Source organism: Nocardioides marinquilinus, assembly GCF_039543705.1.
Lineage (GTDB): Bacteria > Actinomycetota > Actinomycetes > Propionibacteriales > Nocardioidaceae > Nocardioides > Nocardioides marinquilinus.
Map to the genome: position 1 here is coordinate 112807 of NZ_BAABKG010000001.1, position 56333 is coordinate 169139.

Annotated in this window: 57 protein-coding genes (2 of these 57 only partly in view); 35 read left to right on the forward strand and 22 right to left on the reverse strand. The window is 74.7% G+C overall.

Going from position 1 to position 56333, the window contains the following annotated elements; all coding sequences use genetic code 11:
* A protein-coding gene (locus ABEA04_RS00555) for an inositol-3-phosphate synthase (protein WP_345453218.1) crosses the window boundary here: on the reverse strand, window positions 1–412 show its start. It extends 671 nt beyond the left edge of the window; only the first 412 of its 1083 coding nucleotides appear in the window; its start codon is at window positions 410–412; the stop codon falls past the left edge of the window.
* A gap of 31 nt (window positions 413–443) precedes the next feature.
* Complete coding sequence (locus ABEA04_RS00560; protein ID WP_345453220.1) at window positions 444–1070, reverse strand: helix-turn-helix transcriptional regulator; 627 nt, start codon at window positions 1068–1070, stop codon at window positions 444–446.
* A gap of 173 nt (window positions 1071–1243) precedes the next feature.
* On the opposite strand from ABEA04_RS00560, the gene ABEA04_RS00565 reads away from it, so the two are divergent.
* Together ABEA04_RS00565 and ABEA04_RS00570 are read left to right on the forward strand one after the other, a co-directional pair.
* Window positions 1244–3733 carry a transglycosylase domain-containing protein gene (locus tag ABEA04_RS00565; protein WP_345453222.1) on the forward strand — a complete coding sequence of 830 codons (2490 nt, stop codon included), beginning with the start codon at window positions 1244–1246 and terminating at the stop codon, window positions 3731–3733.
* Window positions 3730–5193: a glycosyltransferase 87 family protein gene (locus ABEA04_RS00570; RefSeq protein ID WP_345453225.1), complete on the forward strand. Its 1464-nt coding sequence runs from the start codon at window positions 3730–3732 to the stop codon at window positions 5191–5193. The genes ABEA04_RS00565 and ABEA04_RS00570 overlap by 4 nt, the downstream gene beginning before the upstream one ends.
* Before the next feature lie 76 nt (window positions 5194–5269).
* On the opposite strand, the gene ABEA04_RS00575 is transcribed toward ABEA04_RS00570, so the two are convergent.
* Together ABEA04_RS00575 and ABEA04_RS00580 are read right to left on the reverse strand one after the other, a co-directional pair.
* Complete coding sequence (locus ABEA04_RS00575) at window positions 5270–6322, reverse strand: alanine racemase (RefSeq protein WP_345453228.1); 1053 nt, start codon at window positions 6320–6322, stop codon at window positions 5270–5272.
* A gap of 5 nt (window positions 6323–6327) precedes the next feature.
* Window positions 6328–7500, reverse strand: coding sequence for a lipid II:glycine glycyltransferase FemX (locus ABEA04_RS00580; protein ID WP_345453231.1), 1173 nt, complete (start codon window positions 7498–7500; stop codon window positions 6328–6330).
* Window positions 7501–7615: 115 nt separating this feature from the next.
* Between ABEA04_RS00580 and ABEA04_RS00585 the strand changes: the two genes are divergently transcribed.
* From ABEA04_RS00585 to ABEA04_RS00600, 4 genes are read left to right on the forward strand one after another with little or no spacing between them, the layout of a single operon-like run.
* Window positions 7616–8035, forward strand: coding sequence for a hypothetical protein (locus ABEA04_RS00585; protein ID WP_345453234.1), 420 nt, complete (start codon window positions 7616–7618; stop codon window positions 8033–8035).
* On the forward strand, window positions 8032–8358 hold the full coding sequence (locus ABEA04_RS00590) for a hypothetical protein (protein WP_345453237.1): 327 nt from the start codon (window positions 8032–8034) through the stop codon (window positions 8356–8358). Before ABEA04_RS00585 ends, ABEA04_RS00590 begins: the two co-directional genes overlap by 4 nt.
* Before the next feature lie 35 nt (window positions 8359–8393).
* The gene (locus tag ABEA04_RS00595; protein ID WP_345453240.1) at window positions 8394–10232 is read left to right on the forward strand and encodes an alpha/beta hydrolase; all 1839 of its coding nucleotides are present in this window, start codon (window positions 8394–8396) and stop codon (window positions 10230–10232) included.
* Window positions 10233–10249: 17 nt separating this feature from the next.
* Complete coding sequence (locus tag ABEA04_RS00600; protein WP_345453243.1) at window positions 10250–10780, forward strand: hypothetical protein; 531 nt, start codon at window positions 10250–10252, stop codon at window positions 10778–10780.
* A 77-nt stretch (window positions 10781–10857) separates the two neighbouring features.
* Here ABEA04_RS00600 and ABEA04_RS00605 read toward each other — a convergent pair whose 3' ends face one another.
* On the reverse strand, window positions 10858–11295 hold the full coding sequence (locus ABEA04_RS00605) for a hypothetical protein (RefSeq protein ID WP_345453246.1): 438 nt from the start codon (window positions 11293–11295) through the stop codon (window positions 10858–10860).
* Window positions 11296–11436: 141 nt separating this feature from the next.
* Here ABEA04_RS00605 and ABEA04_RS00610 point away from each other — a divergent pair, with 141 nt between their 5' ends.
* The 4 genes from ABEA04_RS00610 to ABEA04_RS00625 all read left to right on the forward strand — a co-directional run bounded on the left by ABEA04_RS00610 (window position 11437) and on the right by ABEA04_RS00625 (window position 17295).
* On the forward strand, window positions 11437–14217 hold the full coding sequence (locus ABEA04_RS00610) for a DEAD/DEAH box helicase (RefSeq protein WP_425576972.1): 2781 nt from the start codon (window positions 11437–11439) through the stop codon (window positions 14215–14217).
* 20 nt (window positions 14218–14237) lie between these two features.
* Window positions 14238–14972 carry an SWIM zinc finger family protein gene (locus ABEA04_RS00615; protein ID WP_345453249.1) on the forward strand — a complete coding sequence of 245 codons (735 nt, stop codon included), beginning with the start codon at window positions 14238–14240 and terminating at the stop codon, window positions 14970–14972.
* 66 nt (window positions 14973–15038) lie between these two features.
* The gene (locus ABEA04_RS00620; RefSeq protein ID WP_345453252.1) at window positions 15039–16103 is read left to right on the forward strand and encodes a hypothetical protein; all 1065 of its coding nucleotides are present in this window, start codon (window positions 15039–15041) and stop codon (window positions 16101–16103) included.
* Between the two features lie 169 nt (window positions 16104–16272).
* Window positions 16273–17295 carry a hypothetical protein gene (locus ABEA04_RS00625; protein ID WP_345453254.1) on the forward strand — a complete coding sequence of 341 codons (1023 nt, stop codon included), beginning with the start codon at window positions 16273–16275 and terminating at the stop codon, window positions 17293–17295.
* Window positions 17296–17329: 34 nt separating this feature from the next.
* On the opposite strand, the gene ABEA04_RS00630 is transcribed toward ABEA04_RS00625, so the two are convergent.
* Together ABEA04_RS00630 and ABEA04_RS00635 are read right to left on the reverse strand one after the other, a co-directional pair.
* Complete coding sequence (locus ABEA04_RS00630; RefSeq protein WP_345453257.1) at window positions 17330–17896, reverse strand: TetR/AcrR family transcriptional regulator; 567 nt, start codon at window positions 17894–17896, stop codon at window positions 17330–17332.
* A 9-nt stretch (window positions 17897–17905) separates the two neighbouring features.
* Window positions 17906–19456, reverse strand: coding sequence for an MFS transporter (locus ABEA04_RS00635; protein WP_345453260.1), 1551 nt, complete (start codon window positions 19454–19456; stop codon window positions 17906–17908).
* 97 nt (window positions 19457–19553) lie between these two features.
* Here ABEA04_RS00635 and ABEA04_RS00640 point away from each other — a divergent pair, with 97 nt between their 5' ends.
* The 9 genes from ABEA04_RS00640 (at window position 19554) to ABEA04_RS00680 (ending at window position 30004) form a co-directional block, all read left to right on the forward strand.
* Window positions 19554–20207, forward strand: coding sequence for a TetR/AcrR family transcriptional regulator (locus tag ABEA04_RS00640; protein WP_345453263.1), 654 nt, complete (start codon window positions 19554–19556; stop codon window positions 20205–20207).
* 482 nt (window positions 20208–20689) lie between these two features.
* Window positions 20690–21232: a SigE family RNA polymerase sigma factor gene (locus tag ABEA04_RS00645; RefSeq protein WP_425576973.1), complete on the forward strand. Its 543-nt coding sequence runs from the start codon at window positions 20690–20692 to the stop codon at window positions 21230–21232.
* On the forward strand, window positions 21229–22626 hold the full coding sequence (locus tag ABEA04_RS00650) for a hypothetical protein (RefSeq protein WP_345453269.1): 1398 nt from the start codon (window positions 21229–21231) through the stop codon (window positions 22624–22626). The genes ABEA04_RS00645 and ABEA04_RS00650 overlap by 4 nt, the downstream gene beginning before the upstream one ends.
* Window positions 22627–22649: 23 nt before the next feature.
* A complete protein-coding gene (locus ABEA04_RS00655) occupies window positions 22650–23381 on the forward strand; it encodes an ankyrin repeat domain-containing protein (protein WP_345453272.1) in 732 nt (243 codons plus the stop codon).
* 112 nt (window positions 23382–23493) lie between these two features.
* A complete protein-coding gene (locus ABEA04_RS00660; RefSeq protein ID WP_345453275.1) occupies window positions 23494–24486 on the forward strand; it encodes a hypothetical protein in 993 nt (330 codons plus the stop codon).
* Window positions 24487–24538: 52 nt separating this feature from the next.
* The gene (locus ABEA04_RS00665; protein ID WP_345453278.1) at window positions 24539–26077 is read left to right on the forward strand and encodes a carboxyl transferase domain-containing protein; all 1539 of its coding nucleotides are present in this window, start codon (window positions 24539–24541) and stop codon (window positions 26075–26077) included.
* Between the two features lie 13 nt (window positions 26078–26090).
* Entirely contained in the window at window positions 26091–27974 is a 1884-nt protein-coding gene (locus ABEA04_RS00670; protein ID WP_345455591.1) for an acetyl/propionyl/methylcrotonyl-CoA carboxylase subunit alpha, read from the forward strand.
* On the forward strand, window positions 27971–28909 hold the full coding sequence (locus tag ABEA04_RS00675; RefSeq protein WP_425576974.1) for a hydroxymethylglutaryl-CoA lyase: 939 nt from the start codon (window positions 27971–27973) through the stop codon (window positions 28907–28909). Before ABEA04_RS00670 ends, ABEA04_RS00675 begins: the two co-directional genes overlap by 4 nt.
* A gap of 9 nt (window positions 28910–28918) precedes the next feature.
* Window positions 28919–30004 carry a hypothetical protein gene (locus tag ABEA04_RS00680; RefSeq protein WP_345453281.1) on the forward strand — a complete coding sequence of 362 codons (1086 nt, stop codon included), beginning with the start codon at window positions 28919–28921 and terminating at the stop codon, window positions 30002–30004.
* Between the two features lie 521 nt (window positions 30005–30525).
* On the opposite strand, the gene ABEA04_RS00685 is transcribed toward ABEA04_RS00680, so the two are convergent.
* Complete coding sequence (locus tag ABEA04_RS00685) at window positions 30526–31128, reverse strand: EcsC family protein (protein WP_345453284.1); 603 nt, start codon at window positions 31126–31128, stop codon at window positions 30526–30528.
* Window positions 31129–31270: 142 nt separating this feature from the next.
* On the opposite strand from ABEA04_RS00685, the gene aat reads away from it, so the two are divergent.
* From aat to ABEA04_RS00705, 4 genes are all read left to right on the forward strand, one after another.
* Complete coding sequence (gene aat / locus ABEA04_RS00690) at window positions 31271–31984, forward strand: leucyl/phenylalanyl-tRNA--protein transferase (RefSeq protein WP_345453286.1); 714 nt, start codon at window positions 31271–31273, stop codon at window positions 31982–31984.
* A 103-nt stretch (window positions 31985–32087) separates the two neighbouring features.
* Window positions 32088–32561, forward strand: coding sequence for a hypothetical protein (locus ABEA04_RS00695; RefSeq protein WP_345453289.1), 474 nt, complete (start codon window positions 32088–32090; stop codon window positions 32559–32561).
* Window positions 32562–32689: 128 nt separating this feature from the next.
* Window positions 32690–33211 (forward strand): hypothetical protein, encoded by a 522-nt coding sequence (locus ABEA04_RS00700; protein WP_345453292.1) that lies wholly within the window; start codon window positions 32690–32692, stop codon window positions 33209–33211.
* Window positions 33212–33284: 73 nt separating this feature from the next.
* A complete protein-coding gene (locus ABEA04_RS00705; RefSeq protein ID WP_345453295.1) occupies window positions 33285–33680 on the forward strand; it encodes a hypothetical protein in 396 nt (131 codons plus the stop codon).
* Between the two features lie 12 nt (window positions 33681–33692).
* Here ABEA04_RS00705 and ABEA04_RS00710 read toward each other — a convergent pair whose 3' ends face one another.
* On the reverse strand, window positions 33693–34025 hold the full coding sequence (locus ABEA04_RS00710; RefSeq protein ID WP_345453298.1) for a rhodanese-like domain-containing protein: 333 nt from the start codon (window positions 34023–34025) through the stop codon (window positions 33693–33695).
* Window positions 34022–34888, reverse strand: a complete 867-nt coding sequence (locus ABEA04_RS00715; RefSeq protein ID WP_345453301.1) for an Fpg/Nei family DNA glycosylase — start codon at window positions 34886–34888, stop codon at window positions 34022–34024. The genes ABEA04_RS00710 and ABEA04_RS00715 overlap by 4 nt, the downstream gene beginning before the upstream one ends.
* Before the next feature lie 80 nt (window positions 34889–34968).
* Here ABEA04_RS00715 and ABEA04_RS00720 point away from each other — a divergent pair, with 80 nt between their 5' ends.
* From ABEA04_RS00720 to ABEA04_RS00730, 3 genes are all read left to right on the forward strand, one after another.
* Entirely contained in the window at window positions 34969–35211 is a 243-nt protein-coding gene (locus ABEA04_RS00720; protein ID WP_345453304.1) for a hypothetical protein, read from the forward strand.
* 48 nt (window positions 35212–35259) lie between these two features.
* Entirely contained in the window at window positions 35260–36042 is a 783-nt protein-coding gene (locus ABEA04_RS00725; protein WP_345453307.1) for a glycerophosphodiester phosphodiesterase, read from the forward strand.
* A gap of 163 nt (window positions 36043–36205) precedes the next feature.
* Window positions 36206–37159 (forward strand): DUF5926 family protein, encoded by a 954-nt coding sequence (locus tag ABEA04_RS00730; protein ID WP_345453310.1) that lies wholly within the window; start codon window positions 36206–36208, stop codon window positions 37157–37159.
* Window positions 37160–37162: 3 nt separating this feature from the next.
* Here the strand turns inward: ABEA04_RS00730 and ABEA04_RS00735 are convergent, their stop codons facing one another.
* The 3 genes from ABEA04_RS00735 to ABEA04_RS00745 all read right to left on the reverse strand — a co-directional run bounded on the left by ABEA04_RS00735 (window position 37163) and on the right by ABEA04_RS00745 (window position 39867).
* The gene (locus tag ABEA04_RS00735) at window positions 37163–38023 is read right to left on the reverse strand and encodes an adenylate/guanylate cyclase domain-containing protein (RefSeq protein ID WP_345453312.1); all 861 of its coding nucleotides are present in this window, start codon (window positions 38021–38023) and stop codon (window positions 37163–37165) included.
* Between the two features lie 143 nt (window positions 38024–38166).
* Window positions 38167–38535, reverse strand: coding sequence for a Crp/Fnr family transcriptional regulator (locus ABEA04_RS00740; protein WP_345453315.1), 369 nt, complete (start codon window positions 38533–38535; stop codon window positions 38167–38169).
* Window positions 38536–38643: 108 nt separating this feature from the next.
* Window positions 38644–39867 carry an arginine deiminase gene (locus ABEA04_RS00745; RefSeq protein ID WP_345453318.1) on the reverse strand — a complete coding sequence of 408 codons (1224 nt, stop codon included), beginning with the start codon at window positions 39865–39867 and terminating at the stop codon, window positions 38644–38646.
* Between the two features lie 167 nt (window positions 39868–40034).
* Between ABEA04_RS00745 and ABEA04_RS00750 the strand changes: the two genes are divergently transcribed.
* Both ABEA04_RS00750 and ABEA04_RS00755 read left to right on the forward strand, forming a co-directional pair.
* Window positions 40035–40427 carry a DUF4446 family protein gene (locus ABEA04_RS00750; RefSeq protein WP_345453321.1) on the forward strand — a complete coding sequence of 131 codons (393 nt, stop codon included), beginning with the start codon at window positions 40035–40037 and terminating at the stop codon, window positions 40425–40427.
* 72 nt (window positions 40428–40499) lie between these two features.
* Window positions 40500–42251 (forward strand): MFS transporter, encoded by a 1752-nt coding sequence (locus tag ABEA04_RS00755; RefSeq protein WP_345453324.1) that lies wholly within the window; start codon window positions 40500–40502, stop codon window positions 42249–42251.
* On the opposite strand, the gene ABEA04_RS00760 is transcribed toward ABEA04_RS00755, so the two are convergent.
* Window positions 42233–42946: a response regulator gene (locus tag ABEA04_RS00760; protein WP_345453327.1), complete on the reverse strand. Its 714-nt coding sequence runs from the start codon at window positions 42944–42946 to the stop codon at window positions 42233–42235. The two genes, ABEA04_RS00755 and ABEA04_RS00760, sit on opposite strands and share 19 nt — an antisense overlap.
* Before the next feature lie 14 nt (window positions 42947–42960).
* Complete coding sequence (locus ABEA04_RS00765; RefSeq protein ID WP_345453330.1) at window positions 42961–44943, reverse strand: M13 family metallopeptidase; 1983 nt, start codon at window positions 44941–44943, stop codon at window positions 42961–42963.
* Window positions 44944–45096: 153 nt separating this feature from the next.
* Here ABEA04_RS00765 and ABEA04_RS00770 point away from each other — a divergent pair, with 153 nt between their 5' ends.
* Genes ABEA04_RS00770 through ABEA04_RS00780 form a run of 3 tightly spaced genes read left to right on the forward strand, consistent with a single transcriptional unit; the run spans window position 45097 to window position 46816 of the window.
* Window positions 45097–45657, forward strand: a complete 561-nt coding sequence (locus ABEA04_RS00770) for a hypothetical protein (RefSeq protein WP_345453333.1) — start codon at window positions 45097–45099, stop codon at window positions 45655–45657.
* A gap of 41 nt (window positions 45658–45698) precedes the next feature.
* Window positions 45699–45992: a putative quinol monooxygenase gene (locus tag ABEA04_RS00775; RefSeq protein ID WP_345453336.1), complete on the forward strand. Its 294-nt coding sequence runs from the start codon at window positions 45699–45701 to the stop codon at window positions 45990–45992.
* A 2-nt stretch (window positions 45993–45994) separates the two neighbouring features.
* A complete protein-coding gene (locus ABEA04_RS00780) occupies window positions 45995–46816 on the forward strand; it encodes an NAD(P)H-binding protein (RefSeq protein WP_345453339.1) in 822 nt (273 codons plus the stop codon).
* Here ABEA04_RS00780 and ABEA04_RS00785 read toward each other — a convergent pair.
* Window positions 46813–47595, reverse strand: a complete 783-nt coding sequence (locus tag ABEA04_RS00785) for a 2-phosphosulfolactate phosphatase (protein WP_345453342.1) — start codon at window positions 47593–47595, stop codon at window positions 46813–46815. The two genes, ABEA04_RS00780 and ABEA04_RS00785, sit on opposite strands and share 4 nt — an antisense overlap.
* Complete coding sequence (locus ABEA04_RS00790) at window positions 47588–48562, reverse strand: NADPH:quinone oxidoreductase family protein (RefSeq protein ID WP_345453345.1); 975 nt, start codon at window positions 48560–48562, stop codon at window positions 47588–47590. Before ABEA04_RS00790 ends, ABEA04_RS00785 begins: the two co-directional genes overlap by 8 nt.
* A gap of 407 nt (window positions 48563–48969) precedes the next feature.
* On the opposite strand from ABEA04_RS00790, the gene ABEA04_RS00795 reads away from it, so the two are divergent.
* Complete coding sequence (locus ABEA04_RS00795) at window positions 48970–49812, forward strand: alpha/beta hydrolase (protein ID WP_345453348.1); 843 nt, start codon at window positions 48970–48972, stop codon at window positions 49810–49812.
* Window positions 49809–50174 carry a thiol-disulfide oxidoreductase DCC family protein gene (locus ABEA04_RS00800; RefSeq protein WP_345453351.1) on the forward strand — a complete coding sequence of 122 codons (366 nt, stop codon included), beginning with the start codon at window positions 49809–49811 and terminating at the stop codon, window positions 50172–50174. Before ABEA04_RS00795 ends, ABEA04_RS00800 begins: the two co-directional genes overlap by 4 nt.
* Before the next feature lie 96 nt (window positions 50175–50270).
* On the opposite strand, the gene ABEA04_RS00805 is transcribed toward ABEA04_RS00800, so the two are convergent.
* The 3 genes from ABEA04_RS00805 to ABEA04_RS00815 form a co-directional block, all read right to left on the reverse strand.
* The gene (locus tag ABEA04_RS00805) at window positions 50271–51542 is read right to left on the reverse strand and encodes a M15 family metallopeptidase (RefSeq protein ID WP_345453354.1); all 1272 of its coding nucleotides are present in this window, start codon (window positions 51540–51542) and stop codon (window positions 50271–50273) included.
* A gap of 70 nt (window positions 51543–51612) precedes the next feature.
* Window positions 51613–52182 (reverse strand): TetR/AcrR family transcriptional regulator, encoded by a 570-nt coding sequence (locus ABEA04_RS00810; protein WP_345453357.1) that lies wholly within the window; start codon window positions 52180–52182, stop codon window positions 51613–51615.
* 43 nt (window positions 52183–52225) lie between these two features.
* Window positions 52226–53689: a fatty acid desaturase gene (locus ABEA04_RS00815; protein WP_345453360.1), complete on the reverse strand. Its 1464-nt coding sequence runs from the start codon at window positions 53687–53689 to the stop codon at window positions 52226–52228.
* A gap of 113 nt (window positions 53690–53802) precedes the next feature.
* Here ABEA04_RS00815 and ABEA04_RS00820 point away from each other — a divergent pair, with 113 nt between their 5' ends.
* Window positions 53803–54486 carry a potassium channel family protein gene (locus ABEA04_RS00820; RefSeq protein ID WP_345453363.1) on the forward strand — a complete coding sequence of 228 codons (684 nt, stop codon included), beginning with the start codon at window positions 53803–53805 and terminating at the stop codon, window positions 54484–54486.
* 3 nt (window positions 54487–54489) lie between these two features.
* Here ABEA04_RS00820 and ABEA04_RS00825 read toward each other — a convergent pair whose 3' ends face one another.
* Complete coding sequence (locus ABEA04_RS00825) at window positions 54490–55593, reverse strand: CARDB domain-containing protein (RefSeq protein ID WP_345453366.1); 1104 nt, start codon at window positions 55591–55593, stop codon at window positions 54490–54492.
* Between ABEA04_RS00825 and ABEA04_RS00830 the strand changes: the two genes are divergently transcribed.
* Complete coding sequence (locus ABEA04_RS00830; protein WP_345453369.1) at window positions 55592–55807, forward strand: hypothetical protein; 216 nt, start codon at window positions 55592–55594, stop codon at window positions 55805–55807. The genes ABEA04_RS00825 and ABEA04_RS00830 overlap by 2 nt on opposite strands.
* A gap of 136 nt (window positions 55808–55943) precedes the next feature.
* On the opposite strand, the gene ABEA04_RS00835 is transcribed toward ABEA04_RS00830, so the two are convergent.
* A protein-coding gene (locus tag ABEA04_RS00835) for a bifunctional phosphatase PAP2/diacylglycerol kinase family protein (RefSeq protein WP_345453372.1) crosses the window boundary here: on the reverse strand, window positions 55944–56333 show its 3' portion. It continues 1260 nt past the right edge of the window; only the last 390 of its 1650 coding nucleotides appear in the window; its start codon lies beyond the right edge, outside the window; its stop codon occupies window positions 55944–55946.

The window sequence follows — 56333 nt, forward strand, 5'->3', positions numbered from 1 at the left end:
AGCCCACCGGCAGGTAGGAGACCAGGACGTCGACCTCGGCGTCCTTGAGCACCTGGACGACGTCGACCGGCTCGGCCGCCGACTCCTCGATGGTCTCGCGGTAGTACTTGCCGAGGCCGTCGAGCGTCGGGCCGCGCTGCACCTCGACGCCGAGGGTCGGCACGTCGGCGATCTTGATGGTGTTGTTCTCGGAGGCGTTGATGGCCTCGGAGAGGTCCTTGCCGACCTTCTTGTCGTCGACGTCGAAGGCGGCGGCGAACTCGATGTCGCGCACGTGGTAGTCGCCGAAGGCGACGTGCATCAGGCCGGGCACCGTGTCAGCGGGGTCGGCGTCGCGGTAGTAGTGCACGCCTTGGATCAGGGAGGTGGCACAGTTGCCGACTCCCACGATTGCTACTCGAACCGAACCCATCGGGTTTCCTTCCTGGTGGATCACTGGTGGATCACTGCGGGGCTTGCGGGACTGGCGGGATCGCCGTGCCGGCCGACGGGGTCGTCGGACCGGTCTGGTGGTGGGAGGTGCGCTCACGGACGCTGTCGCGCTCGGCGTTGATGAGGTCGCTGAGCCACTGCACCTCGCGCTCGGCCGACTCGACGCCGTGTCGCTGGAGCTCGACGTGGTAGCGGTCGACCTCCTTCTCGGTCATCGACAGCTGCTGCTGGACGCGGTCGAGCCGCTCCTGCAGCCGGCTGCGGCGGCCCTCGAGCACCCGCAGCCGGATCTCCATGTCGGTGCGGCTGAAGAAGGCGAACCGGATGCCGAAGTCGTCGTCCTCCCAGGCGGCGGGACCGACCTCGGACATCAGCCGCTCGAACTCGGCGGTGCCCGCGGCGGTGACCTGGTAGACGATCTTGGGACGCCGGGAGACCGGCGTCTGCGTGGGGGGCAGCTCCTCGATGAGGGTGCTGCGCAGCATCTTCTTCAGCGTCGGGTAGAGCGAGCCGTAGGAGAACACGCGGCCCCAGCCGAGCATGAGGTTGAGCCGCTTGCGCAGCTCGTAGCCGTGCATGGGTCCCTCGTGCAGCAGTCCGAGGACTGCCAGCTCGATGGTCTCCGCACGACGTGTCACGCGACCTATCGTAGCGATACATCCGGCGAACACGAATCGTCGATGCAACGGCGGCACCGATCGGCATCACGACCGACGCGTCGACCGACCTCACACCGCTCGCGATTTGGCCGGCACCGCACACCGCCTGCGTACCCTGATCCGTCGGTAGGCCAGGCAGGCGCGCGAGCGCCGTGGAGCAGGACGGAGCCGAGGTGGCGCGAGACGGCAAGCGACGAGCCGACGGGCCGGCGTCCACGCGCGAGCCCAGCGGCTTCCTCGGCGCCTGGCGCGCCAAGCGCAAGGCCCGGCGTGCCGCGCGCAAGGAGCGGCCCAAGACGTGGAAGTCGCGTCTGGTCACCTTCCTGAAGTGGGGCTCGGTGGCCGCCCTGGTGCTGGTGCTGATCGGGGTCGCCGGGTTCGTCTACCTCTACAAGACGACCGACATCCCCGAGCCGAACGCCGACTTCCTCACCGAGGCCAGCTACATCTACTACGACGACGACGAGACCGAGATCGGTCGGTTCGAGACGCAGTACCGCGACACGATCCCGCTCGACGCGATGGCCGAGGACCTCAAGAACGCCGTCGTCGCCGCCGAGGACCGCAGCTTCTACACCAACAGCGGCATCGACCTGAAGGGCATCGCGCGCGCCGCGTTCAGCAACGCCAGCGGCGGCTCGACCCAGGGTGCCTCGACCATCACCCAGCAGTACGTGAAGATCCTGTACCTGACCCAGGAGCAGTCCTACAAGCGCAAGATCAAGGAAGCGATCCTGTCGCTGAAGATCCAGCGCGAGCTGAGCAAGGACGAGGTGCTCGCGGGCTACCTCAACACCATCTACTTCGGGCGCGGCGCCTACGGCGTCGAGGCGGCGGCGAACGTCTACTTCGACAAGTTGGCGGCCGACCTCAACCTGCGCGAGTCGGCCGTGCTGGCCAGCATCCTCAACGACCCCAACGACCTCGACCCGCGCGACGGCAAGGCCGCGCGGCAGCAGCTGCGCGAGCGCTACACCTACGTGCTCAACAGCATGGCCGAGGTCGGCGACATCACCGCCGAGGAGGCCGAACAGGCCCAGCGCAAGATCCCCAAGACCGAGCCGGACGACGAGGGTGACACCTTCGCCGGGCAGAAGGGTCACATGCTGACCCTGATCAAGAACCAGCTGCTCGACCTCGAGGACGAGGACGGCAACCCCTTCACCGAGGAGCAGCTGGTCGGCGGCGGTCTGCGCGTCTACACCACGTTGAACGACCAGACGATGCAGGACATCGAGGCCGGCGTGGACGAGATCCGGCCGAAGCTGAAGCGGCCCGAGCGGCTGCACGTCGCCGCGGCCACGGTCGAGCCCGGCACCGGTGCGCTCAAGGGCTTCTACGCCGGCCAGGACTACCTCGACTCGCAGCTCAACTGGGCCGTCGCGGGCGGGCAGGCCGGGTCGACGTTCAAGCCCTTCGCGGTGGCGGCCGGCATCAAGGACGGCTTCTCGCTCAAGGACACCTTCGACGGCAACTCGCCGTTCGTGATCGGCGACGCCGAGGTGGAGAACCAGGGTGACGAGAGCTACGGGCCCGTCAGCCTGCTCGAGGCCACCGAGAAGTCGATCAACACCGCCTTCATCGACATGACCGACTCGATGACCGACGGCCCCGAGAAGATCATCGAGACGGCCAACGCCATGGGCATCCCGCCGGAGAAGGTCGGCAAGAAGGGCGGACCGGGCATCCCCGACGAGACGCCGGGCCTCGAGCCTCAGACCGGTGTCGCGCTCGGCTCGCAGACCGTCAGCCCGATCAACATGGCCAACGGCTACGCGACGATCGCGAACGAGGGCGTGGCGGCCGAGCCCTACGTCATCGAGCGGGTCGAGGACTCCGACGGCAACGTGCTCTACGAGCACAAGGTCGTCGACGACCGCGCGCTGCCGGCCGACATCTCCGCCGACGTCTCCTACGCGCTGCAGCAGGTGGTGCAGGTGGGCTCCGGCACCGAGGCCCAGATGCCCGACCGGCCCACCGCCGGCAAGACCGGCACCGCCACCAAGACCGGCGGCGCGGTGTCGTCGTCCTGGTTCGTCGGCTACACCCCGCAGCTCTCGACCGCCGTCATGTACGTGCGCGGCCTCGGCAACGGCCGGCTCGACGGGTGGCTGCCGGCCTCCAGCGACGGCAAGGAGGGCTACTTCGGCGGCAACTACCCGGCCAAGACCTGGAACGCGATCATGACCCGCGAGCTCGACGGCGTCGAGCCGGAGGACTTCCCCGAGCCGGAGTACGTCGACGGCGAGGCGCCCGAGGACGGGCACGCGCCGTACACGCCGCCGCCGAGCACCACCAAGCCGCCGCGCACCGACAAGCCCGAGACCGACGAGTCGACGCCCGAGCCGAGCACGGACGAGACGACGTCCGAGGCGCCGCCGACCACCGAGGCGCCGCCCACGACCGAGGCCCCGCCGACCACCGAGGCCCCGCCCACGACCGAGGCCCCGCCCACGACCGAGGCCCCGCCGACCACCGAGGCGCCGCCCACGACGGCTCCGCCGACGTCCGCACCACCGAGCTCTGCCGCGCCGCCCTCGGCGCCGGCCGGGCCGGCCGGTCGTGTGGCGGTCGACGGACGCCGCCGGACCTCGCGCCGCACGGGCCGCTCGGGGCGGTCCCGCCCGTCCGGCCGCCGGTGAGCGTCAGCCCGACGCGCGACGACCCGGTCGTCGCCGGCCTCAGCGAGGTCGTCGGCGGGCCGACGGGCTCGCGCGCCGGGCACGGCTGGCGGATCGGGGCGCTCGGCGTTCTGCTGGCCGTCACCTGCCTGACGTTCGCCCTCGGGATGGTCAGCAAGACCACCTGCGCCGAGCGCGGCTGGGACGACCCCGGCCAGACGCCCTACACGCACCTGTGCGTCTCGCAGCTGCCCGCCCCCTACACCGGCGACGGGCTGGTCGAGCTGGCCTGGCCGTGGACCGGCGAGACCGACACCCGGGCCCGCTACGGCGTCCTCGACGACCCGGCCGGGGTGGGGCTGTGGCAGTACGCCGCCGCCCGGGTCACCCACGTGCTCACCGGCTCGCCCGACGTCTCCGAGCGGTTCCGCGAGCCCCCCGGGGTCGTCGCCGACCGGGCCGACGTGGGCCGGGAGCGCTCGGTGTTCGTGGCCGTCAACGTCGTCGGGCTCGCGGTGCTGGCGATGCTGGCCACGGCGGCGCTGGCCGCCGTCCACCGGCGACGGCCGTGGGACGCCGCGGGCTTCGCCGCCGCGCCGGTGCTCGCCACGGCCGGCGTGCTGGCGTGGGACCTGCTGCCGGTGGCCGCGGCCGCCGGTGCGCTGTGGGCGTGGACCCGCGGCCGCCCGGTGCTCGCCGGGGCGCTCGTCGGCCTCGGCGCGGCCACCGGGCTGTGGCCGGTGCTGCTGCTCGCGGCCTTCGCCCTCGTCGCCGCCCGGGAGCGCCGCGCCACCGACGCCCTGCCCGCCGCCGTCACCGGGCTCGCGGTGTGGGCCCTCGTCAACGCCCCGGCCTTCCTCACCGGGCGTGCGCAGTGGGAGGCCTACTGGTCGGCCACCTTCGGCCGGGTCGCCGACCAGGGCTCGATCTGGCTCGTGCTGCGCCAGACGGTCGGCATGTCCGACGGCAGCGTGACCGCGCTGTCGTGGGCGCTGGTGGGACTGTGGCTGGCGGCCGTGGCCGCCCTGGTCGTCGCCGCCCCCCGACCTCCGCGGGTCAGCCAGGTGGCCTTCCTGCTCGTGGCGGTGCCGCTGCTCTTCGGCGCGGCCTACCAGCCGCAGCAGGCGTTGTGGCTGCTGCCGTTCGCCGCCCTCGCCCGCCCGCGCTGGCGCGACCTGCTGATCTGGCAGAGCGGCGAGCTGCTGCACTTCGCGCTGCTGTGGTGGTGGCTCGGCGGCCTGCTCGCCCCCAGCGGCGGCGGTGACGCGGGGTTCTACTGGATCGGCGTCGGCCTGCGCGTCGCCGGCACCCTCTGGCTGGTCGCCGTCGTCGTCCGCGACGTCTGGTGGCCTGAGCACGACCCCGTCGACCCCGACGAGGAGACCCCGCGTCGTCGGGTGGCGGTGTCGTCGGTGTCGTCGGCGTCGGTGGCGGGAGAAGCCGAGGACGTCAGGGATCCCCGGTTCACCGGGTATCCCTGAGCTCCTGGGGCGTTGCAACGCCCCAGAAGCGGAGGGAGGGGCCGAGAAGGTGGGCCCGGTGCCCGGCCCAGCCCGGTCAGTCGAGGACGACGTCGTCGAACGACGTGGCGGTGTAGCGCACGCGGACGTCGACCAGCTCGCCGACGTCGGGCACCCGGGCGCCCGAGGGCAGGAACAGCATCGAGGCCTGCATGTGCGGCGGCTCGGCGAACAGCCGCTGCTTGTTGTCGATCGAGAACGGGCTGCGCACGAAGCCGACGGCGTCGAGGCCGCCCCGGGCCAGGGTGGCGGCGCGGTCGCGCAGCGACGAGGCGCCCATCGGCGACTCGAGCCCGATGCCGTGGGCGGTGCCGCCGCTGACGACGACGATGTGGCCCGCCTTGGGCACCGAGCGGCCGCGGTAGCCGAAGACGTCGCCGCGCTCGACCTCGTGCACGTCGAGCACGGTGGAGGTGACCCGCAGCGCGCTGCGGTCGCCGAGCCACAGGTCGGTGCCGATGCGGGGCCGCACGGTGAAGTCGGCGTAGGACTGACGCAGGGAGGCCATCTCGTCGCGGGTGAGGTGGCTGACCCACACCGTGAGCGGGCCGGGCAGCCCGGCGCCGACGGCGTCGTTGAGCAGCCGGCGCACCTCGCCGAGGTGCGAGCCCTGCGACAGCGGCAGGTGCAGCGCCACGCCCTCGAGCCGCGCGCCGCGGTGGTGCCGCAGCCGCTCGGCGGCCTCCCACAGCTGCGGAGCGGTGAACCCGTGGCGACGCATGCTGGTGAGCAGCTCGAGGACGACGCGCGCCCGCGGCTGCCGCTCGAGCAGGGCGTCGACGTCCTCGACCCGGCCGAGGGTGTGGATGACGCGGTCGGCGAGCGCGGGGTCGACGTCGGGCGTGAACGGCCGCCAGGGGGTGAGCACGAGCAGCGAGCCGTCGAAGCGGGTGGCGACCTCGGGCAGCTCCTCGTAGAGGCCCACCGCGATGGCCTCGACCCCGAGCCACGCGCTGCGGCGGGCGAGCCGGCCGAGGCCGAAGCCGTAGCCGTTGCCCTTCACGACCGGCGTGAGGCCGGGCGTGGCGTCGCCGACCTCGCGCAGGTGCGCACGCCAGCGGTCGCCGTCGACGGTGAGGGTCAGGCCCATGGCGCTCAGCCCCGCCGCTTCAGGTACATCTCGAACGCCTTGTAGAGCGGACGGTTGAGCGGCAGGTCGTACTCCCCGGCGTACTCGACGGCCTCGCCGCCCGTGCCCACCTTGAACTGGATGAGCCCGGCGTGCGGGTCGTCGGCGTCGAGGGTGTCGGTGATGCCGCGCAGGTCGTAGACCGAGGAGCCCGCCGCCAGCGCGTCGCGCATCATCGCCCACTGCACGGCGTTCGAGCCGCGCACGTCGCGCTTCTCGGTGGACGACGCGCCGTAGGAGTACCAGGTGTGCCCGCCGACGCGCACCGCGATGGTGGCGGCGACCAGGTCGCCCTCGTGGCGGGCGAGCCAGAGCCGGATGCGGTCGGTGCTCTCACCGGCGAGGGCGTCGAGCATGGTGCGGAAGTAGCCGAGCGGACGCGGGGTGAACCGGTCGCGCTCGGCGGTGTGGCGGTAGAGGTCGTGGAAGGCGGCGAGGTCGGCCTCGGCGTCGTCGCTCGCGCCGGTCGAGACGGTGAGGACGACGCCCTCCTTGGCCGAGCGCTTGATGTTGCGCCGCCACTGCTGGTTCATGCCGGCCAGCACCTCGTCCTCGGTGCGGGCCGCGCCGTCGGCGTGCCGGAGCGGCACCTGGAAGACGTACTGCGGCTGCCCGGCGCCGAACCCGCCGGCCGCGGCCTGCGAGCGCCAGCCCAGCCGCTCCAGCTGCGAGACGACGCGGGCGCCGGCGGCCTCGCGGACGGTCGGGGCGGCGTCGTCCAGACGGGCGACGGCGGGGTCGGCGATGCCGGCCTTCACCGCGGCGGCGTCCCAGCGGCGCAGGACCACCGGCGGCCCGATGCGGACGCCGAACGCGCCGCGCTGCTTGACGTGGGCGGTGAACGGCTCGAGCCAGGCGCCGAGGTCGTCGGTGGCCCAGTCGAGCAGCGGGCCCTCGGGGGCGTAGGCCAGGAACCGCTTCAGCCGCGGCAGCTGGCGGTAGAGCACGAGCGCGGCGCCGACCTGGGTGGCGTCGGGGCCGGGACCGTCGAACCAGCCGAGCGACTCGTGGCGCCACTCGGCCTTCACCCGGCCCCAGGCAGGGGTCTGCAGGAAGCTCGCCGAGCCGCCGGCCGCGGTCGACCGCTCGACCCACGCGAGGTGCTCGGCGGGAGTGGTCTCACGCACGACGGGGGTCACTCGACCGAGGCTATCCGGGCCGGGGCGGCGCGGCCGGAGGGGTGGGGCAGGCGGTCGTCCACAGGCCGCGCGGGCCCGGGTTTGTCGGGGACGCCGCTCGGTGAGCGTCGAGCCCATGACCGCACCCGCCCCCGCCGCACCCGCCGCACCCGCCGTGCCGCTGCGCGGCCACGACCTCGAGGCGCTGGCCGACGCGGTGCTCGACGGCGTCGAACGGCTCGTCGGTCGTCCGGTCGACGAGCGCCACGACCGCTGGTGGACGCCGGGCGCCCCCGGCGGCCCGCGCCGTCTCGTCGTCCGCGCCGGCTACCGCTGCCTGGTGGGCGAGGAGGCCGAGCTGCTGCTGCGCCGGCTGCTCGTCGGCCTGCACGGCACCCCCGGCCTGGCGGTGCGGGTGCTGCCCGGCCCGGCGCCCCGCTTCGAGGCGTGGGGCGTGGACGCCGTCCTGCTCGCCCGCGCGTCGCCGTCCGCGGTCGACCTGCGCCTGACCACGACCCCCGACCGACCAGCCCCCCGCGGAGGAGACCGCCCATGACCACGATCGCGATGTACCTGGAGGCGCTGCGGAGTGGCGAGGCGGTGTGGCGCGACCAGTCGGCCGAGCTCGGCACCGTCGCCACCAGCCTCGCCGACGTCGACGCCGCCCTGCTCGGTGCCCGGGTGGCGCCCGGAGTGCAGGCCTTCCTCGACGGGTGGGGCGCGCAGCTGGCCTCGCTCGGGCGGCGCGCCGAGGGCCACGCGGACGCCGTCCACGACGCGGCCGCGCGCCTCGGGCTGGTCGACGACGAGACGGCGGCCCGGCTGGCCGCGCTGCTGCCCCACGACGCGCCCCGCGGCCTGCTCGACCGGGCGGCCTGACCGTGCGCCTCGACCTGCCGCCCCACGCGCCACCGGTGCCCGAGCTCGACGTCTGCCCGGGCGGCGCGGCCCCCCGCTGTGACGTCGTGACCACCTCGGTGCGGGCCGCGGGCCTGGCCGCCGCGGCGTCGACCGCCGAGACCCGTGCGCACGGCACGCCCGGGGGCTGGGAGGGCGTCGCGGCCGGCGCCGCGGGCAGCGCGCTCGCCACCTTCGGCCGTGACGCCGACGTCGCCACCGCCGCGCTCGAGGTCGCCGTGACGGCCCTCGACCGCTACGACGCCGAGATGGTCGACCTGGCCCGGCGCCGCGACGACGTCGAGGCCGACCGCGTCGGGCTCGGACGCGACATCGACGACCTCGCACGCCGTGCGGCGGCGGTCGAGGCGGCCACCGGCGGCGACGTCGGCCCGGCCGTGGCCGCCGACCTGCGCGACGAGGCCGCGCTGCTGCGGCGCCGCCACGTCGCGCACGAGGGGGCCGTCGTGGCGCTCGAGTGGGCCGTGCGCGCCGCCGAGGACCGGCTGCTGGCCGCGCTGGCGCACGTAGACACCGTCGGCGAGGCGGGCGCCGCGGCCGACGACCCCGACCGGCCCGGGCCGGCCGGTCCGGCAGGTCCGGGCCTGCCGCCGGGCGGCGTCCTCGACGACCCGGACGCCGTCCACGCCTGGTGGCGCGGCCTCGCGCCGGAGGAGCGCGAGTCGCTCAAGCTGCACCGTCCCGAGCTGCTCGGGGCGCTCGACGGCCTGCCCGCGGCCGACCGTGACGACGTCAACCGGGCGCTGCTCGAGCGCGAGATCGACGCGCTCACCGCGCTCGGGGCGGCCGGCGCGCTCACCGCCGCCCAGCGGCGCCGGCTGCAGAACGCGCTCGGGGCGCGCGACGCCGTCTACGGACGCACGGTCACCGACCACGAGACCGACGAGCCGCTGCGTCCGCTCCTGCTGCTCTACGACGCCGGCGCCTTCGGCGGCGACGGCCGCGGCGCGGTGGCCTTCGGCGACCCCGACACCGCCGACCACACGCTGGTGATGGTCCCGGGCTTCGGCAACGACCTCGCCTCGCTGCCCGACCGCACCGAGGACGCCCTGCGCGTGCTCGAGGCGGACGGCGGCGAGCACGACCTCGCCGTCGTCACCTGGATCGGCTACGACGCGCCCGACCTGCACGTCGACGGCGTGGGCGACCTCGTCGACCCCGGCGTGCTGGGCGACGCCGGCGCGGTGGCCGACGAGACCAAGGCCCGGGACGGCGGCGCGGCCCTTGTCGAGTTCGTCGACGGGCTGCGGGCCGCCGACGAACTCGACCCCTCGCACCTGACGATGCTCGGCCACAGCTACGGCTCGACCACCGCGGCCTGGAGCGCCGCGCTGGGCGCCGACGCGGACGACCTCGTGCTCACCGGCAGCCCCGGTGCGGGCGAGGGCCACGACACCGTCGGCGACCTCGGCCTCACCGGCGACCACGTCTTCGTGCTCGCCGCCGAGCGCGACCCGATCACCTGGCTGGGCGGCGACTCCCCCCTCGGCCTGGGGCCCGACCCCGCGCAGGACTCGTTCGGCGGCACCCGCCTCGACGCCTGGGACGGGCGGCGCTTCGGGCCCGGCGACCTCGGGACCGCCTTCACCGAGAACCACGGCTCCTACACCGACGAGCACAGCCGCTCGCTCGGCAACGTGGTGGCCGTCGCGACCGGGGAGGACCCGACGGTCGTCGAGGGCCGCGACACCCCTGCCCGCGACCGGCTCACCGGGTGGGTCGCCGGCATCACGATGCAGCCCGGGGTGGACGCGGTCGTCGGCGGCGCCGAGCTGGCCGAGCACCTGGGCGCCCTGCGTGACGGCGGCCGGGTCGTCGTCGGGAGCCTGTGGTGAGGGCCCGGCGCCGGGCCGTGGCGCTACCCGCGGCGGCGGTGCTCGCCACGGTGGTGACGCTCGGCGGGTGCTCGACCCTCGACGAGGACGACGACGGCGTCGAGAACGGCAGCGTCGCACGGGCCCACGAGGCCGCCGTCCGGACGCTCGCGGCGGCGCTGCTGCTGCGGGTGCGGCCCGACGGCGAGGGGCGGCTCCTGACCGACGAGGGTCGCTTCGCCGCCTGCCACCTGAGCAACACGCAGTACCTCGTCAGCACCACCGTGACCGGCTGGTCGGTGACCGGCACCGCGCGCGGCGACGCGCAGACCGAGCAGGTGCGGGCCGTGCTGCGCGACCTCGGGCTCGAGGTCACCGACGGCCGCCGGCCCGGCTCGCTCGTGGGCGTCTCGCCCGACGTCGAGGGGCTCGCGGTCTCCGTCAGCGCGGCCACCGCCCGCGACGACCTGCCCGACGAGACCGTGCACGACCGGCCGCGCTACGTGCGGGTGTCCTCCGACTGCGTCGGGTACTCCGACGCGGACGACGCCTACGCCGGCCGCGACTGAGCCACGGATCCGGGCGCCCCGGGCACCCGGGGACCCTGGGCCTGCCGTGGGCGGGTCAGGGGCGGGTCAGGGGCGGGTCAGGCGGCGGGCAGGGCGAGGGTGTCGTAGGGCAGCGGGACGACGTCGGTGTCGGTGGCGAGGTGCACGACCTCGGTGGGGACGCCGTGGGTGCGGCAGGCCTCCAGCACGCCGCGGGCGAGCGCGACGTCGGCCGGCGTGGGGCGGGCCGGGCCGGGGCGGCTGAGCAGCAGGGCCAGGCGCCCGGCGGGGGCGAGGTCGTCGAGCAGCAGCCGGGCGGCGTCGGCGAGCCCGTCGAGCTCGCCGGGCGTCAGGGGCCGCTCGCAGCCCTCGACCTCGGTCAGCTGCGGCACGGGGCGGCCGTCGTCGCCGACCAGCATCAGCCAGACGCTGGTGCGGCCGAAGCCGAGCGGCGACATCAGCCGGCGCCAGGCCTCCTCGAGGGCGGCCTGGTCGGTGATCACGGGGCGGAACGGGGCGGTGGGTTCGTGGGTCATGCGCCCACCCTCGTCAATTCGCTGCAGCCCCGCTGGCGTCATCCACAGGCCTCCGCGGCGACGCCGGGGGAGCGTGGGTGGCGGTGGCTACTGTCGCGACGGTCCACCCCGCCCGCACCGCCAGATCGCCCGAGGACCCCGTTGAGCTTCGTGCCCGTCACCGGCGCCGCCACCTTCCGCGCGGCCGACCCGCCGCGCGACGGCGTGGTCGAGTTCAGCGACGACCGGCGCACCGTGGCGCTGCCGATCCGCGCCGCGCTGCCGGTGCTGGCCCGCGCCCGTGGCCGCGACGACGTGCACCCCAGCGTCGGGCTGCTCGCCGGGGCGGTGCTGCTCGGCATGCGGCTGGTGGCCGCGGGGCACCTCGAGCCGGGTGAGCGGGGCTGGCGCATCGGCCGCCTCGACGCCGACGACACCGACCGCGTCGCCCGGCTCGCCGAGGCCCGCGCCCACGACGACCTCGACGCCGACGCGGCCGCCGACGTCGTCCGCCGCGTGCTCGACGCGGTCGCCGACACGATGCCGCGCACCCCGCCGCCGGCGGGGGCCGCGACGCCGTCCCGCCCGGTCCGCGCCCCGTCGCCCTCCCGCGGGCGCCCCGCCCCGCCGTCCGACGACTTCGCCGAGCGGCTGCGCGCCCGCATCGAGCGGCACCGCCGCGTGCCCGACGCCGACCTGCCGCAGCTGGTGCGCCTCTCGCTGCGGGTCGAGGCCGACGAGGAGGAGCTGGTCGCCGGGTCGGTGCGCGTGGTGCTGCAGGTGCACGACGAGCACGACCCGCTGCACCTGTGCGACGCCGCGCTGCTGTTCACGGCCGGCCCGGCCGATCACGGTTTCGGCGCCCGCGCGCGCACCCACGCCAGCATCGCCCTCCGCGCCGCCGCCGAGGCCTGGCCGGCGCTCGACCGGCTGCTCGCGCTGCGGGTGCCCGACCAGATCACCCTCGACGGCGACGAGCTCGCCGACCTCCTCCAGGACGGCGTCGCGGCCCTCGCGGCTCGGGGCGTCGACGTGCTCTGGCCCCGCAGCCTCGGCCGCGACCTCACCGCCTCGGCGGTGCTCGACGTCGCCCGGCCGGGCGGCGCGAGCCCCGGGGCCGCCGGGGGCGCCGTCCGTGAGGAGCCGCTGCAGGACCCGCTGCTCGGCGCCGAGACGCTGTTCGGGTTCCGGTGGCAGCTGGCCCTGCACGGCGACCCGCTCACCGAGGAGGAGATGGAGCGGCTCGCCACGGCCGCCTCGCCGGTGCTGCGGCTGCGCGGCGCCTGGACCGTCGTCGACCCGGCGGTGGCGCGCAAGGCGCGCAAGCGGCTGATCCGCACCGTCAAGCCGGCGCAGGCCGTCGCGGCCGCGCTCACCGGCACGGTCGCGCTGCGCCGTCCCGACGAGCCGGGCGCCGAGGACGACGTGCCGGTCGTCGTGGGCGCCACCCTGCTGCCGCTGCGCGAGAAGCTGCTGCGGGCGGCGTCCCGCGAGCCGGTCGCCAGCCCGCCCGGGCTCGAGGCCACGCTGCGCGACTACCAGCGCCACGGCCTCACGTGGCTGGCCGACGTCACCTCGCTCGGCCTCGGCGCCTGCCTGGCCGACGACATGGGCCTGGGCAAGACCGTCACCCTGATCGCCCTGCACCTGCACCGCCGCGCGCTCGGCGCCACCGGGCCGACGCTCGTGGTGTGCCCCACCAGCCTGCTCGGCAACTGGGAGGCCGAGATCCGCCGGTTCGCGCCCGGCGTCCCCGTGCGGCGCTTCCACGGCACGGCGCGCGACGTGGCCGACGTCGAGGGCTTCGTGCTCACCACCTACGGCACGATGCGCGTCGACGCCGGCGGCGGGCGGGCCCTGGCCGCCGTGCCGTGGGACCTCGTGGTCGCCGACGAGGCGCAGCACGTGAAGAACCCGGCGTCCTCGACGGCGCGGGCGCTGCGCACGCTCGAGAGCCGGGCGCGGGTCGCACTCACCGGCACGCCGGTCGAGAACGACCTCACCGAGCTGTGGGCCATCCTCGACTGGGCCACGCCCGGGCTGCTCGGCAGCCGCAACGCCTTCCGCAAGCGGTGGGCCGCGCCCATCGAGTCGGGCCTCGAGCCGAGCACGGCGAAGCAGTTCGCGCGCCTCGTCGAGCCGTTCGTGCTGCGCCGCCGCAAGTCCGACCCCGGCATCGCCCCCGAGCTGCCGCCCAAGACCGAGACCGACCACCCGCTCACGCTCACCCGCGAGCAGGTCGTGCTCTACGAGGCGTTCGTGCGCGAGATGATGGAGCGCATCGAGCGGGTCGACGCCGACGGACGCCGCGGGCTCGTCCTCGCCCTGCTCACCGGGCTCAAGCAGGTCTGCAACCACCCGGCGCACTTCCTCAAGCAGTCGGGCGCCGTGCGCCTCGCGGGCCGCTCGCAGAAGCTCGACCTGCTCGACGAGCTGCTCGACACCGCGCTGCCCGAGGGGTCCGGCGTCCTCGTCTTCACCCAGTACGTCGCCATGGCGCGGCTGGTCGAGAGCCACCTGAGCGACCGCGCGGTGCCGCACCAGCTGCTGCACGGCGGCACCCCGGTCGCCGAGCGCGAGGCGATGGTGGCGCGGTTCCAGGCCGTGCCCGACGACCAGGCGCCACCGGTGTTCCTGCTCTCGCTCAAGGCCGGCGGCACCGGCCTCAACCTGACCCGCGCCGACCACGTCGTCCACCTCGACCGCTGGTGGAACCCCGCCGTCGAGGAGCAGGCCACCGACCGCGCCTACCGCATCGGCCAGACCCGCCCCGTGCAGGTGCACCGGATGACGATGCGCGGCACCGTCGAGGAGCGGGTGGCCGAGCTGCTCGCCCGCAAGCGGGCGCTGGCCGAGGCGGTGCTCGGGCGCGGCGAGGCGGCGCTCACCGAGCTCAGCGACGCCGAGCTGCGCGACCTCGTGACCCTGCGGCCGCAGGCGTGAGGACGGTCGGGGGTGAGCGGGTGAGCGCGGTCGTCTCCCACCCGCCGCTGGCGCCCCGGCGCGGTGCGGCGCGGGCCACCACGTGGTGGGGGCGGGCCTTCGTGCGGGCGCTGGAGGAGGCCGCCTTCACCGAGCGCGACCTGCGCCTCGGGCGCGGGCTGGCGCGCTCGGGCTCGGTGGGCGGCATCTCGATCACCGCCGGCCGGCTCGTCGCCGCCGTCTCCGACCCCCACGGCCTGTTCACCGTCGACGCCCGGCTGCCGGTGCTCGACGCCGCCGCGCAGGCCTGGCTGGTCGAGGCGGTCGCGGCCGAGGCCGGGCGCGTCGGCGCGCTGCTGGCCGGCGACCTGCCCCACGACCTCGTCGAGCACGCCGACGAGGGCGGCGCCGAGCTGCTGCCGTTCGGCTCCGAGCTCGAGACGACGTGCACGTGCGAGGGCTGGCTCGACCCCTGCCCGCACGCGCTCGCCGTCCTCTCGCAGGCGGCGTGGCTGGTCGACGACGACCCGCTCGTGCTGCTGCACCTGCGCGGCCTGCCGCGCGACGACCTCCTGGCGCGGCTGCACGCGCTCACCGCGGGCGGCTCGGCCCTCGACCCGGGGGACGACGACGGGGGCGGCGGGGGTGATGGCGGTGCCGGCGGCGACCCGGCGCTGGAGACCGCGCTCGACACCGCCCAGGACGCCGCCGCCCGGGCCGCGCGCGTCGTCCGGCTGCTCGAGGCCGGCGACGACGCCATCGACCACCTGCTCTGAGCCGCCGCGGGGGCCGGTTCGATCGTTGGCCCATCGCGGCCCCTGCCCCGTGCCTACTGTGCAGACATGACCACCGAGTGCTCCCTCGTGCGGCGGCGGACGGCACTCCTCGTCCCGCTCGTCCTGTCCGTCGTCGTCCCCCTGCTGCTCGCCGGCCCGCCGGCGGCGTCCGCTGACCCGGCCCCAGACGTGCATGCCGCAGCGCCGGCCTTCGGGGCGACCCGGCTGACGTGGCTGCCGTCGGCCTACGGCAGCGAGGTCGACAGCTTCGGGCAGTGCCCGGCGACGGGCGACTTCGACTCCTCGTCCACCGCGCTCACCGCGAACCAGCCCACCACCACGACCCGCCACGACCAGACGCTCACGGTCACCGACCCCGACGACCCCACCGACACCTCGGTCTTCCGGTCCGGTGCCACGCTCACGGGCCGCCTGCAGGCCAGCGGCGGACGGCCGACCGCCATCCAGGTCACCAGCGACCTGCGCGTCGACGGCACGTTCAGCAAGGGGACGGCGTCCGGGTGCATCTCGCAGGGGCAGTCCGACTTCAGCATCGAGGTCGACGCCGTGGTGAGCGTCCCCACGCTGGTCACCATGACCACGCGCGTCACCGGCGACCCCACCGGCTCGACCAGCGTCGTGGGCACCTCCGGCAGCGAGTACGCCAACCTCGACGGCCTGCCGGGACGCCGTCAGCTCACGTTCGTCGCCCAGCCCGGCACCTACACCTTCGTGCAGAGCAGCAGCACCCGGCTCGACAACCCGGTGGCGGCCGACGACCCGACGAGCGCCCGGGGCACCACCACCCTCGACGTCGCCTTCGTCGCAGTCGGCGCGGCCACCACGCCCAGCCGGGGCACCGGCACCGCGCTGGTGACCCTCCCCGGTCGGCTCGACTGCGCGGCTCGGTCGGTCACTGCCGTCCTGCGCACGCCGGCCGTCGACTGGCGCTCGGCCACCTTCTTCGTCAACGACGAGCGCCGCGCCCTCGTCGCCGCGCCCGCCCGTGGCCGCCGCGTGGTGCTCGCCCGGCTGCCGCAGCTGGAGGACGTCGTCGTCCGCGTCGTCCTCGTGCCGAAGCTCGGCCGGACGCGCACGGTGACCCGCGCGTACGCGTCGTGCGGGGCCTGAGCGGCGAGCACCGGCCGGCACCGGCCGGCACCGACCGGCACCGACCGGCACCGACCGGCACCGACCGGCACCGACCGGCACCGACCGGCACCGGCCCGCACCGACCGGCAAGGCAAAGAAATCGGGAATGCCCCGCGGCGCGGCCCGGCCCGTGCCTAGCGTCCCGGGCATGAGCCCCACCTCTCGCCGTCGGGCGTCCCGCGCGGCCGTCCTGATCGCCACCACGGCCCTCGCCGCCGGCGGCCTCGTCGCGACGGCGCCGCCGTCCGGTGCGGTCATCGTCGGGGCCACCATCGAGACCGAGCTCGACGCCGAGGGCACGCAGAACGGCACCGGCGACACCTGCAACGCCACGCCCGGGCCGGCCGACAAGCAGGCGAACCTCACGCCCAACCAGACGCGCACGCTGAACCTGTCGGGCGAGGTGACCGTCAGCGACCCCGACGACGCCACCGACACCGCCGAGTACACCTTCGGCGGCCGGGTGCAGGGCCGGCTCGACGCCGTCGGCGGCAAGCCGACCCGCTTCGTCGCAGACGCGAAGCAGATGGTGTGGGGCGACTTCAGCAAGGGCGGCGACACCACCTGCTCCAGCGACGGCCAGGCCTACTCCGCCGTGCGGGCGCAGTTCAGCATCAACCGCAGCCAGCTCGTCACGCTCTCGACCGTCACGAACGGCGAGCTGACCAGCTTCCTGATCATCCAGAACAGCGAGGGCCGCACCCTCGTCGAGGTCAGCGGCTTCGACGGCCGGCGGTCGACGACGTTCCTCGCGCCCCGTGGGCAGTACCTGGTCGAGGCCCAGTTCCAGACCTCGCTGCGCTCGCCGGACAGCGAGGAGTTCGACGACGTCGCCAGCGGCACCGGGTCGGTCGCGATGCGACTGGCGGACCCGGGCAGCGCCACCACGCCCACCCAGGGCACCGGCAAGGCCTTCGCGCAGATGTCCGGCAGCCGTGGCTGCGACGACGGCACGCTCGCGGTCAAGCTGACCCAGAAGGCCAAGCAGCTCGACAAGGTCAGCTTCTACGTCAACGGTCGGCGCAACGCCTTCGACGACAGCCCGACGCCGCGCTACTGGATCCTCTCCAACCTGCCCGCGGCCAAGCCGGTGACCGTCAAGGTGGTGCTGAAGCCGAAGCAGGGCAAGACGCTCTCGGTGAGCCGGAGCTACCTGGCCTGCACGCCCTGACGCGGGCGGGCGACTCAGTCCCGCTCAGCCCCGCTCAGCCCAGCAAGGCCCGCTCGGCCATCGCGGCCAGCACCGGCCGCAGCTCGTCGTCGGGCAGCCGGCCCGAGCGGGGCGTGGAGTTGATGAGCCCGAACGCGGCGTGGGCGCGGGCCCGGGCCTCGGCCAGCGACAGGCCGGGGTGGTGCCCGCGCAGCTGGTGGGCCCACAGGTCGACGTAGTCGAGCTGCAGCGCCCGCACCCGCGCCCGGGCGTCGTCCGGCAGCGACGACCAGTCCCGGTCCTGCACGACGATCAGCGCCCGGTGGTTCAGGGCGAAGTCGACGTGCCAGGCCACCAGGCGGCGGACGGCGTCCCCGGGTCCGGTCGAGCCCGCCACCCGCTCGCGGCCGACGGTGAGCAGCCGCTCGCTGATCGAGACCAGCATCTCGGCGAGCACGGCGTCCTTGGAGGCGAAGTGCTTGTAGAGCGCGGGGCCCGAGACCCCGCAGGCGGTGCCGAGCTCGGCGACCGAGACGCCGTGGAAGCCGCGGGCGGCGAAGAGCTCGGCCGCCGTGGCGAGGATCTGCTCGCGCCGGCTGGACGCCGCGACGGCCTCGGTCACCGGCCCAGGTTAGCGAGCGCTCACCGCGGGCTCGGGCACGTCCGCCCCGGCGCCCGCGAGGGCGGCCTCGGCGAGCGGGTCGTAGCGGTGGCCGGGCAGGGCGACGGCGGCGGCGACCGCGCCGACCAGGCAGAGCAGGCCGATCACGACGCAGGCGGTCTCGAGGCCGTGCACGAACGCGACGTCGAGCGCGTCGGAGACCTGCGGTGCCCGGTCGGCGAGGGCGTCGGCGAAGCCGACCGACTCGCGGGCCCGGTCGAGGGTCGCCGCGTCGAGCCGGGCGCCCTCGAGCAGCGAGGCCAGGCGGTCGCCGTACAGCGAGGAGAACAGCGAGCCGACGACGGCGACGCCGAGGGTGCCGCCGAGCTCGCGGGTGGCGTCGTTGACCGCCGAGCCGACGCCGGCCCGCGCCGGCGGCAGCACCTGCAGGATCGACTCGGTGGCCGGGGTGGAGACCAGCCCGAGGCCGAGGCCCATCAGCACCATCTGCGGCACCATCGTGGTGGCGTAGGAGGTCTCGACCGTCATGGTCGAGATCCACAGGAACGCGGCGCCGAGCAGCGCCAGGCCGGTGGTGACGACGCGCTTGGTGCCCAGGCGCGGCGCCAGCACGGCCCCGGCGACCGACGCCACGGCGATCGAGATCGCCACGGGCAGGATCCGCAGGCCGGTGCCGAGCGCGGAGTAGTCGCGCACGAACTGGAAGAACTGCGTGATCAGGAAGATAAAGCCGAACAGCGCGAAGAAGGCGACGGTCACCGCGCCGCACGCGGCGCTGAAGCGGCGGTCGAGGAACAGCGTGACGTCGAGCATCGGGTGCTCGACGACGCGCTCGACGCGCACGAAGACCGCGATCAGCAGGGCGGCCACGGCGAACCCGGCGAGGGTGGTGAGGCTGCTCCAGCCGTGCTCGGGCGCCTCGATGATGGTCCAGGTCAGGGTGCCGAGCGCGGCCACCGAGACCACCAGACCGGGACGGTCGAGGGCGGGGACGCCGGGGTCGCGCGACTCGGGGACGAAGGCGAGCGTCATGCCGATGGCGACCAGGCCGACCGGCACCAGCGCCCAGAAGACGCTGTGCCAGCTGAAGTGCTCGAGCAGGAAGCCGCCGGTGATCGGGCCGAGCGCGACGCCCATGCCGACCGCCGCGCCCCACACGCCGAGCGCGCCGGCGCGCTCGCGACGGTCGGGGAAGGCGTTGGCGATGATCGAGAGCGTCGTCGGGAAGATCAGGGCCGCGCACACGCCCATCACGAAGCGCAGCGCGATCAGCGCCGCGCTGGAGTCGACCAGGGCGGCGGCGCCGCTGGCGGCCGCGAAGCCGGCGAGCCCGGCGACCAGGGCCGGACGACGTCCGATGCGGTCGGAGATCGAGCCCATCGCCAGCACGAGGGCGGCGAAGGCGAGGTTGTAGCCGTCGACGATCCACAGCAGGTCGCGGGTGCCGGCGTCGAGCTCGCGCGCCAGGCTCGGCAGGGCGACGTTCACGATCGTGGTGTCGAGGTTGATGGTCAGGGCGGCGAGGCAGACCGTCGCCAGGATGGCGGGCTTGCGGCTCATGGGGGCTCCCGGTGAAATGTGGGCGGTGTCAACATGGAGGATGCCCCGGTTATGTTGACGGTGTCAACACCCGTCGTTGAGCCGGTAGCCTGACGGGGTGAGCACCGCGCGCTATCACCACGGCGACCTGCGTCGCACGCTGGTGGACGCCGCCGTCGCGGCCGCCCGCGAGCGCGGGCTCGACGGCCTCGCGCTGCGCGAGCTGGCGCGCACCGTGGGGGTCTCGCACAACGCCGCCTACCGGCACTTCGCCGGCCGCGAGCAGCTGGTCGAGGCGGTGGCCGAGGTCGGGCTCGGGGGACTGGTCGAGCGCTGCGAGCGCGAGCTGGCCCGCGTCGAGGACACCGACCCGCAGCTGCGGGCGCGGCGGCGGCTGGGCGCCCTGGGCCGCGGCTACGTCGCCTTCGCGATCGCCGAGCCGGGGCTGTTCAAGGTCGTCTTCACCGCTTATCCCGAGGCGCCCGAGGCGGCCAAGCCCGAGCAGGAGGGCCACCCCGACCCGTTCGGCATGCTCAACGCCGCCCTCGACGACCTGGTCGACGTCGGCTTCCTCGCCCCCGCCGCGCGGCCCGGCGCCGAGGTGATGTGCTGGTCGGTGGTGCACGGCTTCGCCGTCCTCGGCACCGAGGGCCCGCTGCGCGGCCTCGACCCCGCCGACCGTGACGCGCTGATGGAGCACATCGTCGCCGGCATCGACCGCACCTACGGCGCCACCACCGGCCACCTCACCCCCCTCCCCGAGCACGCCTGACCCGCCCGCCCCGCCGACTCGACCCACGAACCCTGTCGTCGAAGGGACGCCGGCTCACGATGGTCGAGGTGCGAGGCCGGCCACGACCGAGCCTCGAGACCTCGTGCCGTGCGGGCCGACGCGGCCACACGGACCCTGAGCCCGTCGAAGGGACGCCGGCTGGTGCCGTCCACCTGCACGGCCGGTGGTCTCGAGGCTCGTCGCTGGGGCTCCTCGCACCTCGACCATCGTCGACCCGGCCACCCGCGCAGGGTCGACGAAGGCGCGGCCACACGGATCCTCAGCCCGTCGAAGGGGCGAGGTCTCACGGTGGTCGAGGTGCGAGGCCGGCCACGGCCGAGCCTCGAGACCTCCCGCCGTCGGCGCGAGCGCGATCCCACGGACGCTGAGCCTGTCGAAGCGCTCCCCGCGCGCCGACAACCGAACCGACCACCCAGGCGGTTCTGGTGTCGAGAGGCGATCGGGGTGGTCGGATGGAGGCCGTGAGCGCGGCGGGGGAGCGACGCGACGACGTCGTCGGCGGGGCAGACCCGGCGGCGGTGTCGTTCGAGTCGTTCGTGGCCGCCCGGGGCGACGCGCTGTGGCGCAGCGCCTGGCTGCTGACCGGTGACGCCGGCCGGGCCGAGGACCTGGTGCAGACCGCGCTCGCCAAGGCCTGGCCGCACTGGGGCCGCATCGACGACCCGTCGGGCTTCGAGGCCTACGTGCGCCGGGCGCTGTTCACCACGCACGCCTCGTGGTGGCGGCGACGCTGGCGCGGGGAGCGGCCGACGGGCGAGCTGCCCGAGCCGGCGCCGTCCACCGGGCCCGACGCCGACCTGCGCCACGACCTGATGGCGGCGCTCGGCGCGCTGCCGCGAGGGCAGCGGGCGGTCGTCGTCCTGCGGCACGTCGAGGACCTCTCCGAGCGCGAGACCGCCGACGTGCTCGGCGTCAGCCTCGGCACCGTCAAGAGCCAGCTGGCGCGGGCGCTGGCTGCCCTCCGCCGCTCGCCCGCCCTGACCGATCCCGAGGAGCACGCATGACCGACGACCACTCCCGCGACCTCGGCGACCGGCTGCGCGACCTCGTCCCCGACCCGCCCGCCGCCCCCGGCCGCGCCGCGGCCGCTGTCGAGCGGTCGCGCCGCCACCGTCGCGCCCGGACGACGGCCGCCGTCGTCGGCGCCGCCGCTGCGGTCGCCGTCGTGGTCGGCGCGGTGGCCGTTCTGCCGGGCGACGAGGTCGCCGACCCGGTCGCCCCGGCGACCCCGCAGCCGACGAGGTCGGCCGGACCGACGGAGCCAGCCACTGACGTCGAGTGTCCCGACACCACCCGCGGCGGACGCCAGCTCCCCAACCTCAGCACATCGCCGCTCCCGAGCAACCCTGTCGCCGTGCGTCTGTGCCCGATCTCGCGCTCGGAGCTGAACGGGTTCCCAGCGTCGATCGACGCGTTGGAGGACGGCGCCGAAGAATTCGTGGCAGCGCTCCAGGAGAAGCCGGTCGTCGAGCCGGACGCCGAACGGGTCTGCTCGGCGGACCTGGCCGCCACCTACGCCTTCGCGATCGGGTACGCCGATGGCACACGCCGCATCGTCACCGAGGAGCAGTTCGGGTGCCGGGACCTCGAGGGTGCCGGACCGTTGCGCACCAGCGGGGGCATGACGGCAGCCTTTGTCGAGGCGCTCCACGACCAGCGTGAGGCGCAGCAGCCGCCGGGTCCGGCCGGGCTCGCACCTTCCTGTCCGGTCACGTATCCCGCTCCGGGCACTCCGACATACCAGCTCGGCGAGACGACCGCCGCCGTGCTCTGTGTGCGAGACCCCGACCAGGAGGGCCCCGCGCCCTGGCGCGAAGTCGCCGTGCCCGCCGACGACCTCGCCGTCCTGGTCAACGACCTCACCGATGGGCGCTACGAACGTCGCTTCCCACCCACGTGTCCCAGCCCGCAGCTCGCCCTGGTCGGCGTCACCGCATGGGGGGACCTCGGAACGACCCAGCAGAACTGCGGTGTGTGGGCCCTGGAGCGCGGCGTGCACCGGTCGGGGCGTGCGGCACAGGCCGTCGTCGACCGCCTGGTCGCGCAGGCGCCGTCCTCTCCTGCCCCGGAGCCGACGTCCCGGATGGCGCCCGACGAGGCCTTGAACGCCGTGGTCGACCTGGTGAACGACGGTCGGCTCGACGTGGCCGGCGACCACACCTCGGCCCCCGAGCTGCTCGACGCCGGCGGTCGCATCGACGTCAAGACCGGCTCGTGGCGCACAGTCCCGACGCCGCGCTCGGTCTCGGCGCCCACCCGGCTCGCCGACGTCGAGCTGATCTACCGCGTCGGGGACGGTGAGTACCGCGACGCCGTCGCCCGCATGAGCCGGCTGCCCGGTCAGCCCTGGTACGTCTTCGGGATCGAGCTGGGCGACGTCGTCCCGACCGGCGACTGAACGGCACCGGGCACGATGACGGAGTGAGCACGCTCGACCCCGAGGACCCGACCGCCCGCGTGCTCATCCGCGCGCTCCGCACCGGGGACGTCGAGGCGCTGACCGCGCTGCTGACCGACCACCCCGACCTGGCCACGGTGCGGATCGGCCCCGAGCGCACCCTGCTCCACGTCGCCACCGACTGGCCCGGTCACCTGCCGCGGGTGGCCGAGACGATCGCGGCGCTGGTCGCGGCCGGCGCCGACGTCGGCGCCCGCTTCGTCGGTGCGCACACCGAGACCCCACTGCACTGGGCGGCCAGCAGCGACGACGTCGCCGCGGTCGACGCGCTGCTCGACGCGGGCGCCGACATCGACGCCGACGGTGCGGTCATCGCCGGCGGCACCCCGCTGCAGGACGCCCGCGCCTTCCGCTGCTGGCGCGCCGCCGAGCGGCTCGTCGAGCGCGGCGCGAGGGTCGACGTCTTCGACGCGGCAGCGCTCGGCCTCACCGACCGGGTCGCGGCCGCGCTCGCCGACGACTCCGCGGCGCACGAGGTCGACCTGCTGTTCTGGTCGGCCTGCCACGGTGGCTGGCTCGAGACGGCGCGGCTGCTGCTCGAGCACGGCGCCCACCTCGACGTCGTCCCGCCGTGGGAGGCCAAGACGCCGCTCGACGCGGCCGCGACCGCCGACGCCCCCGAGCTGGTCACCTGGCTGCGCGAGCGCGGCGCCCGGCTGCACGGCGAGCTGCCCGGCGGCTGCCTCCCGCCGTAGCCGATCCGCTCCAGGGTGGGTACCTGCCCGGAGTCAGACATCGTGACCTGACCGTGATCGCGTTCGCGCCTGAAGCGGATCCGCGCCGTGGCGGCGCGGGTTAGCGTGCCGGATGCCCCTCCGCCGGCTCGTCGTCGCCGTGGTGGCCGGCGTCCTGCTGGTGGGCGTCGTGACGTTCGCGCTCGTGCGCGGCGGCGTGGACGACGACCCGGCCCCGGCCGCGCGAACGGCCCCGCCGAGCCCGGCCGACCCGACGCAGCCGACCGAGGCGCCTGCGCCAGAGCCCGTCGCCGAGGACGGCGTCGAGTGCCCCGCTCCTCGTCGCATGGACGGCTACCGGGACCTGGCCGAGGAGACGCCGCTGCCCGACGGCGCGGTCGCGCTCCGCCTCTGCGCCACGGCGGACAGCGAGGCACGATGGATCGTGCCGCCCGACGTCCTTGTCGGCGCGGTGGCGGGTGATCTGGTCGGCCAGATGCAGCAGGGTGAGCTGGTCAAGGGTGACGTGCTCTCCTGCACGGCGGTCGGTGGCGCCGACTTCGCCTACGCGGTCGGCTTCGCCGACGGGACCCGCCGCATCATGGTCGGCGCGACGGGCGGGTGCGGCATCGTCAAGGGGGCGGGCCCGGCGCGCTTCGGGGGCCGTGACGTGGCCGACGCCTACTTCGAGGCCCTCGGTTCAGCGCGCGCCGTCTCGCCGACGCCGAGCCGGACGCCGCCCCGGCCGACCTGCTTCGGCCACCGGGGCTACGCCCTCAGCCCGCAGCCCGAGGCCTTCGACGTCCGCCTCGAGGACGCCGTCAGCGCGGCCGTGTGCTGGGACCCTCGCGAGGTCGGTGACGAGGTGGTCTACCGCGAAGCCGCCCTCGACCCCGACGACCTCGCCACCGTGCTCGCCGACCACCGCACCCCGGGCCGCTCGCCCGGCGGCTGCCGGGTCGGCAACTTCGTGCTGATCTACGGGACGCACTGGGGCGACGTCGGTGCCGCCCTGACGCGATGCGGCCGGTGGGACATCGACGGCACCGCCGAGCAGCTCATGGGCGCCGCGGCGGTCGACGTCTTCCGGCCGATCGTGGGCGGGCACCGCAAGCCGCGTCGGTGACGAGTCCACCGCAGCCTGGACGCCCCTGGTTAACGATCGCTAACCTGGCGAGGTGGCCGACCTCCGTGACCTGACCGCCGAGCTGCGCGAGCGTCTCGCGCTGGTGCGCCAGGGTGGCTCCGAGGCCGCCCGGGCCAAGCACACCGGGCGCGGCAAGCTGCTCGTGCGCGACCGCGTCGACCGGCTCCTCGACCCCGGCAGCCCCTTCCTCGAGCTGAGCCCGCTGGCCGCCTGGGGCATGTACGGCAAGGACGCCGACGACCTCACCGCCGTCCCGAGCGCCGGCGTCGTCACTGGGATCGGCCGCATCCAGGGCCGCACCTGCGTGGTCGTGGCCAACGACGCCACCGTCAAGGGCGGCACCTACTACCCGATGACGGTCAAGAAGCACCTGCGCGCCCAGCAGGTCGCGGCCGAGAACCGGCTGCCGTGCGTCTACCTCGTCGACTCCGGGGGCGCGTTCCTGCCGATGCAGGACGAGGTCTTCCCCGACCGCGAGCACTTCGGCCGCATCTTCTACAACCAGGCCAACCTCTCGGCGCGCGGCATCCCGCAGATCGCCAGCGTCATGGGCTCGTGCACCGCCGGCGGCGCCTACGTGCCGGCCATGAGCGACGAGACCGTCATCGTCCGCGAGCAGGGCACGATCTTCCTCGGCGGCCCGCCGCTGGTGAAGGCCGCGACCGGCGAGGTCGTCACCGCGGAGGAGCTCGGCGGCGGCGACGTCCACGCTCGCACCTCCGGCGTCGTCGACCACCTCGCCGACGACGACGCCCACGCGCTGTCGATCGTGCGCGGCATCGTCGACACGCTGCCCGCGCCGCCGTCCGCGCCGTGGCAGGTGCGTGAGCCCAGGGAGCCCGACGTCGACCCCGCCACGCTCGCGGACGTCGTCCCCGCCGACACCCGCACGCCCTACGACGTGCGCGAGGTGATCCGCCGCGTCGTCGACGGCAGCCGGCTGCAGGAGTTCAAGCCGCTCTACGGCGAGACCCTGGTCACCGGCTTCGCGCACGTGTGGGGCCACCCCGTCGGCATCGTGGCCAACAACGGCATCCTGTTCAGCGAGTCGGCCCTCAAGGGCGCCCACTTCGTCGAGCTGTGCAACCAGCGCGGCATCCCGCTGCTGTTCCTGCAGAACATCACCGGCTTCATGGTCGGCCGCGAGTACGAGAACCGCGGCATCGCCAAGGACGGCGCCAAGCTGGTCACCGCCGTCGCCTGCTCGGTCGTGCCGAAGCTGACCGTGGTGCTCGGCGGCTCGTTCGGCGCCGGCAACTACGGCATGTGCGGCCGCGCCTACGACCCGCGGTTCCTGTGGATGTGGCCCAACGCGCGCATCTCGGTGATGGGCGGCGAGCAGGCCGCCTCGGTGCTCGCCACCGTCGCCGGCCGCCCCGACGACGAGGCGTTCAAGACGCCGATCCGCGAGCAGTACGAGACCCAGGGCTCGCCCTACTACGCCACCGCGCGCCTGTGGGACGACGGCGTCATCGACCCCGCCGACACCCGCCGCGTGCTCGGCATGGCCCTCGCCGCCACCGCCAACGCGCCGGTGCCGGAGCCCTCCTACGGCATCTTCCGGATGTGATGCGGCCGTGACGATGCAGACCCTCCACACCGTCCTCGTCGCCAACCGCGGCGAGATCGCGCTGCGCGTGATGCGCACCGCCCGCCGGCTCGGGCTGCGCACCGTCGCGGTCTTCACCGACCTCGACGCGCGGGCGCCGCACGTGCGCGCCGCGGACGACGCCGTCCTGGTGCCGAGCTACCTCGATGTCGACGCCGTCGTCCGGGCCGCCGTCGAGTCCGGCGCCGACGTCGTGCACCCCGGCTACGGGTTCCTCTCCGAGCGCGCGCCGTTCGCCGCCGCCCTCGCCGAGGCGGGCATCGCGCTGGCCGGCCCCAGCGCGGAGGTCATGCGGCTCATGGGCCGCAAGGACGCCGCCCGCGACGTCGCCGTGCAGGCCGGCGTCCCCGTCGTCCCCACCGGCGACGACGCGGACTACCCGGTGCTGGTCAAGGCCGCGGCCGGCGGCGGCGGCAAGGGCATGCGCGTCGTCCGCTCGGCCGCCGAGATGGACGACGCCGTTGCGGCCGCCCGGCGCGAGGCGCTGGCCGCGTTCGGCGACGACACGATGCTGGTCGAGAAGTACGTCGAGTCGGGCCGCCACGTCGAGGTGCAGGTGATGGCCGACGCCCACGGCACCGTGCTGCACCTCGGCGAGCGCGACTGCTCGGCCCAGCGCCGTCATCAGAAGGTGCTCGAGGAGTCGCCCGCGCCCACCGTCGACGACGCCACCCGCGTCCGGCTGCACGAGGCCGCGGTCGCGCTCGCCCGCCAGGTCGGCTACACCGGCGCCGGCACCGTCGAGTTCCTGCTCGACAACGCCACCGGCGAGTTCTACTTCCTCGAGATGAACACCCGGCTCCAGGTCGAGCACCCCGTGACCGAGGCCGTCACCGGTCTCGACCTCGTCGAGCTGCAGCTGGTGGTCGCCGACGGCCGCCCGCTGCCGCTCACCCAGGACGACGTGCGCACCGACGGCCACGCCATCGAGGCCCGCGTCTACGCCGAGGACGCCTTCGGCGGCTTCCTGCCGCAGGCCGGCGCCACCTCGATCGTGCGCTGGCCCACCGACGTCCGCGTCGACCACGCCCTCGAGCCGAACCAGGTCGTCAGCACCGCCTACGACCCGATGCTCGGCAAGGTCGTGGCCCACGGACCCGACCGCGAGGCCGCCCGCCAGGCGCTGGTGCGGGCGCTGGACGACGTCGCCATCCTCGGCCTCACCACGAACGCCGGGTTCCTGCGGGCGCTGGTCGCCTCCGAGGCCTTCGCCGAGAACCGCATCGACACCGCCTGGCTCGACCGCGTCGACCTCGACGCCGAGGTGCCCCGGCCCGACGACGAGCTGCCCCGCCGGCTCTGCGCCTGGGTCTCGGCCATGCTCACCGCCGCCGACAGCGGCCACCCGTTCGCCTCCGACGGCTTCCGGCTCGGCGCCCCGCCGGCCCCCACGCTCGTCGAGCTCGACCGCGACGTCGTCGTCGACCGGGGTGACGACACGACCGGCACCGTGGACGGCGTCCCGTTCCGCCAGCTGTCCGCCGCCGACCACGTGCTCGAGGCCGTCGTCGACGGCCGGCGGGTGCGCGCCGTCGTCAACGTGCAGCCCGACGTCGTCGAGGCCGCCTGGCGCGGGCAGCGGTTCACCTTCACCCGCCCCGACCGGCTGGCCGGCGCGGCGGCGGCGTCCGACGGCAGCATCGCCGCCCCCATGCCCGGCACCGTGCTCGACGTGCGGGTCACCGCCGGCGACGTCGTGGCGGAGGGCGACGTGCTCGGCGTCATGGAGGCCATGAAGATGGAGCTCTCGCTCACCGCGCCGTTCGCCGGCACGGTGACCGAGGTCGACGCCGTCGCCGGACGGCAGGTGCCGCTCGGCGCCATCCTGTTCGTCGTGACCCAGGAGGACGACGCGTGAGCCTGCCCATGACCGTGCCCGAGCCCGGCCTGCCCGAGCGGGTGACGATCTACGAGGTCGGCGCCCGCGACGGCCTGCAGAACGAGGCCGCGATCATCCCGGTCGAGGTCAAGGCCGAGCTGGTGCGCCGCCTGTTGGCCGCCGGGCTGCCCGCCGTCGAGGCCACGTCGTTCGTGCACCCGCGGTGGGTGCCGCAGCTGGCCGACGCCGAGCAGCTGATGACCGCCCTGCACGACCAGATCGGCGACGCCGGACGCGACCTGCCCGTGCTCGTGCCCAACGAGCGCGGCCTCGACCGCGCGCTCGCGCTCGGCCTGCGCCACGTCGCGATCTTCGGCTCCGCCACCGAGACGTTCGCCCAGAAGAACCTCAACCGCGGTCTCGACGAGCAGTACGCCATGTTCGAGCCGGTGGTCGCCCGCGCGCGGGACGCCGGCCTCGACGTGCGCGCCTACGTCTCGATGTGCTTCGGCGACCCCTGGGAGGGGCCGGTGCCCATCGACCAGGTCGTCGCCGCCGGACGCCGCCTGCTCGACCTGGGCGCGGGCCAGCTGAGCATCGGCGACACCATCGGCGTCGGCACCGCGGGCCACGTCACCGCGCTGGTCGGCGCCTTCGTCGAGGCCGGGGTGCCGGTCGAGCGCCTGGCGCTGCACTTCCACGACACCTACGGCCAGGCGCTGTCGAACGTGCAGGCCGGTCTGCGGGCCGGCGTCACCACCTACGACGCAAGCGCCGGCGGCCTCGGCGGCTGTCCCTACGCCAAGTCGGCCACCGGCAACCTGGCGACCGAGGACCTCGTCTGGCTGCTCGACGGCCTGGGCGTCGAGCACGGCGTCGACCTCGCCGCGCTGGTGCAGACCAGCACCTGGCTGGCGGGGCACCTCGGCCGCCCGAGCCCGTCGGCCGTCGTCCGCGCACTCGCCGGTCAGTAGCATCACCGCGTGAGCCGCACGGTCTACCTGCACGTCGGGGCCCCGAAGACCGGCACCACCTACCTGCAGGACCGGCTGGCCCTCAACGCCGCCACCCTCGCCGAGCACGGCGTCCACGTGCCCGCGCGCAACAGGCTGGTCAGCCCGGCGCTCAGCCACTTCCGGGCCGCCCTCGACCTGCTCGGCCAGGACTGGGGCGGCGCGCCCGGCCACGCCCGCGGCAGCTGGAACGCGCTGATGCGGCGGGTGAGCCGGCTCGAGGGCACGGTGGTCATCAGCCACGAGATCCTCGCCCCGGCCGCGCCCGAGGTCGTCGCCCGCGTGCGCGCCGACCTCGCCGCCATGGGTGACACCGAGCTGCACGTCGTCTACTCCGCGCGCGACCTCGGCCGCCAGCTGCCCGCGGCCTGGCAGGAGAGCATCAAGCAGGGACGTCGCTGGAGCTACCGCCGCTACCTGCGCAAGGTGCAGCAGGGCAAGCCGTGGTTCGCGCGTGCCTTCGACCTGCCGTCCGTGCTCGAGACGTGGGGCGAGGGCCTGCCGCGCGAGCACGTGCACGTCGTGACGGTGCCGCACGAGCGCGGCGACGAGCTGTGGCACCGGTTCTGCCGCGCCTTCGGCATCGACCCCGCGTGGGCGCCGCGCGAGAGCCGGCGCACCAACCCCTCGCTCGGCGTCGCCGAGACGGTGATGCTGCGCCACCTCAACCGCCGCATCGACCGGGTCACCCGCCGCGAGGCCGCCTTCGACCAGCTGCTGCGCGACATGCTCGCCCAAGACCAGCTGGTCAACCGCCGCTCCCGCCCGCTGCTGCTGCCGCCGCGCCTGCACCCGTGGGCGGTCGAGCGCGCCGAGGCCTGGATCGAGTGGCTCGCGCAGAGCGGTGTGGACGTCGTCGGCGACCCCGCCGACCTGCTGCCCGGCCCGAGGGCCACCCGTCGGGCCTACGTCGACCCCGACGCCGTCGGCCCCCGCCCGCAGCTCGCCGCCGCCCTCGACGCCCTCGCCGCCATGACCCACGAGGCCGCCCGCCGCCCCGACCCCACCGACCGCCTCGTCGTCAAGGCCCGCGACCGCCTGCTCCGCCGCGACTGACCCTCCGTCGTTCGGCGCCGCCGCTCCTCCGTCGCTTCGGCGCGTGTTCGCGGCGCCTTCACGCGACCCGGTTCGCTCCTGCGCGCGGAGGGCTCGCTCGTTCCTCGCCGCGCCCGCCGTGCTCGTCACCCACCAGGTCGCGCGCCGCGAACGGGTCTGTGGTCGCCCCGCCCCACGATGGTCGAGGTGCGAGGAGCCCTGGCGACGAGCCTCGAGACCACTGGCCCTTCGTGCCCAGGTCCCACCACGGACCCTGAGCCTGTCGAAGGGCCCCCACGTGAACGTTGGCGTGCGTGCAAGGGCCGGTGGTCGAGCAGGTTGAGCGTCTGCGCGAGGCCGTCGTCGAGACCCTGGAAGCTCCACGGCAACGCACCCGCACGGACCCTGAGCCTGTCGAAGGGCACCCCCCGCGCGAACGCTCGCGTGGAGAGCCGGTGGTTTCGACGACGCTCGCTGGGGCTCGCTGCTCAACCACCGGAGGTCGGCGTCCACCGCGTGGACGGTCAGGGCCCAACGGGCGCTCAGTCGGACTTGCGGGGGCGCAGCTCGCGCTCGGCGTACTTGCCGACCTTCCAGGTGGCGAAGCCGTCGGCGCCCATGCCGACGACGCCGCCGAGGCCGGGGACGCGGCGTCCGACGGTGGTGGCAAGGCGGCGTCCGGTGATGCGGGTGATCAGGTGACGCGCGACGGCGGTCGAGACGGTGGCGTCGAGCGCGGGGTCGTGCGCCGGCGCGGTGGCCAGGGCCATCGGCGGGGCGGGGAGGGTGCGCCGCTTGACCAGGTCGTCGACGGCGTCGGAGCCGAGGGTGGTGATCAGGACGGCGTTGTGCACGCGCGGGTCGGCGAGGTCGTAGCCCCGCAGGTGCGCCACCGCGGCCACCATGCGGCACTGGAGCACCGCGAGCCCGGTGAGGTTGGCGGGCACGGTGACGGTCATGGTCACCAGGCCGCCGACGTTGGTGACGAGCCCGGTGGCCCCGGCCAGGCGCACGTGGGCGTCGACGACCGAGCCCACCGCCTTCTCGACGTCGCCGTCGTGGGACTCCAGCTGCTTGCGCGCGACCTCCTCGGCGCCGGCCAGCGGTCCGACGCCGTGCAGCGCCCGCTTGAGCGCCTCGCGCACGAACCCGCTCGTCAGCCCGGGTGCGGCATCGGTGACACGGGGTGCCAACCGGCTTCCGACCTGACGGCCCACGCTGCGTGCGACTCCCATGCCGCGATCCTAGGGAGGCGCCGAACACCCCTCCGGGCACTACCGTCGGAGCGTGCCCCCGCCCGTCGAGCCCGCGCCGTCGCAGTGGGCCTTCGCGGCGCCCGACCCCGACGACGGCACCGGTGAGGCGGACACGGACGCCGAGCCCGACGATCTGGTGGGTCTCGGCGCCGACCTCGAGCCCGGCACGGTGCTCGCTGCCTACCGCCACGGCCTGTTCCCGATGCCCCTCGGCGGACGACGGCAGCCGATGGGCTGGTGGTCGCCGGTGCACCGCGGCGTCCTGCCGCTCGACGCGCTCCGCGTCTCGCGCTCGCTGCGGCGTTCGTGCCGCGACTTCGAGGTCCGCGTCGACACGGCCTTCGAGGCCGTGCTCGACGCCTGCGCCGACCGCCGGCGTCCGCACGGCTGGATCGACGGCCGGATCCGCCGGGCCTACCTGCGCCTGCACACGCTCGGCTGGGCGCACTCGGTGGAGGCGTGGCGCGACGGGCGGCTCGCCGGTGGCCTCTACGGCCTGACCCTCGGCGGGCTGTTCGCGGGGGAGTCGATGTTCCACCGCGAGCGCGACGCCTCGAAGGTGGCCCTGGTGGGACTCGTCGAGGGACTGCGCGACGAGGACGCCGACCGCCGGCTCGTCGACGTCCAGTGGAGCACGCCGCACCTGGCCTCGCTCGGCGTCGTGGAGGTGTCGCGGGCCGACTACCTCGCGCGGCTGTCGGCGCTGCTCGAGACCCCCCACCCCCGCCTGTTCGACGGGGTGTGAGCGGGCGCCCGACGTCCGGAGTTCACGCGTTCGTAAGGGTTGGGAGCCCCGCGGGCGGGCAGGAGGTTCGCGGCAAGCGTGCCCCACCGAAAGGACACACCCCATGAACGCCCTTCCCCGCCGCCTCGCGGCCCTCGGCGCCCCCGCCGTCCTCCTCGTCTCTCTCACCGCCTGCGGCGGCGGCCCCGGCGGCGACGCCCCGGAGGACGCCAGCGTCGAGGAGTTCTGCACCGCCTACGCCAAGAGCGTGAACCTCGCCAACGGTGAGGACATCAAGAACTGGGCCGAGGACATGGCCGACGTCGGCACCCCCGAGGACCTCAGCGACGAGCAGCGCAAGGGCTTCGAGGTGCTGGTCGACACCGCCGCCGACGTCGACGAGGACGCCGACCTGTCCGACCTCGAGGACGAGGAGGTCAGCGGCGACGACAAGGATGCGGTCGAGTCGCTCACCACCTACGTCACCGGGAACTGCAGCGACCAGATCTCCGAGGCGCTCGGCGTCGAGGCGCCCGACCTGCCCGACCCGGCCGCTCCCGACCTGAGCGACCTGCCCGAGGTCCCCACCCCGAGCTGACCCGCACGTCACGCACCACCCACCAGGACCGGCTGCCCCAGGCAGCCGGTCCTCGTGCGTCCCGACCGGTCTGGACAGGTGCGGATTCGCCAGAGCCGTGGCGCCGGTCCTGCGGCAGGATGCGGCCCGTGAACCCGCTCCGCCCGCTCGCCGCCGCGGCGGCCACCGCCCTGCTGACCCTCTCGCTCGCCGCCTGCGGCGGGGACGACGGCGACGGCGGGGGTGACGGCGGAGGCGGAGGCGGTGTCGACGCGGCGGACGCGCCCACCGACGCCGACCAGGACGAGTTCTGCTCCCTGCTCGACAGCCAGGAGGAGATCACCACCGTCGACCAGGCCCGCGACCTCGCCGAGAAGCTCGCCGACATCGGGACGCCGGCCGACCTCAGCGCCGAGGCCCGCGACGGCTACGAGGCCTTCGTGGAGTTCCTCGGCGACGTCGACGAGGACAAGCTCGCCGAGCTGGAGGCCGCCGAGGACGCCGAGACCGGGGGTGGCGAGACCCCCGACCTCCAGGCCGGGGTCGACCAGCTCGCCGAGCTGTTCGGCGACGACGGCCAGAAGGTCGTGGCGTTCCTGTTCGAGGCCGGCTTCTCCTGCGTCGACCTCGAGGACCCCGACCTCGGCAGCAGCGGGACCGAGTCGCCGTAGGGCGCGGACGGCGGTGGGTTGCCACCGCCCCTGGGCGGGCAGGACGGGGTCACCGCCGATCGGAGGAGACCCCGTGCCCCAGCCCGCCCCCGCGCCGCGACCTACCCGCGCTCGCGCCGCCCTGGTCGGCCCCGTGGTCGCCCTCGCCGGCGTCCTGTCGGCCTGCGGCAGCGCCGGCACCGACGCCCCGGAGGACGCGCAGCTCTCGGAGTTCTGCACCACGTGGGAGGAGCAGTTCGACCCCGAGGTCGACGGCGTCGACGACCTGGCCGCGTGGGCCGAGGAGATGGCCGAGGTGGGCACCCCCGAGGGCATCGACGACGACGCACGCCAGGGCTTCGAGCTGACCATCGACACGGCGATCGAGGCGGCCGGCTCCGTGGAGGTCGCGCCGGGCGACCACGAGGAGGACTCGCGCCTGCGTGCGGCGTTCGACGACTACCGGCTCGAGGCCTGCCGCGAGTACTGAGGCGGCCGCGGCTCAGACGACCTGCGGTGGCTGCCCGGTCTCGCTGACCATCGGACGGCCGGCGGCCTCCCACTCGAGCATGCCGCCGTCGAGGTTGACCGCGTCGCGGCCCTGCTGCACCAGGTAGGCCACCGCGCGGGCCGAGCGGGCGCCGACCCGGCACACTACCAGGGTCTGCGCGGTGGGCAGCTCGGCCAGGCGCGCCGGCAGCTCGGCCAGCGGCACGTGGACGGCGCCCTCGACGTGGCCGTGGTCGAACTCGACCTGCTCACGCACGTCGAGCACCACGAGCCCCTCGGGCAGCGGGTCGGGGACGCCGCTCACGGCGGCGGTGGGGACGCTCACTTCAACAACCTGCTCATCCGTCGGTCGGCCAGGGGCTTGCCGCCGGTCTGGCAGGTGGGGCAGTACTGCAGGCTGGAGTCGGCGAAGGAGACCTCGCGCACCGTGTCGCCGCACACCGGGCACGCCTGCCCGGTGCGGCCGTGGACGGCGAGGTTCGACTTCTTCTCGCCCTTCAGCTCGCTGGCGGCCAGGCCGCTCGAGCGGGCCACGGCCTCGCCGAGCGTGGTGCGCAGCGCGGCGTAGAGGGTGGCGAGCTCGTCGTCGGTGAGGCTGTTGGCCGGCTTGTAGGGCGACATGCGCGCCGCGTGCAGGATCTCGTCGGAGTAGGCGTTGCCGATGCCGGCGATGGTGCCCTGGTGACGCAGCACGCCCTTGAGCTGCTTGCGCCCCTCGCGCTGCAGGATGGCGCCGAGCACGTCGGCGGTGAAGGTCTCGGTGAGCGGGTCGGGGCCGAGGCTGGCCAGGCCCGGCACCTCCTGCGCGTCGCGGACGACGTACATGGCCAGGCTCTTCTTGGTGCCGGCCTCGGTGATGTCGAGCCCGGCGCCGGAGTCGAGCACGATGCGGGCCGCGACCGGTGACTTGCCGCTCGGCCGCGGCGGCGTCGCCGGCACCTCGTCGCGCCAGCGGATCCAGCCCGCGCGGGCCAGGTGCATCACCAGGTGCAGGCCGGAGGCGTCGATGTCGAGGTACTTGCCGTGCCGCGAGACGCCGTCGACCATCGCGCCGCGCAGCGCCGAGACCGGCGGGTCGAAGGTCTTCAGGGCGCTGAACGCGGCCAGGTGCACCTCGGCGATGGCGCGACCCTGCAGCCGGCCCGCGAGGTCGAGGGCCAGGGCTTCCACCTCGGGCAGCTCGGGCACGGCCCCAGCCTAGTGACGTCCGGTGACAGCCACCTGGCAGAACCAGTGACAGGGGCTGCCGAGCGGAGGATGATGGGGCGATGGCCACGCCCCGGGCACTCACCTCGCCGGGCTCGATCTTCCTCGACCCCCGCGGCGACGACCGCGCGCTGCGGGTCTCGTGGCACGAGGAGGCCGGCGTCGCCGTCCTGTCGCTGTGGCGCGAGAACGTGTGCACGGCCTCGTTCCGGCTGGACGTCGACGACGTCCCCGACCTGATCGCGCTGCTGCGGGAGGGCCTGGAGATCTCGGCGCTGGCCCGCCGCGAGCAGCAGAGCGCCTGACCCCGGCGCGCCTCCCTCGAATCTGCACCGGCCTCCTACAGTTCACTCATGCAGGTCGTCGCCCACCGGGGCGCGAGCCACGACAACGCCGAGCACACCCTCGGCGCCTACGTCGCCGCGCTCGAGGCGGGTGTCGACGGGCTGGAGTGCGACGTCAGGCTGACGGCCGACGGCCACCTGGTCTGCGTGCACGACCGCGACCTGCGGCGCACCGCGCAGAGCAGGGGCGTCGTGTCGACCCTCGACCTCGCCGACCTCAACGAGCTCGACTTCGCCGCGTGGAAGAACCCGTGGGCCGACCTGGACGACGAGGCGCCCGACCGCGACGAGTCCCTCGACCGGGTGCTCACGCTGCGCAAGCTGCTCGAGACCGTCGCCGACTTCGACCGGCGCATCGAGGTGGCGATCGAGACCAAGCACCCCACGCGCTACGCCGGCCTGGTCGAGCGGCGGCTGGTCGAGATGCTGCGCGACTTCGGCTACGACGCCCCGGGCTCGCCGGTGCGGGTCATGAGCTTCAGCTTCACCGCCCTGCAGCGCGTCGAGCGGCTCGCGCCCGACGTCCGGCTGGTGCAGCTGCTCGACAAGCCGCAGCTGTGGCCGGCGCTGCGCCGGGTGATCGGCCCGCACTGGCTGGTCGGCCCCGGCCTGCAGACGCTGCGCGAGAACCCCAAGCTCGGCCGCAAGATCGCCAAGCGCGGCCACGAGATGCACGTGTGGACCGTCAACACCGCCGACGACCTCGAGCTGTGCGAGCGCCTCGGCGTCACCGCGGTCATCACCGACCGACCGTCGTTCATCCTGGAGACGCTAGGCCGCGACTACCGATAGCTGGTGGATGCCCACGTCGTCCACGGCGTGCGATGGCGAGGCGCCGGCGCGCACGCAGACTGGGCGTCTTCGGAGCGTCGGCAACGAAGCCAGCGTGCGTCGTGGGCGGCGTTGGGCGCCACCATGGATCGGTCGTCGCGGCCGGGGTCGGTAGGTTCGCGCCATGGCGAAGAAGTCGCGAACGAGGGTCCGGCCCGACGCAGGCGGGGACGGCGGCGTCCCGGCCGTCGCGCCGCGGCAGCCGTGCCCGTGCGGGTCGGGCAAGCGCTACAAGGCGTGCCACGGGTCGGCCGGCGGCGGTGACGTGTTCGTCGCGCGGCCGTTCGAGGGCCTGCCCGGCGAGTGCGACCTGGTGGCGCTGCGCGAGCTGGTGCCGGCCGCGACCGCGCCGCTGACGCTCGCCGGCGACCTCGCCGCGCAGCACCCCGACCGCAGCGTCGTGCTCTGCTCGCTGCTGCCCGGCGCCTCGCCCGCGATGGTGCGCGAGAGCGGCGAGGTGTGGCTCGGGCTGCAGGTGCAGCACCACTTCGGCGACCCCTCGCGCGACCTGGCCGCCGTCCTCGAGCAGGCGCTCGACGCCGAGCCCGGCGTCGTCGGGCTCACCGACCCGCCCGCGCCCGGCCCGCGCCTGCAGGACGTCGTGGCCGGCGACTCCCTCGACGTCACCGTGCACGAGGGCTTCGACTACTGGGTCGCCGACCTCGACGACAGCGACGAGCTGGCCGAGGCGCTCGAGGCGGCCAACGGCGCCGCCACCCCGACGGCACGGCTGACCTCGGTCGAGGCGGCCTACTGGACCAACGTGGGCGCCAAGGAGCACCTGCGCTGGGTGATGCCCGAGGCCGAGGACGCCCTGCTCGACGCCCTCGCCCGGGTGCACGTCAGCGGCGCCGACGTGATCGTGCCCGGCGCGCGGCTGGTGGGCATGTTCCGCGCCCACGGCCTGCTCGCGCCGGTGTGGGACCTGCCGGTCGGCACCGGCGCCGAGGTGCTCGAGGAGCCCGCGGCCACGTTCAAGACCGCCCTCGACGAGGCGCTGGCGAGCTCGGACCCGCTGACCGGCGAGGAGCGGGCCGCGCGCTCGGGCCTGGCCAACCGGCAGGTCACCATCCGCTAGCGCTCAGTCGGCGGGCCGCAGCGCCCAGGCCTCGACGCGGTCGAACCCCTTGAGCGAGAGGCGGCGCACCCGCCGCAGCACGAGGTCGTCGGGGCGCTGCTCGCGCAGCGCGTCGTGCACGCCCCGGTCGACCAGCACGGTGCCGGGGCGGGCGGCCGAGGTGAGCCGCGCGGCGAGGTTGACGGTCGGGCCGAAGACGTCGCCGAGCCGGCGCACTACCTCGCCGTGCGCGAGCCCGGCCCGCACCCCGGGGAAGGGGTCGTCGTCGTCCGCGCCCCGCCGCACCAGCTCGAGCAGGACGTCGGCGACCGCGGTCGGGTCGTCGGCGGTGAGCAGCACCTCGTCGCCGATGTTCTTGATGACCTGGCCACCCGCCTCGGTGAGCAGCCCGGTGACCGTGGCCTCGAAGCGCTCGACCCACGCCACCAGCTCGGCCTCGTCGAGGGTGCGGCTGCGGGAGGTGTAGCCGACGATGTCGACGAACCCGACGGTGAGCGGTGCCGACTCGCCGCCGTGCTCGCCGAGCGCCAGCTGCCGCGCCGCCGCGCCGGCCAGGTGGCGGCGCCACACGTAGGTCTGCAGCGCCTCGACCCGGGGGAGCACCTCGTCGGTGAGGCCGGCGAGCCCGCTCGCGGCCTGGTCGTTCGCCGAGCCGGAGCCGGGGTCGGAGCCGGAGTCGGAGTCGGCGGCGACGTCGGCCAGCAGGCCCGTCTGCCACTCGGCGAGGCGGGCGAAGCTGCGTCCCCAGGTGCGCACGAGCGCGGCCTGGCGGTCGGGCCCGAGGATGCCGAGGACGACCAGCGCCCGCGCGTGGCGCAGCGCCTCGACGTCGGCCGGGGTGAAGGCGACGACGTCGTCGTCCACGTGGGCGAAGCCGAGCAGGGTCCACAGCCCCTCGGCGACCTCGAGGGGGACGCCGGCGCGCTCGGCGACGTCGACGCGGGTCAGGCTGGGCGCCTCGCCGAGGATGAGCGCGTCGAGGCTGCCGATCAGCCCGTCGGGCTCGCTCAGCGCGTCACCCGCGACTCGACGACCTCGACGATCTTCTCCTTGAACCCCGGCATCTCCTCGATGAGCTCGTTGATGTCGGTGTCGGTGAAGTGGATGGCGGTCAGCGGCGTCAGCGCGACCACCGAGGCGGTGCGCAGCGAGTTGCCGACGATGGCGGCCTCGCCCACGATGTCGCCGGCGCCGAGCCGGGCGACCTCCTCGCCGCCCCGCCGCACCGAGACCTCGCCGTCGAGGATCACGTAGGCCTTGTCGGCCGGCGTCCGCTCCCAGATGGGCGACCAGCCCTCGGGCAGCTTGACCCGCCGGCCGTGCGCGCTGATGCGGGCGATCTCGCGCGAGCTGAAGGAGTCGAAGAACGTCGCCATGGGCCGGCCTTTCGGGTCAGGAGCGCCGTCGCGATCCTCGCCGACCCGCCGTGGGGGTGTCCAGGGTGTCGGTGCTCACGTGTGCACCGAGCGGGTCGGGTGGGCGGGTCAGGTGAGCGGGTCGCGGGAGACCGGGCAGCTCATGCAGCGCGGGCCGCCGCGGCCCGAGCCCAGCTCGGAGCCGGCGATGGCGACCACCTCGATGCCGGCCTCCTCGAGGCGGGCGTTGGTGGCGTGGTTGCGCTCGTAGGCGACGGCGACCCGGGGGGCGAGCGCCAGGGTGTTGTTGCCGTCGTCCCACTGCTCGCGCTCGGCGGTGACCGGGTCGAGGCCGGTCTCGATGCGGGTCAGCTCGGCGATGCCCATCGCGTCGGCGGCCGCCTCGAGGAACGGGCGGGGCGCGGCGACGTCGAGGTCGCCGTCGCCGCGGGGGGTGACCGCGTGCGCGACGAGGCTGTCGGCGACGTTCTCGTAGACCACCATGCGGTCGACGTCGACCATCGTGCAGATCGTGTCGAGGTGCATGGTGGCCCGCTCCTGCGCGATCGGCACGGCGAGCACGGTGTGCGCGAGGCCGTCGTCGAACATCTGGCGGGCCAGGCGCTCGGCGCCGGCCGGGGTGGTGCGCTCGCCGACGCCGACGGCGACCACGCCGGGGGCGAGCAGCAGGACGTCGCCGCCCTCGACGTGCTCGTAGTGGGCGCCGTGGATGCGCGGGGTGCCGGCGAAGCGCGGGTGGCGGCTGTAGACCAGCTCGGTCAGCTCGGTCTCGCGCTTGCGGGCCGGCATCGCGAGCGAGGTGATGGTGACGCGGTCGCGCACCCACACCGAGGAGTCGCGGGTGAACAGCAGGTTGGGCAGCGGGTCGATGAGGAAGTCGTCGTGCGCCAGCAGCGAGGTGACCAGGCCGAAGCCGCCGCGCACCTCGTCGTTGCGGATGCCGGCGGTCAGGTAGGTCGTGAGGGCCTCGGGATCGGCGTCGCCGAGCAGGCCGCGCAGGTAGCCCTGCATGGTCTCGCCGAGGTCGAGGTCGCCGAGCGCGGTGCTGATCGCGAGGTCGCGGGCCTCGTCGTCGGCGAGGGTCTGGGCGATCAGTTCGGTGAGATAGAGCACCTCGACGTCGCGGTCGCGCAGCGCCTGCGCGAAGGCGTCGTGCTCCTCCTGCGCCCGCGCCACCCACGGGATGCCGTCGAAGAGCAGCCGGTCGTTGTTGCGCGGCGTCAGCCGGGTCAGCTCGGGGCCGGGCCGGTGCAGGATGACGGTGCGCAGCCGCCCCACCTCGCTGTCGGCCCCGTGCGCCGCCGTCCCCGCTCCACCCGCTGGCTCGCTCATGCCCGCACCCTAGTGATCGCCCGAATTGTCTGACAATCGTGGTCTCGGCCGCGGTAGTCCCTGACGTAGATCAAGGATTTCGGGGCCGGAACCTTGATTTACGTCAGGGACTATCGGCCGGGCGCGCCCACCGGAACGCGGGGGAGGGGCGCGCCTAGGGTCGGGGCATGCCGGAGTGGGTGGGTCTCGCGGGGCTGGTGGTGGCGGTGGTGGCGCTGCTGGTCGCGGTCGTGGCGGTGCGCCGCACGCAGGCCCGGGCCGACGGGTCCGACCTGCCGGCCGACGTCCAGGGGCTGCGGCGCGAGGTGGCGGCGCTGCGGGCCGAGAACGGGTTCGGGCTGCGGCACGTGGCCGTCGTCCGCTACGACGCCTTCGACGACATGGGCGGGCACCTGTCGTGGACGGTCGCGCTGCTCGACGAGCAGGGGGACGGCGTCCTGCTGAGCTCGATCCACGGCCGCAGCGACGCGCGCAGCTACGCCAAGGCGGTCGCCGGGTGGCGCTGCGAGCAGCAGATCTCCCCCGAGGAGGAGGCGGCCATCGCCCAGGCGAGGCCCTGACCGACCCCCGGGGGCCCCACCACGGGCCCCGCGGGTGAGCCGCTGTCGGTGGCGGCGCGCATCATGGGACCCGTGACCCAGCAGAGCAGCGCGGACGCCGGCCGCGACCCGAAGTGGTGGACCCTCACCGCCGTCTGCACCGGCGTGTTCATGCTGCTGCTCGACATCACGATCGTGAACGTCGCGCTGCCCGACATCCAGCGCGAGCTGTCGGCGTCGCTGTCGGACCTGCAGTGGGTCATCGACGCCTACGCGCTCAGCCTGGCCTCGCTGCTGCTGACCGCCGGGTCGCTGGCCGACCTCTACGGGCGCAAGCGGGTCTTCGCGATCGGCACGGTGCTGTTCACCGTCGGCTCGGTCGCCTGCGGCCTGGCGAACGACATCCTCGTGCTGACGGTCTCGCGGGCCTTCCAGGGCATCGGCGGCGCCGCCATGTTCGCCACCGCCCTCGCGCTGCTGGCCTCGGCCTTCAGCGGCCGCGACCGCGGCGTCGCCTTCGGCGCGTTCGGCGCCACCACCGGCGTCGCGGTGGCGATCGGGCCGGTGCTGGGCGGCGTCCTGACCAGCGGCCTGAGCTGGCGGTGGATCTTCTTCGTCAACATCCCCATCTGCGTCATCGCGCTGAGCGTCACCGTGCTCAAGGTGCGCGAGTCGCACGACCCGCGCGCCGGACGGCCCGACTGGGCCGGCTTCGTCACCTTCAGCCTGGCGCTGGGCCTGCTCGTCTACGGCCTCATCCGCGCCGGCTCCGACGGCTGGGGCGACCGCGGGGTCGCGATCTGCCTGGTCGCGTCCGCGGCGCTGCTGGCCGTCTTCGTGGTGGTGCAGCTGCGCTCGAGCCACCCGATGTTCGACCTGACGCTGCTGCGCAAGCCGACCTTCGTGGGCGGGCTGATCGCGGCCTTCGGCATCTCGGCGTCGATCTTCTCGCTGCTGACCTACCTGGTCATCTACGTGCAGAACGTGCTCGGCTACTCCGCGGTCGAGACGGGCCTGCGGTTCCTGTTCCTCTCCGCGGCCTCGTTCCTCACCGCGGTCGTCGCCGGTCGGCTCACCGAGAAGGTGCCCACCAAGTGGCTCATCGCGCCGGGCTTCCTGGTCACCGGCCTCGGCCTGCTGCTCCTGCTCGGCGTCGACCGCTCGGCCGAGCCCGAGCAGTGGCGCCACCTCATCGCCGGGCTCACGGTCGCCGGGTTCGGCATCGGCATGGTCAACCCGCCGCTGGCCTCGACGGCGGTCGGGGTGGTCGACGTCCGCCGCTCCGGCATGGCCTCGGGGGTCAACTCGACCTTCCGGCAGGTCGGCATCGCCACCGGCATCGCCGCCCTCGGCTCGATCTTCGCCCACCAGGTCGGCCGCGAGGTCACCGACCGGCTCGCCGGCACCCCCGCCGCGGCCCAGGCCGACCAGATCGCCGCGGCCATCACCGGCGGCCAGGTGCAGGCCGTCGTCGAGCAGGCGCCGCCCGAGGCCCGGGCGCAGATCAGCGAGGCGGCCACCACCGCCTTCGTCGACTCGCTCAACCACATCATCCTGATCGCGGCGGTCATCGCGCTGGTCTCGGCCGTCTTCACCCTCGTGCTGATCCGCCAGAAGGACTTCGTGGTGCGCGGCGGCCCGCCCGCCGGGAGCGACGGCCAGCCGGCCGCGGCCGAGCAGACCGAGCAGCACGAGCAGCACGAGGACGCCGCCCCGCGCCACCGCGACCCCGACGCGCACGAGCCGAGCCTTCGTGGCGGGGCGCACGCGGCCGGCCAGCACGCCGACCGGGCACAGGACGACCAGCCGGAGCAGCGCGAGCAGGGTCAGGGCTCGAGCGTGTAGCCCAGGCCCGGTGTGGTCAGCAGGTGCCGCGGCCGCGACGGGTCGGCCTCGAGCTTGCGCCGCAGCTGGGCGGCGTAGACCCGCAGGTAGTGCGACTCGCGCTCGTAGGCCGGGCCCCACACCTCGCGCAGCACCTGCTCGCGCGGCACCAGCCGGCCGAGGTGGCGGGCCAGCAGCTCGAGGAAGGCCCACTCGGTGGGGGTCAGGCGCACGTCGTCCCCGCCCCGGCTGACCCGCTTGCGGGCCAGGTCGATGCGCAGCTCGCCCACCTCGACGACCGCCTCGGCGGGCGCCGGTCCGGCCGCCCGGCGCACGGCCGCGCGCAGCCGGGCCATCAGCTCGTCCATCGCGAACGGCTTGGTGACGTAGTCGTCGGCGCCGAGGTCGAGCGCCCCGACCTTGTCGGCGCCGTCGGCCCGGGCCGAGAGGACGACGACGGGCACCGTCGTCCACCCGCGCAGGCCCTCGATGACCTCGGTGCCGTCGAGGTCGGGCAGGCCGAGGTCGAGGACGACGACGTCGGGGTGCTCGGTGGCGGCCGCGTCGAGGGCGGCGCGGCCGTCGGCCGCGGTGACGACGTCCCACCCGTGGGCGCGCAGGTTGATCGCCAGCGCACGCCGCAGCGCCGGGTCGTCCTCGACCACCAGCACCCGGCCGGTGCCGGGCGTGGCGTCGGGAGCGTCGTCGCGCGCCACGGCCGGCTCGGGCGCTACCAGATGCGCACCCGCTCGGACGGGTCGAGCCACAGCCCGTCGCCCTCGCGGGTGCCGAAGACCTCGTGGAACTCGTCGAGGTTGCGCACGATGTTGGCGCGGAACTCGGCCGGGCTGTGCGGGTCGACGGTCAGCAGCTGCTGCTCCTGCTCGCGACGCCGCTTGGTGCGCCAGCAGTAGGCCCAGTTCATGAACAGTGCGGCGCGCTCCTCCGGGCTCACCGCGGCGACGGCGTCGCCCTCGCGACCGGTCTGGTCGGTCTGGCCGGTGCGGCTGATGACGTAGGCGGTGTGGGCGATCGTCAGGCCGCCGAGGTCGCCGATGTTCTCGCCCACCGTCAGCGCGCCGTTGACCCGCTCGCCGGGCAGCGTGCGCGGCTCGAAGCCGTCGTACTGCTCGATGAGCGCCTTGGACTTGACCTCGAAGGCGGCCTTGTCGGCCGGCGTCCACCAGTCGTTGAGGTTGCCGGCGCCGTCGTACTGGGCGCCCTGGTCGTCGAAGCCGTGGCCGATCTCGTGGCCGATGACGGCCCCGATGCCGCCGTAGTTCTCGGCGGGGTCGGCGTCGGCGTCGAAGAACGGCTTCTGCAGGATGCCGGCCGGGAAGCAGATCTCGTTGGTGCCCGGGTTGTAGTAGGCGTTGACGGTCTGCGGCAGCATGAACCACTCGTCGCGGTCGACCGGCGAGCCGATCTTGGCCAGCTGGCGGGCGGTCTCGAACGACGCCGCCGCGTGGGCGTTGCCGACCAGGTCGTCGCGGCTGACCGGGAGGCCGGAGTAGTCGCGGAACCGCTCGGGGTAGCCGATCTTGGGCCGGAAGGTCTCGAGCTTCTCGTAGGCCCGCTGCTTGGTCTCCTCGGTCATCCAGTCGAGCTGGCCGATGGAGACCCGGTAGGCGGCGAGCAGGTTGTCGACCAGCTCGTCCATCATCGCCTTCGAGCGGGGCGGGAAGTGGCGGGCGACGTACTCCCGGCCGACGGCCTCGCCCATGGCGCCCTCGACGAAGCTGACCGCGCGCTTCCAGCGGGCGCGCAGCTCGGGCGTGCCGTTGAGGGTGCGGCCGTAGAAGTCGAAGTTGGTCTGCACGAACTCGTCGGTCAGGTAGGGCGCGGTGGCGCGCAGCACGTGGCTGAGCAGCCAGGCCTTCCAGTCCTCCAGCGGCACCTCGCCGAGCACGGTCGAGAGGTGCTCGAAGTACGACGGCTGCCGGACGACGACCTCGGCCATCGTGGCCTCGGTGCCGCCGAGGTTGGTGACGTAGGCGTCCCAGTCGAAGGCCGGGCACAGCTCGCGGAGCTCGGCGTAGGTCATGAGGTTGTAGGTCTTCTGCACGTCGCGCGTCTCGGCGCGCTCCCAGTGGCCCTCGGCCAGGCGGGTGTCGATGCGCAGGATGGTCTCGGCAGCCGCCGGAGCGTCCTCGTGCCGGCCGAGGGCCAGCAGCCGGGTCAGGTAGTCGACGTAGGCGGCGCGCTGCTCGGCGAACTTCTCGTCGCGGTAGTAGGACTCGTCGGGCAGCCCGAGCCCGCCCTGGTAGAGGTTCACGATGTAGCGGTCGGCCTGCTTGTCGTCGGTGTCGACGTAGGAGCCGAAGATGCCGTGGCCGCCGATGCGCTCGAACTCGCCGAGGAACGCGGCGAGATCGCGGACGTCGCGCAGCCCGGCGACGGCGTCCACCAGCGGGCGCAGCGGCTCGGTGCCCCGCGCGGCGATCGTCTGCTCGTCCATGAAGGAGGCGAACAGGTCACCGATCTTGGTGGCCTCCGCCGAGCCGGCGTCGCCCTCGCGGGCGGCGAGGTCCTCGATGATCTCGCGCACGTGCTGCTCGGCGGCGTCGGCCAGCTGCACGAACGGGCCCCAGCTGGAGCGGTCGGAGGGGATGTCGGTGGTCTCGAGCCACCGGCCGTTGACGTGCCCGAACAGGTCGTCCTGCGGGCGGATGTCGAGGTCCATGCCCTCGCGGGCGTCGTCCAGGATGCTCACGCTCCCGACCCTAGCCACCTCGCCCACCGGCGCCGCCACCCCGGTGACGGCCCGGTGACGGCCCGGTGATGGCCCGGTGACGGTCCGGGGATGGGCCGGGGATGGCCCGATCGGGTCAGGGACGGGACCGCCCGGGCGCGTCACGGTGGTGGCGTGACCTCCCCGCGCTGGCGCCCCGCCGTGGCCGCCGTCGTCCTGCTCGGCACCGTCCTCGTCGCCGGGGCGGGCGGCGCGGTGGCCGGGTCGATGGTGACCGGCGCCCAGATCAGGAACGGGACGGTGACCGGGGCCGACGTCCGCGACCGCTCGCTGGGGACGGTCGACCTCTCGCGCCGGGCCACCGCCTCGCTGCGAGGCCGACGCGGTCCGCAGGGGCGACCCGGGACGGCGCGGGCCTGGGCGCGGGTGGCCTCGGACGGCGCCGTCGTGGCCGCGTCGCGCGGGCTCGCCGTCGACCGCCGGTCGGCCGGCGTCTACTGCATCTCGGCGCCGGGCGTGCGCCGACCGGCGGTGGCCGTCGCCACGCCCGACCTCACCGACGACCGGACCGCGCCGGCCTCGAACGGCACGCAGTCGTTCGTCGAGATCGGCGACCCGGCCGCCGACTGCGGCCCGGGGGCCGACGTGGTGGTCCGGTCGTTCACCCGCTTCTTCTTCGAGAACGGCTCGATCCTGGGGGAGGCCGACAGCGGGTTCCACGTCGTCGTCCCGTGAGCCGGGACGCGGCCCCTGGGACGACCTCGTAGCGTCGGGGCATGAGCCTCCACGTCGTCGCCACCATCCCGATCGACCCCGCCCAGGCCGCCGCGGCCGCCCCGGCGCTCGCCGCGCTCGCCGAGGGCTCGCGCTCGGAGGAGGGGTGCCTGAGCTACGAAGTCTTCTCGTCCCAGGCCGTGCCGGGCGTCTTCGTCACGATCGAGGAGTGGCGCTCGCAGGAGGACCTCGACGCCCACATGGCGACCCCGCACGTGGCGTCGGCGCTCGAGATCGCCGGTCCGCTGCTGGCCGGCGACATCGTCATCCACCCGCTCGCGCCGGTCGGGGGCTGACGGTGCCCGCCCGCGTCCTGGTCACGGGGGTCCGGGCGAAGACGGGGGCGCCGCTGGCCGAGATCCTTCTCGCCGAGGGCGTCGCGGTGCGCGGCGGCAGCAGCGACCCCGCGACGGTCGACGCCGACGGCGTCGAGCCGGTCGCGTTCTCGTGGGACGACCCGGGCGGCTGGCCCGTCGCGCTGGACGGCGTCGACGCGGTCTTCGTCGTGCGGCCCGACCGCCCCGACGCTCCCGACCTGGTCGGCCGCCTCGCGGCCGCGACCGCGCCCGGCACCCGCGTGGTGCTGCTGTCGGACCTCAACGTGCTCGCCGACGGTCCCGACGGGTGGTCGGCGCGCACCGAGGCCGCCGTCACGACGTCCGGCCGCCCGTGGACGCTGCTGCGGCCGGGGTGGTTCATGCAGGTGCTGACCGACCCGCGCTTCTACCGCGACGACGTCGCCGCGGGCACGCTGCCCTACCCCGCGGGCGGCGGCCGGCTGTCGTGGATCGACGCCCGCGACATCGCCGCGGTGGCGGCCCGCGCACTGGTGGACGACGGTCACGACGGCCGCGCCTACCCCCTCACCGGGCCGGAGGCCCTGACGTTGCCCGAGACGGCGGCTGCGCTGTCCGAGGCGCTCGGGCACCCCGTCGTCCACCGCGACCTCGCGCCCGAGGAGGCGGCCGCGGGCTACACCGGCTTCGAGCGCGACCTGGCCGTCGCGACGTACGAGCTCGTGGCGGCCGACCACTTCGCGGTCGTCGAGACCGGGGTGCGCGACGTGACCGGACGCGAGCCGCGTCGCCTCGAGGAGTTCCTGGCCGACGCGTTCGGCTAGGCGCCGGCCACGAACGCCTCGCCGTCGAGCACCGGCACCACCGTCGACGCGTCGTGCTCGGCGGCCGTGCGGACGTCGTCCGCGAACCCGACGTCGACCAGCTCGCGCCCGCTGGCGCAGGCGAGCAGCGCCTCGGTCACCGTGCCCGCGACGTCGGCGTAGGCCCGCGCGGCCATGCGCGCTTCGGGGGAGAGGTCGACCGGTCGACCCGTCGCGAGCACGGCCTGCATCGCGGCGAGGACGGCGCCGGCACCCCAGAGGTCCTCGACCGCCGGGCGCAGGCTGCCGTCGGGCCATCGCTCGCCGGCGGGGACGACGGCCAGCGTCGCGCCGGCGGCCACGTGCGGCGCGAGCCAGGCGGCGACCGCCCCGGCGTTGCGCAGGCTCGCCCCGACGACGGTCGCGCCCGAGTCGGCGAGCGCGAACGCGATGGTCGAGCCGTTGGGGGAGGGGAGCACCAGGCGTTCGACGCCCTCGACGGTCGTCAGGGACGAGGGGGACAGGCTGACCCCGGCCTGCCCCTGCCGCGCCTCGAACCGGCCGACGGCCAGGACGGCGTCCCGCTCGGCGGCGTGGGCCGCCGCCCGCTCGTCCTTCCAGCGGAAGGGGTAGACCGTGATGCCGCGCTCGACGGCGACGGTGAGCGTCGTGGTGAACGACAGGACGTCGACCACGACGGCGATGTCGGCCCCGGCGGCGACGGCCGCCGCGCCGGTCGGCCCCCACTCGAGCCGCACCCGGTGACCGGCCTGGCGGTGGGCCGCGACGGTCTCAGTCACGGACGCGGACGACCGACTTGCCCTGCGCCCGGCGCTCGGCGAGGTCGGTGAGCGCCTGCCCGAACGCGTCGAGCTCGTAGACCCGACCGACCGGTGGCCTGACCGCGCCGGCCGCGACCATCGGCAGCAGCCGCTGCCACTGCTCCTGCATGTAGCCGGGCGCGACGAAGGTGTAGGCGCCCCACCCGACGCCGCGCACGTCGACGTTGTTCAGCAGCAGCCGGTTGACCTTGACCTGCGGGATCTCGCCGCCGGCCGCGAAGCCGAGCACCAGCAGCCGCCCGAGCGGGGCGAGGCTGCGCAGCGAGTCGGTGAACGCGTCGCCGCCGACGATGTCGGCGACCACGTCGACGCCGCGGCCGCCGGTGAGCTCGCGGACGGCGTCCTTGAACCCGTCGCGCAGGACGACGTCGTGCGCGCCCGCCGCCGTGGCGGTCTCGCGCTTGGCCTCGCTGCCGACCACGGCGACGACCCGCGCGCCCATGCCGACGGCGACCTGCACGGTGGCGGTGCCGAGGCCGCCGGCCGCGCCGTGCACGAGCACGGTCTCGCCGGGCTGCAGGCCGGCGCGCTGGTGCAGCGCGAACTCGGCGGTGAGGTAGTTCATCGGCAGCGCCGCGCCCTGGTCGAAGGTGACCTCGTCGGGCAGGGCGAAGACCGAGCCGACGGGCAGCGCGACCCGCTCCTGGGCGTTGCCGTGCCCGGCCACACCCGCCACCCGCTGCCCGACGGCGAGCCCCGACCCGTCGGGCGCGGAGAGCACCGTGCCGGCGACGTCGACCCCGAGGCTGAAGGGCGGCTCGGGCCGCAGCTGGTACTCGCCCCGGCTGAGCAGCAGGTCGGGGAAGCTCACCCCCACCCGGTGCACCTCGACCAGCACCTCGTCGGGCCCCGCCTCCGGCTCGGGGACGTCGTTCACGACGACGTCGGCGGGACCGGTGGTGGTGACGACCTGCACGGCTCGCATGCGGTGAGGCTACTGAGCCGGACGTGGACGTGGACGGTCGACAGGCTCGGGGTCTCCTGGGGTCGGGTCGGCGTTAACGTTCCGGGGTCTCGACGACGGCCTCGCACAGACGCTCGGCCTGCTCGACCACCGGGACGGCTCTCGCGTGCCGGCTCCCCACACGGGCCCTGAGCTTGTCGAAGGGTCTGACCCGCCGGTGGTCGAGCAGCGAGGAACGAGCGTCGTCGAAACCACCGGCCGTCGACGCGAACGTTCGTGCGGGGTGCCCTTCGACAGGCTCAGGGTCCGTGGGGCGGGTTCGCGATGGACCCGACGATGGTCGAGGTGCGAGGAGCCCTGGCGACGAGCCTCGAGACCGCCGTCCTCCGGTGGCCAGCCCGACCGCGGGTCGGCTCCGAACCACCGGCGTGCGCCTCTCCGACCGGCTGACCGCGACGGTGATGCACGCGACGGCGCGGTTCACGGTGCGCTACGGCGACGACCTGCGGTTCGCGGGGCGCGACCTGCCGCGCCCGCGCCGGCGCACCGACCGCACCCGGCACAGGCGCGTCACGTCGTACGAGTACGGCGAGGGCGGGCCGGCGTTGGTGCACCTGCACGGCGGGGCGTGGCTGATGCGGCACCCGGGGATGGACGACTGGTGGTGCCGCTACGTCGCGGCGACCGCCGGCGTGCGGGTGGTCAACGTCGACTTCCGCACCGGCCCCTACGTCACCTACCCGGTGGCCCAGCACCAGGCGCACGACGTCGCCGCGGCCGTCGCGGCCGAGGACGGCGGCACCCCGGTCGCGGTCGGCGGGTTCAGCAGCGGCGGCGGGATGGCGGCCGCCGTCTGCCTGCAGGCGCGCGACCTCGGCTCGTTCGTGCCGCGGCTGCAGGTGCTCGGCGTCCCCGCCCTCGACCTCGCCTCCGACGTGCCGGCCGGCGCCGGGATGATCTCGCCGGGTCTGCGCGCCCTCGTGCGCCGCGTCTACTTCCCCGACCCCGCCACCCGCGCCGAGCCCTACGCCTCGCCGCTGCTCGCCCCCGACCTGACCGGGCTGCCGCCCGCGGTCGTGCTCACCGCCGAGCGCGACACGCTGCGTCCCGACGGCGACCGCTACGCCGCGCGGCTGCGCGCGGCCGGGGTGGACGTCGTCCACGACGTCACGCCGGGCGCCGACCACTACTTCCTGACCGAGGACCCGGCCCGGGCCAGCACCACGATGGCGATGGTGGCCGACCAGGTGCGAGCGAGACTGGTGGCGTGACCACCCGCACCGGAACCCTGGTCTACGACGGCGACTGCGGCTTCTGCACCCGCAGTGCCGAGTGGCTCGCCGCCCGGGGCCGCGCCACCATCCAGCCGTCGCAGACCCTCGACCTCGACGCCGTCGGGCTCACCGAGGACGACGTCGCCTCGGCCGCCTGGTGGCTCGACGCCGACGGCCGCGTCGCCGGTCGCGGGGCCGAGGCCGCCGCCGAGGCGCTCAAGACCTGCCGCGGCGGGTGGCGGCTGGTCGGGCACGTGCTCTACGCGCGGCCGCTGCGGCCGCTGGCCGACGTCGCCTACCGGCTGGTGGCCGACAACCGGCACCGGCTGCCCGGCAGCACGCCGATGTGCCAGCGCTGAGACCGGTCGACCACCGGCCCGTCGAGGGGAGGCTCGCGTGGGATTCCCTTCGACAGGCTCAGGGTCCGTGGGGCCGTTCGCGTCGAGGGTGCGGGCTCAGCCCGGCGCGACGATGCGGTCGAGCTCGAAGTGCATGGGGTCGGTGTAGTTCCAGTCGCCGCCCCAGGCGAAGCCCCAGCGCTTGAAGATCGCCACGACGCCGCGGTCCATCTCGCCGACGGTGCCGCGCTGGTTGCCCGGCACGTTGAGGTCGAGGGCCAGGCCGAAGGAGTGGTTCGACAGCGTCGTGCTGCCCGCGATGTAGCGCGGGTAGTAGCAGCCGGCGTACTCACCGGGGTTGATCTCGTCGGCCAGCCCGAGCGAGACGACCTCGGTGAGCGCGGCGCGCAGCTGCGGCATCAGGTACTTGTTGCAGGTGACCGAGCCGAGGATCGGGACGGTCTCGGTGACGATGTGGCTGCTCACCCACGCCGGGTCGGGCGCGATGCGCCCCCCACCGATGTCGGTGTAGTTGAAGACGCCGACGGCGTCGGCGAACGAGCCGATCGGCCGCACCGACTGCACGGCGTCCACGTCGAGGCCGTAGCGGGCGACGGCGTCGAGGTTCTGGATCGACAGCGTGCCGGCCACGAGCCGGTCGATCGGCTTGCGCAGCGACTCGGGCGAGGCCTGGCCGGTGTAGACGAGCAGGGCGTTGTCGGGCACGAAGCCGAGCGCCTCGCCCCGCTTGTCGTTGACCACGACGTCGATGCGCTCGACCTGCGGCGCCCAGGCGCCCACGTGCACGAGGGACGCCGGTCCGTCGCCGAGGCGAACGTTGCCGTCGGCGTCGAGGGGGATCTTCTTGGCGAGGTCCTCGTCGACGGCGGCCTCGCCGCCGGCCACGCGGTCCCACTGCTCCTGGAAGTCGGCGCTGCGGGCCTCGGTGAACAGCCGGTAGGACGCCGCGTCGACGGCCGCGACGTTGTAGACCTTGTTCTCCATCGCCACGTTGGCCAGCGAGATCGTGGCGACCGCCTGCACGCCGTCGAGGCCGCGGATCTGCTGCACGAAGTCGTCGCTCAGCGTCTCGTCGCTGGTGATCATGATGTCGGCGAGGCCGACGGGCTCGGTGCGCGGCCCGGGCGCCGGGACGGCGAAGTCGGCCGGCACGACCTGGCCGGACGTCGTCCCCTCGGTCGGGCCCGGGGTGGCGGGCGTGCCGGACCCGTCGGGCGAGGACGAGGCGGCCCCGGAGGAGCGGTCGGCGCCGGCGGGACTCGTGTCGCCGGCGTCCCCGGTGTCGTCGGAGCCGGCCTGCACGCCGCAGGCGGTAGCGAGCAGGACGGCGGTCACCGCCGCCGCGCTCGTGGCGCGCCGCACTCGCATCGTCCCTCCCGGTCCCGTCTGCGTCGAGGGTAGATCCCCGCACCCAGCGGCGGGGTCGATCGGTTCGACGTCAGGGACGCAGCACGCGTTCCGCGACCCAGGCGATGTCGACCGCCGTGGCGGCCGGCTCGCCGCTGGGCTGCATCACGTGGCTGAGCACCAGCCGCACCACCATGTCGATGGCGGCGTCGAGCTGGGCCGGGCCGAGGGTCACCTCGTAGGGCCCGAGCCGGTCGCTGATGACGCTCTTGGCGACCGACAGCAGCCCGGTCGAGTGCGTGGTCAGCAGCGGCAGCAGCTCGGTGTCGGCGCCGTGGGTCGCCGAGACCACCGCGTGCAGCAGCGAGTTGCCGCGCGCGTGCTGGAGCACGCCCTCCGCGGCGGACCGGATGGCGGCGACGAGGTCGTCGGGGTGCCGGTCGAAGGCGCCGGTGACGACGTCGAGGAAGCGGTCGAGCTCGCGCAGGATCATCGCCTCGGCCAGCCCCGGCTTCGTGCCGACCTCGTTGTAGACCGTCTGCCGGCTGACGCCGACGTCGTCGGCCACCTTGGCCATCGTCACGTGCGCCCAGCCGAGGTCGACGGTGAGCCGGGCGCCGCTGGCCACGATCCGCTCGCGGGTGGAGGCGGTCGAGGTCACCTCCAGGACGCTACCGGCCGAGGTCACACCGGCCCGGACGCCCTCAGACGCGGTGGGGGTCGACGGCGACGAAGTCGACCTTCTCGCGCACGCCGCAGTCGGGACAGCACCAGTCGTCGGGGACGTCGGCCCACGCCGTCCCGGCGGCGAAGCCCTCGAGCTCGTTGCCCGCGGCGACCTCGTAGGTGTAGCCGCAGCCGGGGCAGCGCGCGGCGAGCACCTCGTCGACGACCGGAGCCCCCGCAGCCTCGGCGGTGCGGGCGTCGTGGTCGGACGACGCCGCCGTGGGCCGCGGGTAGCGGCGCAGGTAGTGCTCGAGCCGGCCGGGCTGCACGTTGGCGAGCGTGACGTCGCCGCCGAAGTGGTCGACGACGCGCTGGTCCATCACACGGCGGAACAGCGGCGGGCAGAGCGCCAGCACGATCATGCCGGCGTAGCCGGTGGGCAGCACCGGTGACTCCGCGAAGTCGCGCAGGGTCTGGTAGCGCCGGGTGGGGTTGGCGTGGTGGTCGCTGTGGCGCTGCAGGTGGTAGAGCAGCACGTTGGTGGCGATGTTGTTGGAGTTCCACGAGTGGGAGGGGTCGACCCGCTCGTAGCGCTGCCGCTCGCCCACGCCGACCTTCTGGCGCAGCATCCCGTAGTGCTCCATGAAGTTGACGACCTCGAGCAGCGAGAGGCCGACGACGGCCTGGACCACCAGGAACGGCAGGACCCCGACGCCGAGCCAGGCGACCAGGGCGCCCCACAGCACCGCCGACATCAGCCAGGCGTTGAGCACGTCGTTGCCCAGCCGGAAGGGGTGGGTCTTCCTGCGGGCGTAGCGCCGCTTCTCCAGCCGCCAGGCGCTGCGCAGGGACCCCACGACGGTGCGCGGCCAGAACCGGTAGAAGCTCTCGCCGAGCCGCGCCGAGGCGGGGTCCTCGGGCGTCGCGACGCGCACGTGGTGGCCGCGGTTGTGCTCGATGTAGAAGTGGCCGTAGAAGCTCTGTGCCAGCGCGATCTTGGAGAGCCACCGCTCGTTGGCCTCGCGCTTGTGGCCGAGCTCGTGGGCGGTGTTGATGCCGATGCCGCCGATGCAGCCGATCGAGACGGCCAGCCCGATCTTGTCGACCAGGCCGAGCTCGCCCGGCCCGAACGGCGAGCCGTCGGCGATGGCCCACATCGCGGCGACGAAGCCGGCGTACTGGATCGGCAGGAACGCGTAGGTGATCCAGCGGTAGTAGCGGTCCTTCTCGAGCGCCTCGATGGCGTCGTCGGGCGGGTTGGTGCGGTCGAGGCCGGCGACGAGGTCGATGGCCGGCACCACGGCGAGGATGACGATCGGCCCGATCCACAGCCACACGCCCCAATCCGTGAGGGCCCACAGGCCGCCGCCGACGAAGGCGAGCGACGGCACGACGAGGCCGATCAGCCACAGGTGGCGCTTGCCGTCGTGCCAGGCCTCGGTGGAGCCCTCGGGCACGGTGCTGTTCCTGATCGGGGTGGTCTGCTCGGTCTGCTCGGGCACACGGCCTCCTCGGTCGGTGGTTGACAGGAGGCTAGGAGATGTCAAGTGTTCTTGACAAGACCCGCGTGCGTGTAAAGCCTGGCGGACGGCGTCCACGGCCCTAGGCTCGAGCGGTGGAGGACCGCGTCGAGCGCTGGGAGCGCCGCGTCGAGGTCCCGCTGCTGCTGCTGGCCGTGGCGTTCCTGGTCGCCTACGCGTGGCCGGTGCTCGACCCGCGGCTCGACGGCTCGCTCGTCGACGGGCTCGCCGTGCTGTCGTGGTCGGTCTGGGCGGCGTTCCTGCTCGACTTCGTGGTGCGTGTCGCGCTGGCCCGGCGTCGGCGCCACTACGTGGTGCACCACTGGTACGACGTCGCGCTCGTGGCGCTGCCGATGCTGCGGCCCCTGCGGCTGCTGCGCCTCGTCGCGCTCGCCCGGCTGCTCGACCGCTCGGCCCGCGCCAACCTGACCGGCCGGGTCGGCATCTACGTCGGCGCCGTGCTGGTCTCGGCCGTCGGCCTCGGCGCGCTCGCCGTCCTCGACGCCGAGCAGGACGCCCCCGGCGCCACCATCACCGGCATCGGCGACGCGCTGTGGTGGGCCGTGAGCACCGTGACGACCGTCGGGTACGGCGACGTCTACCCCGTGACCACCACGGGCCGCTTCGTCGGCGTCGCCCTGATGGTCGTCGGCGTGGCCGCCGTGGGCATCGCCACCGCACTGCTCGCGGCCTGGCTGATCACCTACCTGACCGCCGAGGAGGCCGAGGCCGAGCTCGAGGCGGTCGAGGCGGCGGAGGCGGCGGAGGTCGCCGAGTGAGGCTCAGGCCGCCGGCAGCGTGATGCGCCCCTCGACCGTCGACGTCCGCACGTGGTGCTGGCCGTCGGGTCCCTCGCTCGTCCACGAGTAGCTGCAGTCGATCTCGTAGGTGCGCGAGCCGCGGCGCACCGGCTCGAGGCGGTAGACCGGGGTGAGCCCGTCGCGGGTGCACGGCGGCGTCACGCCCAGCAGGTCGTAGGTCTCGTCGTAGGTCTGCACGCACCTCGCCTCCACGTGGCGGATCGCGGTGCCCGGGTGTGAGATGCCCGCGCTGACGAAGAGATCACCGGACGCCTTGTCGACGACCGCGAAGGCCCGGTCGGGGAGCATCGCACCGGACGCCGTGCTCGTGCGGTGGGTGGTGGTGTCGCCGCAGCCGTCGGGTCGGTGGCGGAACCACGTCAGGTCGTGCACGCCGCTGGACTCGAACCGCGAGCCGGGGGCGTTGGTCCAGTCCGTCGAGGAGCCGGGCTGGCGCTTCAGCACCAGCTCGAGGCTGCCCGACTCGTCTTCGTGGCCGGCCCAGTCGTCTCCGGTGATCTCGTCGGCAAAGGTCCACGTGAGCGAGCCGCGGGCCAGGCCGGCGCCGCCGGTGCCTCCGCCGCCGCGCCGGGTGACGGTGACCTGCGGGCCGACCGTGCAGTTGTCGCCCTCGTCGCTCTCGCGGACGCGCTTCGTGGCGTGGGCGCAGACGACGACGTGGTAGCGGCCGGGGGTCGTGCTCAGCGGCACCGTGGCCCGCGCCCGACCGCTCGCGGCGGCGCCGGCCCGCAGCCCGGGGATCGACGTGGTCGGGCTCAGCGCCCGGTCCGTGCCGACGCGCTTGTCGGTCGACAGCGAGACCCGCACGGACGACGTCCCCGCGGCGGCCTTGCCCGTGTTCCTGACGACGACGGTCGTGACGAGGGTGCCACCCTGCGCCACCGACGACGGCGCCTCCACCGAGGCGACCCGGAGGTTGGGGCGGGCCTGGGCGGGCGCGGCGTCGGCGGCCGGGGTCGAGCCGAGCGTGGCGGTCATCGCGAGTCCGGGTGCGAGCGCGACGGTGGCCAGCAGGGCGAGGGTCGCTCGCGAGCGGCGCGGGGTGCGGGTCAGGTTCTGTGCCATGGCCGCAGCCTCCGCCGGGCCGCTTGCCGTCCGCTTGCAACCGGCCAGCGGGGGTCTGGTGCCGTCGTCCGCCCCGCGGCTCGGGCTGGCGGAGGACGTCGTCGTGCCGTCGCTCGACTCGCGGGTCGGCGGCATCGACGTCGACGTGGACGCCGGCGCGGTCATCGTCGGCCGGGTGCACGGTTTCGGACAGCGCACCTACCGGGTGGCCTGAGCCCAGCGGCGTGCCGGGTCGCGACGTCCAGCCTTCTCGGCCGGCCCCTGATGTTCTCGGCCGTTGCTTCGGCTGAGAACGTCAGGAGTCACCGGATCACCGGTGACTCCTGCCGCCGGCGGCCCGACCCACCGACTCAGCGCGGCACGCGCACCAGCAACCGGCCGTGGATGCATTCCATGTGCAGCTCGCGGCCGGGGCCGATGGAGTCGCCGTCGAGCTGGCGGGGGGTCTCGGCGGCGGCGCGGATGGAGACGGTGCGGCCCGTCATGCGGTTGACGGTCTCGTCGGTGCGGCGACGCCGGGCGAGCACGCGCACGGCGAGCGGGATCCACGACAGGAACCGGCGCGGGTAGAGCAGCACGACGTCGAGGACGCCGTCGTCGATGGCGGCGTCGGGCAGCAGCGGCATGCCGGCCTGCAGGTAGCCGACGTTGCCGACCACGATGGTGCGGGCGCGGTGGCGGGTCCAGGGGCCGCCGTCGACGGAGAGCTCGACGCGGGTGGCGGGGTACATCAGCGACTT

Excerpts from the sequence above, each read along its gene's own strand:
- ABEA04_RS00775 (WP_345453336.1), top strand. The coding sequence starts at position 45,699 with ATGAGCCTCCACGTCGTCGCCACCATCCCGATCGACCCCGCCCAGGCC.
- ABEA04_RS00740 (WP_345453315.1), bottom strand. The coding sequence starts at position 38,535 with ATGGCGACGTTCTTCGACTCCTTCAGCTCGCGCGAGATCGCCCGCATC.
- ABEA04_RS00790 (WP_345453345.1), bottom strand. The coding sequence starts at position 48,562 with ATGCGAGCCGTGCAGGTCGTCACCACCACCGGTCCCGCCGACGTCGTC.
- ABEA04_RS00720 (WP_345453304.1), top strand. The coding sequence starts at position 34,969 with ATGGCCACGCCCCGGGCACTCACCTCGCCGGGCTCGATCTTCCTCGAC.
- ABEA04_RS00635 (WP_345453260.1), bottom strand. The coding sequence starts at position 19,456 with ATGAGCCGCAAGCCCGCCATCCTGGCGACGGTCTGCCTCGCCGCCCTG.
- ABEA04_RS00830 (WP_345453369.1), top strand. The coding sequence starts at position 55,592 with ATGGCCGCAGCCTCCGCCGGGCCGCTTGCCGTCCGCTTGCAACCGGCC.
- ABEA04_RS00730 (WP_345453310.1), top strand. The coding sequence starts at position 36,206 with ATGGCGAAGAAGTCGCGAACGAGGGTCCGGCCCGACGCAGGCGGGGAC.
- ABEA04_RS00620 (WP_345453252.1), top strand. The coding sequence starts at position 15,039 with ATGACCACCGAGTGCTCCCTCGTGCGGCGGCGGACGGCACTCCTCGTC.
- ABEA04_RS00670 (WP_345455591.1), top strand. The coding sequence starts at position 26,091 with ATGCAGACCCTCCACACCGTCCTCGTCGCCAACCGCGGCGAGATCGCG.
- ABEA04_RS00625 (WP_345453254.1), top strand. The coding sequence starts at position 16,273 with ATGAGCCCCACCTCTCGCCGTCGGGCGTCCCGCGCGGCCGTCCTGATC.
- ABEA04_RS00725 (WP_345453307.1), top strand. The coding sequence starts at position 35,260 with ATGCAGGTCGTCGCCCACCGGGGCGCGAGCCACGACAACGCCGAGCAC.
- ABEA04_RS00660 (WP_345453275.1), top strand. The coding sequence starts at position 23,494 with ATGCCCCTCCGCCGGCTCGTCGTCGCCGTGGTGGCCGGCGTCCTGCTG.
- ABEA04_RS00805 (WP_345453354.1), bottom strand. The coding sequence starts at position 51,542 with ATGCGAGTGCGGCGCGCCACGAGCGCGGCGGCGGTGACCGCCGTCCTG.
- ABEA04_RS00695 (WP_345453289.1), top strand. The coding sequence starts at position 32,088 with ATGAACGCCCTTCCCCGCCGCCTCGCGGCCCTCGGCGCCCCCGCCGTC.
- ABEA04_RS00585 (WP_345453234.1), top strand. The coding sequence starts at position 7,616 with ATGACCGCACCCGCCCCCGCCGCACCCGCCGCACCCGCCGTGCCGCTG.
- ABEA04_RS00825 (WP_345453366.1), bottom strand. The coding sequence starts at position 55,593 with ATGGCACAGAACCTGACCCGCACCCCGCGCCGCTCGCGAGCGACCCTC.
- ABEA04_RS00745 (WP_345453318.1), bottom strand. The coding sequence starts at position 39,867 with ATGAGCGAGCCAGCGGGTGGAGCGGGGACGGCGGCGCACGGGGCCGAC.
- ABEA04_RS00750 (WP_345453321.1), top strand. The coding sequence starts at position 40,035 with ATGCCGGAGTGGGTGGGTCTCGCGGGGCTGGTGGTGGCGGTGGTGGCG.
- ABEA04_RS00590 (WP_345453237.1), top strand. The coding sequence starts at position 8,032 with ATGACCACGATCGCGATGTACCTGGAGGCGCTGCGGAGTGGCGAGGCG.
- ABEA04_RS00605 (WP_345453246.1), bottom strand. The coding sequence starts at position 11,295 with ATGACCCACGAACCCACCGCCCCGTTCCGCCCCGTGATCACCGACCAG.
- ABEA04_RS00650 (WP_345453269.1), top strand. The coding sequence starts at position 21,229 with ATGACCGACGACCACTCCCGCGACCTCGGCGACCGGCTGCGCGACCTC.
- ABEA04_RS00575 (WP_345453228.1), bottom strand. The coding sequence starts at position 6,322 with ATGGGCCTGACCCTCACCGTCGACGGCGACCGCTGGCGTGCGCACCTG.